This is a genomic window from Vibrio sp. E150_018, assembly GCF_053544035.1.
Genome location: NZ_JBHGNY010000006.1, coordinates 1 through 57671 on the forward strand (window position 1 = coordinate 1; position 57671 = coordinate 57671).

Below are 57671 nucleotides of genomic sequence, written 5' to 3' on the forward strand. Positions count from 1 at the left end.
ATTTGCTTGGCGACCATAGCGCTTTGGACCCACCTGATTCCATGCCGAACTCAGAAGTGAAACGAAGTAGCGCCGATGGTAGTGTGGGGTTTCCCCATGTGAGAGTAGGACATCGCCAGGCATGATTTTGAAAGAGCCCGTGTTAAACGGGCTTTTTTATGTTCGAAGCAAAATTATTGCTGAGAATATATGCTGATATAGCTCAGCCCGGTAGAGCGCACCCTTGGTAAGGGTGAGGTCCCCAGTTCGAGTCTGGGTATCAGCACCACTATTTAGCATTGCAACGGCCTTATCAAATTAGCCGTAACAGTTTTGCTTAGCGACAATAGCACTTTGGACCCACCTGATTCCATGCCGAACTCAGAAGTGAAACGAAGTAGCGCCGATGGTAGTGTGGGGTTTCCCCATGTGAGAGTAGGACATTGCTAGGCTTATATTTTAAGGCCTCCCTGAATTGGGAGGCCTTTTTCGTTTATGCCTTTATAAATTTATTTTGTGATACTTGCCATAATGCCTTTATCAGTGGGTTTTGTAGCTGAGATCGTTGACAACAAATTCCTAATTTAAAAGGTTTAATCGGTGCGACCTTTAAACGTTGAATTTTATCTTTCACTGGGCTGTTATTGATGACCACATCAGGAGCTATACCTACCCCTAAACCAAGTGCAACCATACTAACAACACCTTCATGACCGGATGTTTGAGCATAAATATTAGGCTTAAACTTCATATCTCTAAACCAAGTATTACTTCTATCTCGAGCAGTTCCGGCTTCTGGAATGATAAACGGAATTTGAGTCCAATCAGGTTGTTCTTTTTGTAGTTCAGCAGTGAAGCTGCTGTGAGCATTTGGAGCAATGACAGATAAGGGGATTTCACCGATTGTTTCAAACTCTAAACGTGCAGGTAGCTGTGTCGGCAAAGCGCTAATTACAATGTCGGCCTCATCGCGTAATAACTTATCAATCGCTTGTGCGGGATCTCCGGTTGAAAGTTTCAATTCGATTTTAGGGTAGGCCAGTCTGAAGTCGGTTAAAATCTCGGGTAAATGGCTAAAGCTTGCAGTTACTGAGCAAAATAATCGAATTTCTCCGGCTAACTGCTGTTCATTTCCTTGTTGGCTGCTGCAAAATTGGGTCCACTCTTGAGTGATATGAGTGGCCACTGGAAGGAGCTTTTTTCCTGCTTCCGTTAGCTCAACACTTCGGTTATCTCTAACCAGTAGCGATTGTCCTACTTCTTCTTCTAACTTTTGAATCTGTCTACTTAAAGCGGATGGACTTATATGCATCGCAGATGCCGTCTTACTGAAGTTTTGACTACTGCATAGATGGACAAATAAGTGAAGACTACGAATATTCATTGTGATCCTATTAACGTTATTGCACTTTTCGCAATGATTACTTGTGAATATATCACTTTGGGCAATTGAATTCGTGTTTTAATATCAATTCATCGAGTAAGGACATCTTTAGAGTAATACTTACTCAACGCTATTATGGATTAATTAAAGACAGGATTTTTAGATTATGGCTAACTATTTCAATACCTTGAATCTACGTGAACAATTAGACCAATTAGGTCGTTGTCGTTTTATGGATCGCGAAGAGTTTTCACAAGAAGCTGATTACCTAAAAGGTAAAAAAGTCGTAATCGTGGGTTGTGGTGCTCAAGGTCTTAACCAAGGCTTAAATATGCGTGATTCAGGCTTAAATGTTGCGTATGCACTTCGCCAAGCAGCAATCGATGAGCAACGTCAATCGTTTAAAAATGCTAAAGATAATGGTTTTGAAGTTGCAAGCTATGAAGAATTGATTCCTGAGGCAGATCTAGTAGTAAACCTGACCCCAGATAAGCAGCATACAAACGTGGTTGAAACAGTGATGCCATTAATGAAACAAGGTGCAGCGCTTGGTTACTCTCATGGTTTCAATATCGTTGAAGAAGGCATGCAGATTCGTAAAGATCTTACGGTAGTGATGGTTGCGCCTAAATGCCCTGGTACAGAAGTTCGTGAAGAATATAAACGTGGTTTTGGTGTTCCAACTCTGATTGCTGTGCATCCTGAAAATGACCCACAAGGTGAAGGTTTAGAAATTGCTAAAGCGTGGGCTGCGGCAACAGGTGGTCACCGTGCAGGTGTACTAGAATCTTCATTTGTAGCAGAAGTAAAATCTGATTTAATGGGTGAGCAAACTATTCTTTGTGGCATGCTTCAGGCTGGCTCAATTGTTTGTTATGAGAAGATGATTGCTGATGGTATTGATCCTGGCTATGCCGGTAAGTTATTGCAATTTGGATGGGAAACGATCACTGAAGCATTAAAATTTGGTGGCGTGACTCACATGATGGATCGTCTATCAAACCCTGCTAAAGTAAAAGCATTTGAGCTATCAGAAGAGCTTAAAGATCTTATGCGTCCACTGTATAACAAGCACATGGATGATATTATCTGCGGTGAATTCTCACGTACTATGATGGAAGACTGGGCGAACGATGACAAGAACCTACTAGGTTGGCGTGAAGAAACGGGTCAAACTGCGTTTGAGAATTACCCTGAATCAAATGTCGAAATCTCAGAGCAAGAATACTTTGATAATGGCATTCTAATGATTGCAATGGTTCGTGCAGGTGTTGAACTAGCATTTGAAGCGATGACAGCATCAGGTATCATTGATGAATCCGCTTACTACGAGTCATTACACGAATTGCCACTGATTGCTAATACGGTTGCCCGTAAGCGTCTATATGAAATGAATGTGGTTATCTCAGATACGGCTGAATACGGTAACTATTTATTCGCGAATGTTGCTACGCCACTATTGCGTGAAAAATTTATGCCGAAAGTAAGTACCGATGTAATCGGTAAAGGCTTAAAAGAAGAAAGCAATCAAGTTGATAACGGTCGGTTAATTGAGATTAACGATGCGCTACGTAACCATCCAGTTGAGTGGATTGGTCAAGAGTTACGTGGGTATATGAAGGATATGAAACGTATTGCCGTTGGAGGCTAAATTACTTGTTATATCTCAGCCTTTCGGTGTCGTTGGTGCTCATTGACTATCGTCAATTCCGCGCCAATTCCTAGAAAGTCAGAGATATTCCAGCGTAATTCTGTACTAGATAAAACAAAAAGGCTTGCCTATTAAATGGCAAGCCTTTTGTGTTGTGGGACGGTTAACTTATTCTTTTTCGCTTAACTTACTTTCTAAGTCAGCGAGTTTTGCTTCAATGTCATTCAGTTTTTGACGAGTACGCAGTAGAACTTGGGTTTGTACATCAAATTCTTCACGTGAAACCACATCTAACTTATTGAGTTGTCCTTGGATCACTTGGCGAACTTTTTGATCAACGTCGGAACCAAGGTCTTTTACTGGCTGAGGCATTGATTCGTGAATTTGTTTGGCAATTTGCTCAATTTTCTTAGCATCAAACATCTGGTTAGCTCCTAAATAGTATTGCGTTATTTTATGCAAATCTGTTCAAAATGTCTCGGCTTGTTATCGTGAAATAAAACAAAGGCTACCAATTTGGCTGGTAGCCTTTGTATTTAACTTATCCAATATGAAGAGTTAGTGTTTAGGCTCTTCGATGGCTGGAATACTTTCATCGAACTCTGGTAGTGGTTTATGTTCACTTGCTAAGTAGCTGTAAATGACTGGCAATACAAACAAGGTAAACAAAGTACCAATGGCAAGGCCCGCCACGATAACAATACCAATACTAAAGCGCTGAGCCGCACCTGCACCGCTGGCATAAAGTAGAGGTATTAGACCTGCAATCATCGCTGCTGTCGTCATTAAGATTGGACGTAGACGAATTTTTGCAGACTCCATTACCGCTTCTATTTTTGATTTACCGTGATGTAACTGTTCTTCTTTAGCTACCTCACAAATCAAAATACCGTGTTTGGTGATAAGGCCAACTAGTGTGATCAACCCTACCTGAGAGTAGATATTCATGGTTGCTGCACCCCAAGCAAGGGCAATCAATGCACCACAAATCGCTAGTGGTACCGATACCATGATGACTAATGGATCTCGGATAGACTCAAATTGAATTGCAAGTACTAAGAAGATAATCGCTAGCGCTAGACCAAATGTGGTATACAGTGCACTACCTTCGGTCACGTATTGCCTTGCTTCACCTAAATACTCATGGTTATAGCCTAGAGGTAGCTTAGTTTCAGCAATGTTTTCGAACCAATCAACCGCTTGACCCATAGAAGCCGTTGGTGATGGAACTGCACTTATATTAGCTGAGTTCAGCTGGTTTAAGTGAGGCAGAGACAGTGGTTGAGCGATAACATCAATATGAACTAAACCGCTAAGTGGTACAGAGTGTCCATTAGATGCGCGCACATAATAACCATTCATCGACTCAGGATTAAGGCGGAATTTGCGCTCTACTTGAGGAATAACCTCATAAGATCGGCCATTGAGATCGATACGGTTAACATAACCGTCAGACATCATAGTACCAATGGTCACTGCGATATCTTGCATAGTCACGCCGTAAGCACCGGCTTTATCCTTATCAATATTGATTTTCATGGTTGCTGAATCAAAATTGAGATCCAATGTTGAATAAACAAACAATGGGCTTTTCCCTACTTCGACCAAAATGTCACTGGCAATTTGGAATAAGCTTTCAAAGCTGTTCGGTGTAGTGATCACAAACTGCATTGGCAAGCCTGAACCTGCACCTGGTAACTCTGGCATCTGGAAAGCCGACACAGCCATGCCTGGGATATCTTTCATCAGCTTACCCACACGTTCAGTGACTTCCGATTGGCTGGCTTCACGCTGGCTCCACGGTTTCATCGACGCAATACCAAAAGCTTGATTAGATGCCGGAACACCAGTGAATGCTTGAGCATATTGAATTTCTGGTTGATCAACCAGTACATCGTTCACTTCATTCATGGTGTTTTGTAGGTAGTCTAAGTTAGCATTGGATGGACCTGTACCCATCAATACCACCACCCCTTTATCTTCCGATGGTGCTAATTCACTAGGAATAAACTTAAACAATAGTGGTAAGCTCGCCATAACAATGACCGCAAATGCGATCAGTACTGGACGATGTTGCATTACTGCACGCAACATACGTTCATAGCGATTAGTCATACGATCCAATACTCTGTGTACTAAGATTTCAAATCGATTAGGTTCTGAGTGGGCTTTCAACATCTTAGAACACATTACTGGTGAGAGTGTTAAGGCGATAATCCCCGACACAAATACCGCACCTGCAAGCGTTAAAGCAAATTCCTTAAATAATGAACCTGTAATACCACCCATTAAAGCAATCGGAGCATATACCGCACCTAGTGTTAATGTCATCGCGATAACCGGAACCGCTATCTCACGGGTACCAATAATCGCTGCCCTAAATGGAGGTTCACCGAGTTTTATATGCCGATCCACGTTTTCTAATACTACGATAGCATCATCAACAACCAGTCCTATCGCAAGTACCATTGCCAGCAGGGTCATCAAGTTCCATGAGAATCCCATCGTCTGCATAACGACTGCCACACCAACCAAAGATAATGGAATGGTGATGATTGGAATGATAACCGCGCGAAGTGAGCCTAAGAATAGAGTGATCACTACCAATACGATTAATGCGGCTTCCAATATAGTATGAATAACTTCATTGATTGATTCATTGATAGCAACCGTTGAATCATAAAGGATTCGCATTTCAATATTGCTAGGCAGGTTTTTTTCCAAGTCAGGCAATAGTTCTAAAACATCATGTGCGATATTGATTGGGTTGGCAGTTGGTGAAGCGTCAATCGCCGCCACTACTGCTTCATTACCATTTGAAGTCGCACGATAAGTATCATGGCTTTTGGCTAATGAAACCTTGGCAATATCACTTAGTCTAATTACTTCTCCTTTATCAGACTTAACCACTAAACGTTCAAGTTCAGCCGTATCTTTTACTTGAGTATTGGCACTACCATTATAAATAACAAATTCACCAGTAGATTGGCCCGTTGCTGATTGGTAGTTGTTAGCATTTAAAATGCTCATGACTTCAGTCGCGGTTAAATCAAACGCTGCCATTTTGGCTGGGTCTAACCAAATGCGTAGAGCATATTGTTGACCACCGTATAAGTTAACTTTAGATACACCATTAACGGTAAACAACTGTGGGTTAATTACCCGTTCTAGGTAATCAGTAATTTGGCTAGAGACCAACTCGTCAGAAGTAAAGCCAATATAAAGTACCGAGGTTGTTGAACCTGTCGACATAGTTACAGTTGGATCTTCCGCTTCTTTCGGTAGCTGTGAACGAACCGAGTTAGTTTGTGCCAAGATATCGGCTAATGCGCCATTAGGATCGGTATTAAGTTTCATCGTTACCGTAATGGTCGATAAACCTAACACTGAGCTGGAGGTCATGTAGTCGATATTATCGGCTTGAGCGATCGCTTGCTCCAAAGGCTGAGTAATAAAGCCTTGGATTAAGTTAGCATCTGCACCGTAGTAACTGGTTGTTACCGTTACAACGGTGTTGGTCATTTCGGGGTATTCGCGAACAGACATTTTGAAGATGGCTTGAAAACCAAGCAATGCAATCAAAAGACTGATCGATACCGCCAAAACTGGACGTTTTATAAAAACATCAGTAAAGCGCATAGTGCCTCCAGTTACAGCATTGGGGTTTGGGCTGGTGGAGTGGTTGCATCACTCTCCACAACTTTAACTTTTGAATTGTTACTCAAGCGAACTTGTCCCGAGGTGACAATAGTTTGACCAGGTTCTAGTCCATCTAAAATATGAGCAACACTGCCCGCACGTTCACCGACTTTTACTACTGTTTGGATAACACGTTGTACGCCGTCTTTTTCTTCAAGCACATAAATACTGTCACCATAAAGGGTATAGGTGATCGCCGTTTGAGGTGCGATAATTTGATCATGAATGGTTGGTAGTACAATGCTGGCTCTCGCAAACATACCACTGCGGAGCTTTCCATCACTGTTTGGTATTTGAGCCTGTACTTGAATCAAACCGCTTTGTGCATTTACTGCCGGGGCAATAGCACTAATTGAACCTTTAAAGATTTTATCAGCATAAGAATCAACATTAATATTCACTTGTTGGCCAACATAAATCTTACTAATGTCGGTTTGTGGCACAGTGAAACGCAGACGCATCACGCTCATATCTTCTAAACGCACAACTTCTGCACCAGTTTCTAAAAACTGGCCATTAAATACATTACGTAAGCCAACTGTGCCATCAAAAGGTGCGGTAACGGTACGACGGTCAATTGATGCTTTTAAGCTTTCTATATCGGCTGATAGCGATAAGTAATCTGCTTCAGCATTATCAAACGCTTCTTTAGATACTGAGCCTTTAGAATACAGATCTTTATAGCGTACGTATTTTGCTTGTGCAGCGGGTAGCTTTGATTGAGAGCTTTTTAGTTGTGCTTTTTCTACTTTTGAATCAACCTCAACTAATACATCATTCTTTTTAACATCAATACCAGAATCAAAATGAATCTTATCAATTTGACCGCTAGCTTGAGCGGTAAGGGTGACACCTTGATTTGGTTCGACAAAACCAATCGCATCTATGGTTGGGGTCCAATCTTCTGGGCTGACTTTGACTACTGTTACCGGGAATTCCGGCTCTGGCATGTTTGCCATGTATTCGGCAATTTTTTTCTGCTTAAACATATTAAAGCCAATCACACTACCGAACAGTAGTATTGCGATGATCAGCATAACGAAAGTCCACTTTTTCATTTCGTCAGAACTCCAAAATTAATGTTGAATAACCGCATCCCAACTCGCTTCAATAGCGGAATCAAGGGCGGTATCAGTGATAATATAACAACCAAGTACGTGTTTTCTGGCTATTGATAAACAAACATCTAAACTTAAACTAGCAAGTAAATGATTATCTAATGGTTTAAATACACCGAGAGCTTTCCCTTCATTAAACATAGTTTCAATTTTATAGAATAGCTTACGTTCTATTTCTGAACCACAACTTGGCCTCGTTGGCAAAGACTCATATTGGATTCGGTTGAGAATGATATCGACTTCATTTTGAGTCGTAGTAACATGAGCAACGTTTCTCCAGATTAACATGAATCTTTCTTTGAGAGGCATGTGTTCTTCAACACCTTGCTGTACCATATCAGCCACACGCTGAAGGACATGCATGCGTACCGCTTCAACCAAGTCATTTTTATCTTGGAAATAACGGTAGATGGTTCCAGCAGCAACACCGGCTTCTTGAGCCAGTTTGTTCATAGATAACCCTTGAAAGCCATTTTTAGCAATCATATGTTCAGCGCTATTCAATATGAGTTGTCGTTTATCTAACAGCGAATTGCCTTTAGAATTAACCATAGAAAAGACCAGATAATGAATGAACGTTCATTCATTATATTCAGGATTTATTGATTAGTCAGTAAAAATAAAATATTCGTATTAATTTGTTACACCTTAATTAGAGTAGCAGATGTAGAGAAAAATATTGAGCTCAGTATGAAGTTAAACCCCCGACAAGATGACGCTGTAAAATATGTGTCCGGCCCATGCTTGGTGCTCGCTGGTGCTGGATCGGGCAAAACTCGCGTGATCACTAATAAAATAGCCTACCTTGTACAGCAATGTGGCTATCAACCAAGGCATATTGCAGCGGTCACTTTTACTAATAAAGCCGCGCGAGAAATGAAAGAGCGAGTCGGCCAAACCTTAGGCAAGAAAGAAGCTAGAGGCTTGATGGTGTCAACCTTCCATACGCTCGGACTCAATATCATTCGTCGTGAATATAAATCATTAGGATTAAAAGCCGGCTTCTCATTATTTGATGATCAAGACCAGCTAGCCTTGTTGAAAGACTTAACCGAAGAGCAACTCGATGGCGATAAAGATTTATTGCGTCAGTTATTAAGCAGCATTTCCAATTGGAAGAATGACATGCTAACTGCCGCTCAGGTCAAAGCGCAAGCCGATTCAGAACAAGAGCAATTATTTGCCTTTTGTTTTGAAAAATACTTGAATCAAATGAAAGCTTATAATGCACTTGATTTTGATGACCTGATTGCCATGCCGGTATTGCTACTGAAAACTAATAGTGAGGTGCGTGAGCGCTGGCAATCTAAAATCCGCTACTTGCTGGTGGATGAGTATCAAGATACCAACACCAGTCAGTATGAATTAGTACGTTTAATTGTCGGTGAAAGAGCCCGCTTAACTGTGGTGGGGGATGATGATCAATCCATCTACTCTTGGCGTGGTGCTCGTCCACAAAATTTAGTGTTACTTAATAAAGATTTCCCGCAACTAAAAGTAATTAAGCTGGAGCAAAACTATCGTTCAACTAGTCGAATTTTACGTTGTGCCAATATTTTGATCGCTAATAATCCGCATGTATTTGAAAAAACGCTTTTCTCTGAAATTCCCGACGGTGAAAAACTAAAGTTGCTTACCGCCAAGAATGAAGAGCATGAAGCCGAACGAGTCACTGGTGAAATCATTGCTCATCGCTTCTTAAACCGCACTCAATATAAAGACTATGCGATTTTGTACCGTGGTAATCACCAATCTCGCTTGATTGAAAAATCGCTCATGCAAAACCGAGTACCATATAAAATATCCGGTGGTACTTCATTTTTTGCTCGCGCTGAAATTAAAGACATGATGGCTTACTTACGGGTTTTGGTTAATCCAGATGATGACAATGCCTTCTTAAGAATTGTGAATACACCTAAGCGTGAAATTGGCCCGGTGACACTCGAAAAACTGGGTAGCTATGCCAATATGCGTGGTAAAAGTTTATTTGAGGCCAGTTTTGAGTTGGGACTTGAGCAACATTTATCTGGCAGAGGCTTAGAATCATTGCGACGCTTTACCGCTTGGGTTGTTGAAATTGCGGATAATGCGGAGAGAGGCAATACAGTTGAGGCAGTACGTTCATTGGTGCGAGACATCAATTATGAAGATTGGTTATACGAGACTTCATCGAGCCCTAAAGCAGCAGAAATGCGAATGAAGAATGTCTCTGATCTTTATACGTGGATTACTGCAGATTTAGAGGGTGATAACTACGATCAAGAGGTAAAGACTCTAAAAGAAGTGGTTCAACGCCTAACTCTACGTGACATGATGGAACGTGGGGAAGGTGATGATGATGCCGACCAGGTCCAATTGATGACATTGCATGCCTCTAAAGGTTTAGAGTTCCCTTATGTCTATTTGATGGGAGCGGAAGAGGGCATCTTGCCTCATCAAACCAGCATTGATGAAGAAAATGTCGATGAAGAGCGTCGCTTAATGTATGTCGGTATTACTCGTGCGCAGAAAGAGCTGACCTTTACGATGTGTCGTGAGCGTCGCCAATACGGTGAGCTAATTAAACCAACGCAAAGTCGTTTCTTAGATGAATTACCTTTTGATGATGTTGAGTGGGAATTACAGAAAAAACCACAAAGTGCGGAAGAACGTATGGAGAAAGGCCAAGCCCATATTGCGAATTTGCGAGCTATGTTTAAAAAGTAGTAAGTAACTAAGATTTTTATAGATGAAATAAATAACAAAGCCTCATATTAGGGAGTATGAGGCTTTGTTTATGTGCCACAGTATTTATAAGCCAGCAATCATGTGTTCGATAGCAGCTTTGATTTCATCATCAGAACAATCCATACAAGTCCCTTTCGGTGGCATTGCATTAAAGCCTTCGGTGGCATGTTTAATCAGTGTTTCTTCACCTTGAGCAATACGCGCTCCCCAATCTCCTGCATCACCTTTTTTTGGTGCACCACTGACGCCAGTACCGTGGCAAGCAATACAGAAAGTACCGTACACTGTTGCGCCATCACGAGGGCCGGATGCTTCAGCGTCAACTGGTTCACTACCAGCAAGGTAGACATCCCCAACAGGTTTAATGCGATCAGCAATCGCAGCTCGTTCGCGGTCACTGATTCCAGAAGCAAAGGCGAAAGAAGAAAAGGTAAGTGTCGCGGTAAGTATCATTAAGGTTTGGCGAATCATATCCATAAACTCACTATATTCTTAGGCCGATAAAAAGGACCTAGATAAAAACAAAGCTTCATTGCTCTTCGAAGGAGCAGTATATCGTTATAAAATTGTAAATAAGTCGTGATTGTATCCTTTTAATAACGTGGTATAAACTATAAGATTGCAGTGACATGGTGTGTGTCACATCCTAAATAGGTTTATTTATTGCTTAATTGTTGAAAAACGCACCAAACAGTAAAAAAAGTTCAAAAAACACTAGACGACCTAGTGTGATATACGTATTATTCCACTCCGCCGATAGGGCATGCGCCCGTAGCTCAGCTGGATAGAGCGTTGCCCTCCGGAGGCAAAGGTCGAAGGTTCGAATCCTTTCGGGCGTGCCATTCGGAAAGCAGGAATATCGGTAAAAACATTGGTGGCTATAGCTCAGTTGGTAGAGTCCCGGATTGTGATTCCGGTTGTCGCGAGTTCAAGCCTCGTTAGCCACCCCATATTTTAGGTACGAGTTTATATCCCTAGTTACTAGGAAGATTAAAGCTGGCACCTCTAGGAACTAGAAAACTAGGGACTAGAAACTTATATCGGTGAATAGCGCAACTTAATAGCGCATCTCCGGCTTTTAGGAATAGCGGGATCAGAGGGTGACCCTCATACGTTGAACTAAAGGCAAATAAAAAATATCGGTGAATAGCGCAGCTTGGTAGCGCATCTGGTTTGGGACCAGAGGGTCGGGGGTTCGAATCCCTCTTCACCGACCATTTTAAATAAACTTTTGTGATAGGCAAAAGTTTCGGTGTAAGAAACCTGACAAATTGTGGGTTCGCCTGATGTTAGAATTTTGGCTCTTCACCGATCATATTTTAAAGCCTCACTCAGGTGAGGCTTTAACTTTGGTGGCTATAGCTCAGTTGGTAGAGTCCCGGATTGTGATTCCGGTTGTCGCGAGTTCAAGCCTCGTTAGCCACCCCATATTTTAGGTACGAGTTTATATCCCTAGTTACTAGGAAGATTAAAACTGGCACCTCTAGGAACTAGAAGACTAGGGATTAGGAACTTACATCGGTGAATAGCGCAGCTTGGTAGCGCATCTCCGGCTTTTAGGAATAGCGGGACCAGAGGGTGACCCTTGGTAGGTTGAACTAAAGGCAAATAAAAAATATCGGTGAATAGCGCAGCTTGGTAGCGCATCTGGTTTGGGACCAGAGGGTCGGGGGTTCGAATCCCTCTTCACCGACCACATTAAAAAACCGCATCAGAAATGATGCGGTTTTTTGTATCTAGGCCCGACGGGGCGGGGTTCGTCTGATATTAGAATCTGGCTCTTCACCGACCACATTAAAAAACTGAATCAGAAATGATGCGGTTTTTTTGTGTTTCAATCGTGCCAGATCGAAAGGTGGTTTTGATATTAGGCTCTTGGCTCTTCAGTGACTACTTTTAAGAAGTCATATCTAAAAAAGGGCTTCTGGGTATTAAAATATTGCAGCCTCTAAAGCTGACTGATTATTAGCTTTAACTTTATATTTATGTATTTCTTTTGTTTTAATTATAGCTTCTCTTAATATTATTTGCTTATTTATGCATTGGTTGCATGACAATCTGCTGTGATCTACTGCATGCTTTTTAAGCTAAATCTGTTGTATTGTTTATTTTGTCAGCAATATTATCTATCCTTTGTTGAAATTTTGTTAATAAATGTGCTTTGTACGGCTTTTTTTAGCGTTTAATATGCTGTTTTATTGCATTTTCATTAATTGTTTGCCAAATTGGAAAACACAATTTGTCTTCCCTCCTTTTGGGGATGAGGATTACAACGAATGGATTCGTTTTTTTACAGACAAGGCAGAAAGCTGTCAAAGCAGTAGAGGTCTGGTAATGCCACTTTTAGAAGTTAAAGATTTGCGGATCGAGTATCCGTCGCGTCACGGTGTTCACGCCGCAGTAAAATCCCTTTCTTTCAGCATTGAGCGCGGTGAGATCGTCGGTGTCGTTGGTGAGTCTGGTGCAGGCAAATCGACCGTTGGTAATGCGGTGATTGATCTGTTAAGCCCTCCTGGCCGTATCGCTGGTGGCGATGTTTTCTTGGATGGCGAGAAAATTTCAGGTTTAACGCCTGAACAAATGCGTTCAGTACGTGGCTCCAAAATTGGGTTTATTTTCCAAGATCCAATGACATCATTGAACCCATTATTTACGGTTGAACATCAACTTACTGAAACCATTCATGCCAATATGAAGGTATCGGAAAAAGAAGCTTACGAACGTGCATTAAACTTAATGAACCAAGTAGGCATTCCTCAACCTGAAAATCGTCTAAAACAATATCCTCACCAATTTTCTGGTGGCATGCGTCAACGTGTGGTGATTGCCATCGCATTAGCTGGTGAGCCTGAATTAATTATTGCTGATGAGCCAACCACCGCACTTGATGTATCGATTCAAGATCAAATTCTTAGCCTTATTCGTGATTTATGTATCAAGAATAATGTCGGTTGTATGTTGGTGACCCATGATATGGGTGTAGTTTCTAACGTTACCGATAAAGTCGCCGTAATGTATCGTGGTGACCTTGTTGAGTTTGGTCCGACTGCCAAGGTACTTGGCACTCCTGAGCACACCTACACTCGCAGCTTAATTTCAGCCGTTCCTCGTTCGGATAAAAAATTCGATCGTTTTCCATTAGTGAGCTATATCGAAGAGGCACATGAACTTGAACCACTCGATATTAAAAGTCACTGGTTAGGGCAAAGCCAAGATCAGCGTGATTACAGAGGGCCATTGCTGAGTGTTGAAAATGTTAGCTTACGTTTTACCACCAAAGACTCGTTGTTCGAATCACGTAGAGAATATGTGCAAGCCTCTAATAATGTCAGTTTTGATGTTCATGAAGGGGAAACCTTTGGTTTGGTTGGGGAGTCTGGTTCGGGTAAATCAACGATTGCTCGTGTCATTGCCGGGCTATACGCACCAAATGAAGGCAAAGTGACTTTTGAAGGGATTGATTTAACAGCCATTAAATCAGAGCGTGAACGTCGACCCTTCCGTCGTCAGATGCAGATGGTGTTCCAAAATCCTTATACATCAATGAACCCTCGTATGAAAATCTTCGACATCATTGCTGAGCCGATTCGTTTCCACAAATTAACCCGTGATGAAAACGAAACGCGCAAGATCGTGCATGATCTGTTAGATCACGTTGGCTTGGGGCGTATGGCGGGTGTGAAATACCCACATGAATTCTCTGGTGGTCAGCGTCAACGTATTTCGATTGCTCGTGCTTTAGCGACCCGTCCACGTTTATTGATTTGTGATGAACCAACCTCTGCACTAGATGTGTCAGTTCAGGCACAGATCTTGAATCTATTAAAAGACTTACAAGATGAGCTGAACTTAACCATGTTATTTATCAGTCATGATTTGCCAGTTATTCGTCAAATGTGCGATCGCATTGGTGTGATGAAAATGGGGCAATTATTGGAAGTGTCTCCAACAGAGCAACTGTTTACTGATCCGCAACACGAATACAGTAAACAATTGATTTCTTTAATGCCGGAATTTACTGGCCTTAGAGAAGATATGCAAATCGCTTAACGGCGTATCGTATGGGCCGCGAGAGGACCACAGATGTATAAACACAACACACTCTAAATAAAAACAAGGGATGTCCTCCCGCATGAAGGAGTTATGCAAATGAAAATGATGAAGAGCAAATTAGCCGTAGCATTAATGGCTGCGGGTTTGAGCTTTAATACAATGGCTGCTGATATTACCGTGGCTTATGATGCTGACCCAGTATCAATGGATCCGCATGAGCAATTATCAGGTGGTACTTTACAGCTGTCTCATATGGTGTTTGACCCGCTCGTTCGCTATAACCAAAAGTTTGAATTTGAAGCTCGTTTGGCTGAAAAGTGGGAGCGAATTGATGATAAAACCATGCGTTTTCATTTGCGTAAAGGTGTGAAATTCCATTCAGGCAATACAATGACGGCCGATGATGTAGTGTGGACTTTTAACCGTTTACAACACTCACAAGATTTTAAAGCTATTTTTGAACCGTTTGAAAAAGCAGTAAAAGTTGATGATTACACCGTCGATCTTGTGACTAAAGATGCTTTCCCTCTAGTGCTTCAATCTGCTACTTACATCTTCCCTATGGATAGCAAGTTTTATACTGGTAAAGATGAAAATGGCAACGATAAATCTGCAATTGTGAAGCATGGCAACTCTTATGCATCAACTCATATTTCTGGTACCGGTCCTTTCATTGTGACTGATCGTGAACAAGGCGTAAAAGTCGATTTTGAACGTTTTGCTGATTACTGGGATAAAGACTCAAAAGGTAATGTTGATCACCTGACACTTAAACCAATCAAAGAAAATGCAACACGTGTTGCCGCTTTGCTTTCTGGTGGTGTAGATATGATTGCTCCGGTTGCGCCAAATGATCATGACCGAGTGAAAGGTGCCGATGGTATTGATTTGGTGACGCTTCCTGGCACACGTATTATTTCTTTCCAAATGAACCAAGAAAGCAACCCAGCGTTAAAAGATAAGCGTGTCCGTCAGGCGATTGTTTATGCCATTAATAATGAAGGGATTGCTAAGCGAATCATGAAAGGTTTCGCAACGGCTGCTGGTCAGCAGAGTCCAGAAGGTTATGCTGGTTATGACGCGGACCTAAAGCCTCGTTATGATTTGAAAAAAGCGAAAGAGCTAATGAAAGAAGCGGGCTACGAAGATGGCTTTAGCTTAACCATGATTGCGCCAAATAACCGATATGTCAATGATGCAAAAATAGCTCAAGCAGCGGCAGCCATGTTGTCGAAAATTGGTATCAAGGTTGATTTGAAAACCATGCCTAAAGCGCAATACTGGCCTGAGTTTGATAAGTGTGCAGCGGATATGTTGATGATTGGTTGGCATGCGGATACAGAAGATTCTGCCAACCTAACCGAGTTCTTAACCATGACTCGTGATGAGAAAACAGGTAAAGGTCAATATAACTGTGGTCACTACTCAAACCCAGAAGTTGATAAGCTGATTAATGAAGCCAATACTGAAACTGACCCAGCGAAGCGTAGTGCTGAACTGCAAAAAGTTGAACGTATTCTTTATGATGACGCCGCTTTTGTACCACTACATTGGCAAAACCTAGCGTGGGGTGCGAAGTCTAATGTTCACATTACACCAATTGTGAATGCGATGAACTTCCCATACTTTGGTGATTTAGTCGTTGATGAAAAATAAGCTAATTTAACGAGATTAATTCGTTTTTATTAATGAACAATAGGCCGTATATTCTCGAATCGAGTTATACGGCCCTATAAAAATAAGCTGGTTACTTCTAAGAAATATGGAGCTAACCAGCGCTTAATGGATTATTTAAGGGGCAAGGAATGTTAACGTTTCTGGTCAAGCGCCTATTTCAGGCACTGATAGTGATGTTTGTGATCAGTCTAGTAGCGTTTTCCATACAGGATAACCTAGGCGACCCGTTACGTGAGTTAGTCGGGCAATCAGTTTCAGAAGCTGAGCGACAAGCATTGCGTGATGAATTGGGACTCAATGACCCATTCACAGTAAAGTATTCTCGTTTTGTGGTGGATGTACTGCATGGCGATTTAGGTACATCTTATTTTTTTAAAAAACCTGCGGCAGAAGTGATTTTGGATAAACTTCCTGCCACATTAGAACTGGTTTTTGGTGCGACATTAATCATTATCTTTTTATCGATTCCACTCGGCGTTTATTCAGCTATCAATCCCAAAAGTATTTTAACCAAAATCATTATGGGCTTTAGTAGTGTTGGTATTTCAATTCCGGTTTTCTTAACCGCGATTATGTTGATGTATGTGTTCTCGATAGAGCTAGGTTGGCTGCCATCTTATGGACGTGGAGATACCAGCGATATTCTAGGTTGGGATTCTGGTCTGTTTACACTTGATGGTTTAGCGCATTTAGTCTTGCCTTGTATTTCTTTAGCTTCAATCATGTTGCCGTTATTTATTCGCTTAGTCCGTTCTGAAATGTTGGAAGTGCTAGGCTCTGAATACATTAAATTTTGTCGAGCGAAAGGCTTGGCGATGAACAAAATTTATTACCAACATGCATTGAAAAATACCATGCTACCAGTATTAACGGTTGGTGGTGTGCAGATTGGTACAATGGTGGCATACACCATTTTGACTGAAACCGTATTCCAATGGCCGGGTACAGGCTTTCTTTTCCTTGAAGCGATTAACCGTGTCGATACACCGTTAATTACCGCTTACGTTATCTTCGTTGGTTTGATCTTTGTGGTTACCAATACCATCGTCGATTTACTTTATGGTTTGGTTAACCCAACCGTCAATATCACAGGAAAAGGAGCATAATTATGAATCAGCAAACTTCATCTGTTGTTCCTACTCGTTGGGAACGCTTCAAACAATCAGACATCTTGTATTACTTCCTGCGTGACAAAGTGGCGATGGTCAGCTTTGCGGTATTTATGGCATTTTTTGTGGCTGCTATTTTATCGCCATGGATCGCGCCAACCGACCCGTATGATTTAACCTCGATTGATATTATGAACTCAGAACTGCCGCCGTCTTGGATGGCAGAAGGGGATCCTGCATTTTGGTTGGGTACTGATGACCAAGGGCGTGATATTTTCTCAACCATTTTATATGGCTCGCGCTTGTCATTAATGATTGGCTTCTGCGCGGTAGCGGTGCAACTGTTTTTGGGCATCATTATTGGTTTATCTGCCGGTTACTTCGGTGGTCGAATGGATAGCTTCCTAATGCGTTTTGCTGATATCCAATTATCTTTCTCGACTATGATGGTCGCGATTATTGTTTCGGCGATTTTCAAAGCCAGCTTCGGTGGGGAATTTTATGGTCAGTATGCCGTGTTAATGCTGATCGTGATTATCGGTGTCGCGGAATGGCCACAATACGCGCGTACCGTTCGTGCATCCGTATTGGCTGAGAAGAAGAAAGAGTATGTGGAAGCGGCACGTGTAATGGGTTTCCGTTCACCTCGCATCATGTTCCGTCATATTTTACCGAACTGTTTATCACCAATTTTGGTTATCTCAACGGTGCAAATTGCCAATGCGATTATGTCAGAAGCAGCACTGTCTTTCCTTGGTTTAGGCTTGCCGGTTGACCAACCATCATTGGGCTCATTGATTAGTATTGGTTTTAATTACATTTTCTCAGGCTCTTGGTGGATCACGGCGTTCCCTGGAATTGTATTGGTAACCATAGTGCTAGTGATTAACTTGCTTGGTGACTGGTTGCGAGACGTGTTTAATCCAAAGTTATATAAAGGTTAAATATCCCTCGTACCTGACGTTGTCGCTTTGGGTATTGTGAAATTTAGTTACTCAGCGAGATAAATTTACGTATGATGAAAACCGTAGAGGAGTAACTTCTACGGTTTTTTGTTGATTGGGAGTAAAGGAACACTATGCTACGTCTAGCCATTATCGGGACAAACTGGATCACTGAACGCTTTGTGCAAGCCGCATTAGAAGTGAATGAATTTGAATTAACCGCCGTATATTCACGCAGCGAAGCGCGAGCGGCAGAGTTTGCTGCGCCGTTTAACGCTCAAGCACAGTGTTTTACCGATTTACAGACTATGGCGCAAAGTGATGCGTTTGATGCGGTCTACATTGCTAGCCCGAACTCTCTACACTATGAACAAAGCGTGTTGATGTTAGAAAATGGTAAACATGTGATTTGTGAAAAGCCTATTGCCTCGAATATCACTCAAGCTGAGCATATGTACCAAGTAGCTGAACAAAATGGTGTGGTGCTGTTTGAAGCATTTAAAACGGAGTACCTACCTAATTTCCAGCTCATTACCCAGAATCTTGAGAAGCTCGGTAAAGTGCATAAAGTGTTTATCAACTACTGCCAGTATTCATCTCGTTATCAGCGTTATTTAGATGGTGAAAACCCGAATACTTTCAATCCCGCCTTCTCAAACGGCTCAATTATGGATATCGGTTTCTACTGTGTCTCTAGTGCTGTAGCGCTATTTGGGGAACCTGAAACGATTAAAGCGAGTGCTCACTTACTTGATTCTGGCGTTGATGCTCACGGTACAGTGATTTTGAGTTACAAAGAACATGATGTGGTGATTTCCCACTCTAAAGTTTCAGATTCGAATATCCCAAGTGAGATCCAAGGCGAAGCTGGTTCAATGATTATTGAGCACATTTCTGAGTGCGACCATATTATCTTGAAGTTACGTGGTGAAGAGGCAAAAATTTTGAGTGTACCTCAAGTCGAAAATACCATGACTTATGAGGCTCAGTTTTTTGCCGAGCAAATTAAGCAAGGTAAGTTGTGTGATAATGCTAAGGCTAGGGCATTAGGGGTATCGAGGGTGACGACAGAAGTGAGAAAGCAAGTGGGTGTTAGCTTTCCGGCTGATAAATAACGCGACTATTGCTTTATAACTATTATCTAGAGACCTTAAAGTGGGCATGAAGTTCTTTTCTCTGAATTAATTCCAGAGAATTTGTGAAGCTCTGTTTCATCTGCATCAATCACTTCTTATAAAGTCTTTACCTCCCGCTCTGATTGAGCGTATGGGTGTGCCTTCGATAGTTGGATCCAGTTCAAAAATAGATCTCGATATTTATGTCGAAGTAACGCTTGATGAAATGGACAAGCTATCAAAGAATTACTTGAACTCGGGTTTATATAAAAATTAGGCACCTTACGAGCTTTAAAGCTATGCTTGTTAGAAGTGATAAATGATGGTGTAGCGGTGCAATTAATCGCGAAGGACTCTGAGTTAGAGTGCCTTCTACACACTAGTGATTCTCTCCCCCTCAATGACAATAAAGCTTTGGTCGAACACTACAACCAGTTGAAGAGTAGTTTGAGGGAAGGAACTCTACTGTTCACTCTACTTCTTGCAAACTTAACTGCAAAAGAATTAAAAATTAGACAAAAATAAAGATAACTATTTGAATTTAAGTTATTTACTCTCAGCGCGTTTATTTGACATTTTCTTTGTGCATTAATACAAGGTTCATATAGGTTAATGGAGTAACAACGATGAGAAAAAAACGACCTACTTTTAAGGGGCTGAATGTCAGGCTATTTATGGCCATTTTTATTTCTCTGATGGTAAGTGGTTGTCTTCACAACAACACCATCACGCTGGATATTGAAGATGGTTCTGTTGTGAAGGAGCGAATGTTCAACATTACAGGATCCGTCTCGATCGTAGAAGAAGGCACTTCAGTTCAATACAAGCAATTTCCTAGCATCACAGCCCCGGTTGCCACAGACGGCACCTTTACGTTAGCTGGGTTACTGTTACCACTCGGAGAAACAACCTTAACCGTGCAGTCACTTCTCAACGGAACTATTAATGGTGAAACCAGTTTTAACATCACTTATGAGCCTGATTCAGGAGTCTCAGCTATCTACTCCGCAGACAATAGCACGCCAGTCAACCTTTCTGTCGATGACCCACAAGACCCAGCATATGGAGCAAACCTCCTGATTGAAGCAGGCAGTGTGCAGATTCCTGACGATGTTAAGCTAGAGGTTGGTATCATCTCAGATAAAGAGCATATGCCTATTCTTCCACAAGGCTATCAAGCCGTAGGCGCACCGATCACCTTGCAGCCAATAGGGCAATCTTTTTCACCTGCAGCTCTCGTGGCAATACCTTACAACAGCGAAGAGGTAACCGATCTGGGTGTAGAACCTCTGGTACTTGCGCTCGGGGATAACGGTTGGGAAGTTTACCCTCACACTTCGCTAACAGGCAGTCAGCTTAAAATTTCTATCAGCCAACTGTTTTATGGTGGGTTCATTGCGGCGGTAAAAAAGCCGCAAGATGATCACACTCTAGTGTTGAATACGACACCTTCAGGAGCATCGGTTTATCTAAATGGGGCGCTACAATCTCAACTCTCACCGTTTGTGATTCAAAATATCCCTAACGGTCAAAACGAGGTAAAACTCTATATTCCGGGCTACAATGAAAAATTCGTCAGTTTTGATATGGCGACAGCCAGCGTAGAACTTTCAGAGCAACTCGTGAGGGGTGACTCATCGGTTTCACCTTTGATTGAGTTGGTACCTGAGATCACCGATGGACTTGTCGTCTCCGATAATGTGTTTAAGCTCGTCGGCACAGTAGCCGATACCAATGGGACATTTGAAAATGGTCGGTTAGTGCTCAACTTGAATGGTCTTGATTCTTTTATCTCCGTAACGGCAAATGGTGAGTTCGATCACACTATCTCATTGTTGCCTGGATCAAACAGTATTGAGCTGAGAGCGACCGATGCACTCGGCAATACTGGCACAATACCCACACTTGAGATCATCAATCGTGAAGGGCAGCAAGTCCAATTGTTCTCTATCGACTCCACTGCGCGCGCGGCCGCACAAAGTACAACGCAGAATCGCTCAATCACCATCATATTAACATGGTCATCGAACGATACTGATGTGGATATGCACATTACCGATCCCAATGGCAATAAAGCGTGGTACGGCAATTTAAGCGGTATCCCAGGCGCAAGGCTAGATATCGATGATACCGATGGCTATGGGCCTGAGACATTTACATTTCTTGACCCAATTTTCGGTACTTACAAAGCGGATGTTCACTACTACTCCGATCATGGTAACGGCTCCACGACTGCGAACCTATCTATCCAAGTCGGTTCTCGTCTGATTTTTAATGGTAGCCGTACGCTATCAAATCAAGGATGGTGGAATGCGCATACGTTCGATATTGACGATTTTTCTATTATTGAAGTATTGCCAAATGATGGTGTCTTCACTACTCAGAGTGGTGAGAATCAGCTTATCGTTACCCTAAATGTGCCAGAACATATTGATCCCAGCTTCGCATAAGCTGAAATACCAAATCAAAGCGCTATCAGGTGGTGAAGAGACAGATTCTGTCGAAATAGAACAAGAAGTGAAATCTCAAATTCGGCAAGAGTACGTAGATAAACTCGATTTTCGTCCAGACTTTGCACGTAATACCCCCACTCGTGACAGCATTATTACAGCGGCGAATTTCCCAGCAGGCATTACAAACTTCACATTTGATGAGTTTTCTACCTATTCTGATTACGGCCCCACTTATGCTGTGATCGGTGAGTCTGTACACATCGCTCAAACAATTCGCCAAGCTTGGGGTTATCCACTGCGTGTCACGTCAGGTTGGCGTAATCCAAGAAGGAATGATTCATTAGGTCCATCAAGTATTAATAGTTTCCACCAAACCGGGGACGCGGTGGATCTCAATCCATCTTGGAACTCCGCCCACTGGCCGCAAGATGCTTTCACCTATCAACAAGCTCAGCAGGCACTAACTAACTTGGCGAGAAACACCATGGATGCCAACTACGACATTTTGTTTCATGCTAATCATTTGCATGTCGAGCTCGATCCTTAAGATCATAAGTTAGCGGCGATATAGCTAAACGTGAAAAGGTGAATCTAATGGTTCACCTTTTGATTATCACCGCTGAAGCATAAACCACTGACCATACACCATAGTCAGTAGTTGATTATTTTCCAGAATTATTTACGCGTGTAAGATGCTTTTTCTACACTAACCCCTCATGGTAACGAATTCTTCACTACCCGTTGGGTGAATGGCGACAACAGCATCAAAGTCTGCTTTGGTAGCACCCATCTTCATGGCAACCGCAAAGCCTTGGATCATTTCGTCAACGGTAAAACCAATACCGTGCAGACCAACCACTTTTTCATCATCACCAGCACACACCAGCTTCATTTTACATGGTTGACGGTGTGAAGTGACGGCGGTGTACATAGCGGTAAAGCCTGAGGTATAGACTTTGACATTGTCTTCACCGTATTGCGCTTTAGCGTCTTGCTCAGTTAAACCAATAGTACCAATTGGCGGGTGGCTAAATACCACGGTTGGCACTAGGTTGTAATCCATCTTAGCGTCGGTTTTACCGTTAAATAAACGCTCTGATAATTGACGACCGGCTTTAACGGCTACAGGCGTCAGTTCAATACCACCTTCCATGATATCACCCACACAGTAGATACCTTTGACGTTGGTTTCTTGGTATTCATCCACTTTGATGTAACCGCGATCGTTGGTTGCTACGCCAGTCACATCTAAGTTAATGGCATCGGTTGCTGGATGACGACCAATTGCCCAAATTAGAGTATCAACATTTTGGCTTTCACCGTTTTCTAGGTGAAGAGTAATGCTACCGTCAGCTTCTTTTACTACCTCTTTTGGTACAGAGTTAGTGTGTAGCGTTGGGCCTTCGGTGTTCATTACTTCAACTAAAGTCTCGACAATCATAGGATCGAAGCTACGTAGCGGTGATTCTTTACGAACAAATAAATGAGTTTCAGTGCCAAGAGCGCTCAGTACGCCAGCAATCTCTACCGCGATGTAACCTGCACCAACCACAGCAACGCGTTTGGGCTGTTCGTTTAGCTCGAAAAAGCCATTTGAATCAATACCGTACTCAGCACCAGGAATGTTTGGAATGGTTGGACGACCACCGACAGCGATCAGGATATGATCCGCCGTGTATTGCTCGCCGTTAACTTCAACGGTTTTCTCATCCACAAACTTAGCAAAGCCTCGGATAACATTGATTTTGTTATTACCTAATACGCGGTCGTAAGATTGGTGAATACGGCCAATATAGGCTTGACGGTTTTCTACCATTTTGGCCCAGTTAAAGCTTTTTAGCTCAACATCAAAGCCGTAATCTTTTGAATACAGGTTAATCGCTTCCGCTACTTGCGCGCCGTGCCACATTACTTTTTTAGGTACACAGCCTACGTTGACACAAGTGCCACCCAGATCTTGTGCTTCAATCAGTGCCACTTTTGCGCCGTACATGGCTGCACGGTTAGCTGATGCAATACCGCCACTACCGCCACCAATACAAATGTAATCAAAATGCGTTGTCATTCTGTTCTCCGTAACCTGTTATGTCTGTCTTTATGTAATGAGGGTAGCAGATGAATTATGCAACCCTAGTTCAATTTATTGCTGATTATTCTGGAACAATCCACTCAACTTTATGATGGCCTGTGCTTGGCGCGATTGCTTGTTGTAGCATAGGCAAAATTTCGGTCATTTGGCTTTCTAATTTCCACGGTGGATTAATCACTATCATGCCCGATGCCGTCATACCGCGCTCAAGACTATCGGCAGAGACGCCTAATTCAATTTGCAAAATGTTACGAATATCGAGTTTTTTAAGATTGGCAATCATGTCATCAATTGTATGACGATAAACCACAGGATACCAAATGGCATAAATACCGGTCGCCCAGCGCTTATGGCTTTGTGCAATGGCTCTCACCACATCTTGGTATTCGTGAGCCAATTCATAAGGCGGATCGATGAGCACTAAACCACGACGCTCTTTCGGTGGCAAGCTGGCTTTTAAATGTTCGAAACCGTCTTTTTGATGGATTTTAACCTGGCGATCACGATGAAATTCTTGCTCTAAAAGCGGATGATCACTGGGGTGAAGTTCTGTTAACACCATGCGGTCTTGATTGCGTAAGTGAGCACGTGCTACGCGTGGAGAGCCCGGATAGTAACGCAGTTCGTCACTATCATTGAGTACTTTGATTGACTCTAAGTAGCTCGTCACTTCTTCAGGAAGGTTTTGTCCCCAAATGCGTGCGATGCCTTGTTTGTATTCACCGGTTTTTTCTGACCATTCGTGAGTTAAGTCGTAGCGGCCTACACCAGCATGCGTATCATGGTAAACGAACGGCTTATCTTTTTGCTTTAAGGCATTCAAAATTAAGCTTTGTACTATGTGTTTTACCACATCGGCATGGTTGCCAGCGTGAAAACTATGGCGATAACTCAGCATGGTTTATCTCTTGAAATTGGGTCAATATTACCGTCTATGATACCGAATATTATTGAGCCTTGCCTGATAAAAGAAAGTCCAAAGTAGTTTTTACTTTCAGCGCCATTGAAATCTAGTGAGTTAGCCTACATTTATACCTAAAGAAAAGTTTCTAAATATAGAAGAATCACTATCCCCAAAGTAATTGGAGTTGCAGTGAGGCGACAAGAGAATGAGGCCCCATAAGCATAGCTTGTCTATGACTTTCTTTAATAAAGAGATAGGGGGGCGAATGAACGCCGTCAACAAAGCTGCAGCTTCAAGTACAAAGGGGATACACGAATTAAGGAAAGCATTCATGTCTAATCCGTTACTCTCGTTCGTTGAATCTAAAGATGGTTTACCACCGTTTTCTCAAATTAAACCAGAGCATGTCCAGCCTGCTGTAGAACAAGCGATTGCCGATTGCCGTGCCCAAGTTGAAAAGGTGCTTGCTGGTGGTGAAAAGCCAACGTGGGATAACCTTTGTGAACCACTAACGGAAACGGATGATCGTTTAAGTCGTCTTTGGTCACCGGTCAGTCACTTAAACTCAGTTCAAAATAGCGAAGAGTTACGTGAAGCTTATGAAGCCTGTTTGCCACTATTGTCTGAGTACGGTACTTGGGTTGGTCAACATAAAGGGCTTTATGAAGCGTATAAAGCGCTTAAAGCCAGCGATGAATTTACTAGTCTCACTATCGCTCAGCAAAAATCGATCACCGATGCATTAAAAGATTTTGAACTATCGGGGATTGGTCTACCTGCCGATCAACAAAAGCGTTATGGTGAAATCAGCAAACGTTTATCTGAGCTTGGTTCTAAGTTCTCAAATAATGTGCTTGATGCCACTATGGGGTGGACTAAACATATTACCGATGAAGCAGAATTAGCCGGTATGCCAGAATCTGCCATGGCGGCAGCAAAAGCGAATGCAGAAGCGAAAGAGTTGGATGGTTGGTTATTAACGTTAGAAATGCCATCTTACATTCCAGTGATGACGTATTGTGATAACCAAGTATTGCGCCAAGAAATGTACGAAGCCTTTGTGACTCGCGCTTCTGACCGTGGTCCAAATGCGGGTAAGTGGGACAACACCGAAGTGATGGCGGAAGAATTAAAACTTCGTCATGAAATCGCACGCTTGCTTGGTTTTAGCTCTTATGCTGAAAAATCGCTCGCCACCAAAATGGCAGAAACGCCAGCGCAAGTCTTAGAGTTTCTTAATAACTTGGCGACTAAAGCCAAACCACAAGGTGAACGTGAAGTTGAAGCACTACGCCAATTTGCTGAGCAAGAATGTGGTGTGACCGAATTAAACCTGTGGGACATTGCATACTACAGCGAAAAGCAAAAACAAAAATTGTTTCAAATTTCCGATGAAGAGTTACGCCCATACTTCCCAGAATCAAAAGTAGTATCTGGTTTATTTGAAGTATTAAATCGAGTCTTTGGCATGACAGTGACTGAAAAAACTGGCGTTGATGTGTGGCATGAGTCAGTACGTTTCTTTGAAATCACCGATAGCCAAGGTCAATTGCGCGGTAGCTTCTACTTAGATTTATACGCTCGCGAGCACAAACGTGGTGGCGCTTGGATGGATGAGTGTCGGGTACGTCGCACGCTGGCTGATGGCTCAACTCAATCACCAGTGGCCTATTTAACCTGTAACTTCAACAAGCCAGTGGGGGATAAACCTGCCTTGTTTACGCATGATGAAGTCGTAACCTTGTTCCATGAATTTGGTCACGGTATTCACCACATGCTGACTCAAGTTGAAGTGGCAGCGGTATCGGGCATTAACGGTGTACCTTGGGATGCGGTTGAGCTACCAAGTCAGTTCCTAGAAAACTGGTGTTGGGAAGAAGAGGCACTATCGTTTATTTCTGGTCACTACCAAACCGGTGAAGCGTTACCAAAAGAAATGCTGGATAAAATGCTCGCGGCGAAGAACTTCCAATCGGCAATGTTTATTTTACGCCAGTTAGAGTTTGGTCTATTCGACTTCACGCTCCATTCACAATACGACCCAGAAATTGGCGCGAAAGTGCTGGAAACGCTGGCGGATGTGAAATCCAAAGTGGCGGTATTACCAAGTCTAGAATGGAACCGTTTCTCACATGCCTTCAGCCATATTTTTGCTGGTGGTTATAGTGCAGGTTACTACAGCTACTTATGGGCCGAACTGCTTTCAAGTGACGCTTATTCACGTTTTGAAGAAGAAGGTATCTTTAACAAAGACACCGGACAAAGCTTCTTGAATAACATCCTAGAAATGGGTGGCAGTGAAGAGCCGATGGAGCTATTCAAACGCTTCCGTGGTCGTGAGCCGAAAATTGATGCGTTATTGCGTCATGCGGGGATTGAAGGCTAACTTCGGTTCTCGAATATCGAGCGCTTCGCTGCTCGTGACTTGAAAAAGATAGAAGCGATTTCATTAAATGGAGTCGCTTCTATTGTTTTATTCTAGTGTGAAACTGACATGCTTATTCGAGACACGAGACACGAGACACGAGACACGAGACACGAGACACGAGACACGAGACACGAGACACGAGACACCTACCTAATCATCTCCTTGGTTTTTTCTCCCACCAATACATCTGACAACTTATTCAATACTGACCCTGTTTGATGCCAATAATGCCAATATAGAGGGACTTCAATCCCTTCACGATCGGGGAATATATCAACCAATTGTTCAGCAAAAGGTTGGGCTTGAATCACGGGTAACAAACCATAACCTTGACCATGTAAGAGCATGTCGGCTAGACCTTCGCTTGATGGGCAAATATGGTAGGGGAATTGGGTAGGTAAGTTCCATTTTTGAAATTGCTGTTTTTGCAGCTTATCGTCTGCGCCGAAAATTACCGCGGGAGCCACCTGTAATATGTCCGCAAGATCTTGTTCCGATTGCGAAGTCTGGAAGTATCTTTTATTAAAATCTGGAGAACAATAGAAACGATATTCCATCGTGCCTAAGTACTCACAACGGATGCCAGATAAGGTTTTATTCGAACTGCATAAACAGCCCATCGCTAACCCTTCTTCGAGGTGCTTTAATCCTTCGCTTTGATCTTCAATTAAGAGTTCAAACATTACATTATGTTGTTGATGGAAATTTTGGGTCGCTTTGAACCACCAAGTGGCAAGGCTATCGGCATTGATGACAATTTTGAGTGGGTGAGATACGCCGTCTTCACCGAGTAGGTGGTGTAATTCGAATTCGAGTTGTTTAACCTTCATGGCGTGATTAACCAAATTTTGCCCAGTAGGTGTGAGGGTTAAGTTCTTACCTCGTTGCACTAAAATGGCACCGACCCGTTGCTCTAGGTTAGTAATTCGTTGTGAAATAGCCGATTGACTAATATTGAGTTCTTGTGCCGCAGCTTCAAAACTTTTCAACGCTGCAATTCTTTCCAGTGATTCTAATAATTTGTAGTCAAACATGCCCACACCTTTCTTAAGTAATTCTTATGAAGCTTTAATTATTTTAATTTTAACTTATGTGTTTGGTCGTGCAATATTAGCCTCTATCAAGTGTGAGTAAGCAAGAATAATCAAGGATAAAAAGCATGTTGAGTGTGGCATTAAAGGGCGCGTTTGTATCAGGTAGTCTTATTGTGGCGATTGGTAGTCAGAATGCCTTTTTGCTTAAATCCGGTTTGAAAAATAACTATGTAATGCTGGTGGCGACCTTATGTTTCTTAGGGGATGTATTGTTGATCAGTACTGGCGTCCTTGGGGTTGGCGCATTATTACATCAAGCCCCTGTGATGACAGAAATCTTAACCTTATGTGGTGTCGCCTTTTTATGTTGGTATGGATTTTTATCGGCAAAATCAGCGTGGCGTGGTCAAAGTCATTTAGATATTGATAACTCGGAAGTCAGTCGTAATTGGATCAAGGTGGCGTTAATGACCTTGGCAATGACGTTTTTGAATCCTCATGTTTATATCGACACAATTTTGGTGTTAGGTGGCATTACTTCATCATTAAACTTTGAAGAAAAACGTTGGTTCTTGGTTGGTGCGTTAACTGCTTCTGCGATTTGGTTTTATGGCGTAGCCTATATTGCCAAAAAGCTGATCCCATTTTTTGCTAACCCGAAAACCTGGCAGATTTTAGATACAGTGATAGCGGTGATTATGTTTTCGATTGCGGTGGGGTTGGTGAAGAGTTTAGTTTCTAGTTTCTAGGTGCGTGACTCGGTGCTCGGGCACTGCGTTGATCGTAGCTCGAACGGCGGTGGAAGATAATAATAAAAATTGTCATCCCTGAAACGACGAAGGAGTTATCAGGGATCTATATTCAGCGCGTTGTGATTAGATTCCTGTTCTCGCTATGGCTCGGCGGGAATGATGAGAAAATGAAGCAACTCAGGTTGCTTTGGATTTTAGCTTTTCGAACCAAGAGCAATAATGCGGCCGAGATTCCGAACTTCGAATAACGATAAAAAAAGGCTTCTATACTCTCATCAATTGAGAAGTAGGAAGCCTTTTGGTTAAGGGAACGAGTTAAATCTTTTTCAAGTTACGAGCAGCGAAGCACTCGAGACTCGAGAGACGTTACGAGAACTGATTCATCGTATTATTCTCGCCCGATGCTTTCAGTGCTTGGTCACCCGAGAAGTACTCTTTGTGATCATCGCCGATGTTCGAACCTGACATATCTTGGTGTTTCACCGAGGCTAAACCTTGACGCAGTTCTTTACGCTGAACGCCGGCTACGTATGCCAACATGCCTTGCTCACCGAAGTAGTCTTTCGCCAAGTTATCCGTTGAAAGTGCGGCGGTGTGGTAAGTCGGTAGCGTAATCAAGTGGTGGAAAATACCCGCTTGTGCCGCCGCATCACGTTGGAAGCTTTGGATTTTCGCATCCGCTTCTAGTGCTAGTTCTGAACCGTCATACACTTGACTCATTAACTGGTCACGGTCGTAAGCGGATACATCTTGACCTGCTTCTGCCCACATATCGAATACTTGCTGACGGAAGTTGAGCGTCCAGTTGAACGATGGGCTGTTGTTGTACACCAATTTCGCATTTGGAATCACTTCACGGATACGATTTACCATTCCGGCGATTTGACCAATATGTGGTTTTTCGGTCTCAATCCATAGTAAATCGGCGCCGTTTTGTAGCGAAGTAATGCAATCTAGTACTACGCGATCTTCACCTGTATTTGGTTTAAAGCGAACCAAGCCATTTGGTAGTCGAGTTGGCTTAATTACCGCATCACCTTGTTTTATTACCATATCACCAGAGTTCAACTCTGTTAGAGATTGAATCTCAACCCCATCAATGTAGGCATTGTATTGGTCGGCTAAATCACCTTCGCTTTGTGATACTGGGATTTTTTGGGTAAGCCCCGCACCCAGTGAATCTGTACGCGCGACAATTACGCCATCTTCCACACCAAGCTCTAAGAATGCGTAGCGAACTGCGTTAATTTTCGCTAAAAAATCCTCATGTGGCACAGTGACTTTACCGTCTTGGTGACCACATTGTTTGGCATCTGACACCTGGTTTTCGATTTGAATACAGCATGCACCGGCTTCAATCATCTTCTTCGCCAGTAGGTAGGTCGCTTCTTCATTACCAAAACCTGCATCGATATCGGCAATGATAGGTACTACATGAGTTTCAAAATTATCGATCTGCTTTTGTACCGCTTGTACTTTAATTTGATCGCCTGACGCTTGCGCCGCATCAAGATCTTTAAATAGATGATTGAGTTCACGCGCATCGGCTTGTTTCAAGAAAGTGTACAACTCTTCAATCAGCATTGGCACTGAGGTTTTCTCGTGCATGGATTGGTCAGGCAATGGGCCAAATTCAGAACGCATTGCCGCGACCATCCAACCAGAAAGGTACAAGTAACGACCACGGGTCGTTTCAAAATGCTTCTTAATTGAAATCATTTTTTGTTGGCCGATAAATCCATGCCAGCAACCTAGAGATTGTGTGTAGTTTGCAGCGTTTTGATCGTAAGCCTCCATATCTTCACGCATGATTTTTGCTGTAAAGCGTGCAATATCAAGCCCAGTGCGGAAGCGATTTTGTAAGCGCATACGAGCGACATACTCCGGCGTGATAGCATTCCAAGTACTTTGGCTTTCAATGGTTTTTTGCGCTTCAGTAAGTTGATGCTTGTAGCTATGTTGGGTTGTTGTATTTGGCATAATGATTCCCTTCTATATTTTCGTTGCTAGAGCGCTTCGCTTCTCGTGTTTCGTCGCTCGGACGCTCTGCGTTTTTCGTTATTGGATTTGGTATGTTTTTATCGTTTTCTAATGCACTGTGCTGTTCTTCGAGAAACGAGCAGCGTAGTGCCCTAGATTCGAGATTCGTTTTAACCTTTTGCCCAAGCTCGGTACTGATGCAGTAACGGTTCCGTATACCCACTCGGTTGATTACGGCCTTGGAAAATCAACTCTCTTGCGGCTTGAAATGCCAGGCTTTGCTCAACATTTGGCAGCATAGGTTGATAACCTTCTGAGCCTTCGTTTTGTGCATCAACTACCTGTGCCATTTTGTTCATGCTGTCCATCACTTGCTCTGGGCGGCAAACTTTGTGCAACAACCAGTTGGCAATGTGTTGGCTGGAGATACGCAAGGTGGCGCGGTCTTCCATTAGTTCGATGTTATTAATATCAGGCACTTTGGAGCAGCCAATTCCCATTTCAACCCAGCGCACTACGTAACCTAAGATGCCTTGAATGTTGTTATCGAGTTCCGCTTCAATTTGTTGTTGAGAAAGCGTTTCTTCTAGTAATTCAAGGGTTAATAAATCCGCTTGATTAGTCGGTGTGCGCTCAGCGATCATTTGTTGCTCGGCAAATACGTCTACTTGGTGATAATGCAAAGCGTGTAATGTGGCCGCGGTCGGCGAGGGCACCCAAGCGGTATTAGCGCCCGATTTTGGATGAGTGACTTTAGCCGCCATCATGGCTTTCATTTCCTCTGGCATTGCCCACATGCCTTTGCCAATCTGCGCTTTACCAGTAAAACCACATGCTAGACCCACTTCGACATTGTTGTTTTCATAAGCTTCAATCCAGGTTTGCTGCTTAATATCCGCTTTCGGTTTAAAAGCACCGGCTTGCATGCTGGTGTGAATTTCATCGCCAGTGCGGTCTAAAAATCCGGTGTTGATGAATACCACGCGTGATTGTGCGGCGCGGATACATTCTTTTAAATTAACGGTTGTGCGACGTTCTTCATCCATAATCCCCATTTTGATGGTATTCGGCTCAAGATCGAGCATGTTCTCTACACGTTCGAATAGTTCATTGCTGAATGCCACTTCTTGTGGGCCATGCATTTTCGGTTTAACGATATAAATACTGCCAGTACGGCTATTGGTCACGCGACATGCTTGTGGATTCTTAATTTCAATCGCGGCAATAAGTGCTGTGATCACAGCATCAATTAAGCCTTCTGGCATATTTTTACCTTGTGCGGTTTGTACTAAATCACTTGTCATCAAGTGACCAACGTTACGAACCAGTAGCAATGAACGGCCATGTAAGTTGTAGTCATCACCATTTTTATGGGTGTAGTTACGGTCGCAGTTCAGGCGGCGAATTTGAGTTTGATTGCCTTTGCTGATCGTGGCTGTTAGGTTGCCAGTGATTAGGCCAAACCAATTTTGATAGGCCTCAAGTTTGTCTTGGCTATCAACGGCCGCAACGGAGTCTTCAAAATCCATAATGGTCGAAAGTGCCGATTCAACTTGAATATCATCCAAACCTGCAATGTCATGTTTACCAATTGCACCTTTACGGTTAATGATTAACTCAATGTGCAAACCGTGGTTTTTCAACACGATAGAAGTTGGTTCTACATCTGGGTTACTAGAAGCAACAAACTGACAAGGTTGCGCTAAACCTGATTGACTACCATCAGGGAACGTCGCCAATAAGTGATGGAAATACACTGAATAGCTTTGAACATCGTGATGTGAGCCTTGTTTTAGTGGGAAGTTGTCATCTAAAAAGGTTTTAGCGAAATCAATCACATGTTTGCCACGAGCTGGGTTGTATTTCTTACCCGCTTTTAAGCCTTCCGATTGAGTAATGATGTCGCTGCCGTACGCTGCATCGTAAAGACTACCCCAGCGAGCATTGGCAGCATTTAGTGCAAAGCGAGCATTTTTAATCGGTACGACAAGTTGTGGCCCCGCTAGTGTGGCAATTTCTTGATCAACATTTTGAGTGCTGATTTGGAAGTCGTCGCCTTGTTCAACTAGGTAGCCAATTTGTTGTAAAAATGCCTGATATTCGCCTTGATTAAATTGAGGGTGGCTTTTGTGCCAGTCATCAATTTGAGTTTGTAGACGAGTACGAGTTTCTAGCAATTCTTGATTCTTCGGCGCAAGATCATTCAACAGTTGGCTGAAATTAGCCCAAAATTGCTGCTGATCGAGACCCGTTAATGGCAACACTTGTTGATTGACGAATTGAACTAGCTCGGCATTGAATTGGTGTTGAGTGGCTAATGTTGTTTGTGTACTGGTCATTGGACCATCGATAGTATGTGCTAAGTTCATATTCATTCCCTCATGTTGCGACTCATTTTTTAGCAGTGGCGATGATTTGATATTGGCTTTTTGACTATTTTTTTTTGAATCACTGATCTCTCAATTAGTGACCGCTGTCTTAAAGTTGAACATCAAATGCTGCTTTTTCATCCTGTGACTAAAAGAATAGCGATAAACTGAATAAAATTTCACAAAGAAAATTACACAATGTAAATTTTACAAATAAGAGGTCAAGGATGAAGGCATCAAGTTCGTTAAATAGACAGTCACACTTTCTCGGCACAAAAGTTCGTAACCTACGGAAACGTAATGGTTTAACTTTGGAAGACTTGTCATCGCGTTGCATTAAAATTGACCCTGAAGATGCGCCTTCGGTGTCGTACCTTTCGATGATTGAACGAGGTAAGCGAGTACCAAGCGAAGCCATGTTAGATGTGATCGCGCAGGTATTTCAAAAGCCACTGCACTGGTTTTTAGATGATGCCAGTGAAGAACAAGAAATCACCCCAGAAAAGGGTAGTCGTGGTGGAATTAATGGCATGGTGCTCGAACCAAGCTTTTTGTTTTCCAATGATATTTTACAAATTGCCATCCCCGAAGTGTTGTCGCAAACCGGTACGACTGGGCATCAATTTGCACACCTTTTAATTCGTGCTCACCAAGAACATCATCAAAATCACTTTCCTGATCTCGAAAAGGCAGCGGAAAAAGTCGGTCAAAAGCGCATGCCGCTGTCGGTCGAGGATTTATTGGAGATTTGCCAAGAGGTCGGGGTGAAAATTAAATGGTTTGATGAGCCATCACAAGATGTGGAGGATGTTCATGGGGTAAAATCCAAACATATTGTGCGTTCTTATGCTGAAGTGCCGGGCGTGATCCGAGTCAACCGTGCATTAAAAGCTACACCAGAAAAACTTAAATACGATTTAGCAGTACACATTGGCCATAAAGTGTTGCACAACAGTGATGGTGAAAAGCATGTGATTGCTTCGGATAATCGTAATTTATCCACTTTAATGCCGGATCAAACACGGGATGTGAATAGTTTAGATTCCAAACATATTCTGCAAGCGTGGCGCGATTTTGAATGTTCATTTTTTGCCGGTGCGTTGCTGTGTCCGAAAGTACCATTTCGTCAGTTGCTCGATCGTCATGGTTATGAGATTAGTGTAAGTAAATTAATCGGTGTGTCAGAGTCGGTGGTGATGCGTCGTATGACCGCGGTTTCACCGTACCCTCATTGGCATTATTTTGATGCTTATAATCCGGGTAAATTGAAAGCGGTCTATCGTGGTAATGGCATTCCTCTACCTTGGGGCAATATGCGAATGGTAGAAGATCCGTGCCAACATTGGTCGGTTTTCCGCATGATAGGTATTCCTGGTAACACACCAGTCGCGCAAATATCCGTTCTGAATCAAGATGGTATACCACATATTTATTGTTGTGAGTCGGTTAAAGTCAAAGACATGGCAGGTAATTATCATGTGTTGTGTTCGGGGGTTGATTTAAATCCAGCTTTAGAAGCACAAGGGGAAGATGCGATCACCATTGCCACTGCTTTGCAAAAAGAATGTGTGCGTAAAGGTGGTCAATGTGAAATCCCTTATCAAATTAAACAACAACTATGTACCGTAGCGCGGATCTTAAATATAAATTGGATCGAACGTGGGATCGAAAATCAAGCGAGGGTGATTTGTTCACGAGGCGGAATGTGCCCAAGGCAGCCGAGATGTTATAAGGATAAAGTCGAAACTCGTAGCTCGAATGCTAGAGTCTCGACTTTGTAATGATAGCTGAATCGACCTTCTCGAGTTACGAGCATTCGAGAGACGAGAAACGTTTATGTCCCTAATTCCGAGTTCCTAGTTTCTAGGTGGTGGATTAAGGTTGACTAGGTGGTATAAAAAACCAGAAGCGCACGTGGCGTTTCTGGTTTTTGTGTTTTTATCGGGCAGCTTTGTCGTTTATGGATTAACGTTACGATTAATCGGGTTTTGTAATGAAATCAAGGTTTCGGTGGACTGTACTTCATCAATCGCTTGTAGCTTATCAATCAATACATATTGCAGCTCTTCGATATTTTTACACATCAATTTAACGAAAATATTGTAGGCACCGGTGGTGTAGTAGGCTTCGACCACTTCATCTAACGCATTGAGCTTTTCAATGGCAGAGTGGTAATCTCGCGCCGCATTTAAATTAATACCAATAAAACAACATACGTCATAACCTAGTTTTTTAGCATTAACGACCACTTCAGTGCCTTCAATCACTTTAGCGGATCGCATCTTTTCCACTCGAACATGGACTGTCGCCGGACTCACATCAAAGCGTTTTGCCATCTCGGCATAAGGTGTTCGTGCATCGGCCATTAAAATCTTCAGAATCGCTTTATCAAGTTCATCTAATCGGACATTCGGATCGGGCATGTGGATTCCTTAACTCACAGTATTAATTTAATTTTTTTCTTTGTTTTACGAATATAACAAACAAAACAATAAAATAGTTGGTAAGGTTAATAACATAAATCTTTATTGCTAAAGTGAGTGATTGCTCATTTTTATTTGGGTACAGAATGAATGTAAATCTTCGGTATGTTATTACTTTCGCTCTTTCCTTTGCGAGTAGTCTTGTTTGGGCAACTGGCAACGAAACCACATCAAGAATAGAGTCTACAATGTCAGAAACAAACTCAGCGATGATCCGCCAAGCTCAGTCTAGTTCTTCAGCTATTCCTCACTCTAATGATATGTTGCATTTTCTCGCCTATTTGATTGTATTAACCGTCGTTTTATTTTTAATTATTCGTCATTTTAAGCGTGTTCGTATTACTGAAAATCAATCACAGAAAAGTCAGTATTTATTAGAAACGGTTTATGATTTAAGCCGACAAGCCATTGGTATTGTTGATAAAAAAGGGCTATTGATCTCTAGTAATCAAACTTTGAAAGAATGGGTGTATGACCCGAACTTTGATTATGGTTACCCAGTTTGGACCTATGGAGGCTGGAAGGCATCGAGTGGTGAAAACGTTCAGCAGGCGTTTCTCAAAGCACAGCAAGAAGGTGTCGTTCGTCTTGAAGTTGAATTAATGAGAACCAATATTGGACCGATTACTTTAGATTTAAGCATTAAAAAGTTGCCAATAACGGATGGGCATGATGAACAATATTTATTTGAAGGCAAGGATATTACCGACCGCAAATTGGCAGAAAAACGCTTAATTGAAAGTGAGGCTAAGTTTAGAAATTATTATCAATTACAGCCAGTGATGATGCTGACTATTGATGAACAGGATTGTATTCAAGCTGCTAACAAGTTTACCTCGGAAATATTAGGTTACGATAACCTGCCAATTTTAGGTCGAAAACTACAAAGTTTTTATGCCAAAACCACTGACATCAATGTGCTAGAAAAGCTACGTCAACCACAAAAAAAACATGCTTTAGTCGCGCGTCGTGAAATCCAATATATTGATAATACGGGTCAGTTAGTCTGGATAAGAGAAAATATTCGGCAAATCCCAGAAACTCGTCAACTACTCATTGTCGGTGAAGATATTACCGAAACCTACCTGTTAGCTGAGCAATTAAAATACCAAGTTCATCACGATGGTTTAACCGGCTTGTATAACCGATATCATTTTGAGCAACAATTAGTCATGGCTTTAAAGGAAGTGAAAGACAATGCACGTGAACATGCTTTATTTTTTCTCGATCTTGACCAGTTTAAATTAATTAATGATACCGTCGGCCATGAAGCTGGCGATGCGGCGATTGTCTATAGTGCAGAGCTGTTAGAGCAGTTAATTCCAGAAAAAGCGACACTGGCAAGAACCGATGGTGATGAGTTTGCTATTTTATTGTGTGATTGTGATGAGGACGAAGTGAATCAATTTGCTCAGTCGATTCTCAATGGTTTTAATCAAAGTCAGTTTATGTGGCGAGGTATTCACTTTAACTTAAATTGCTCGATCGGGATCCGTAAAATTGATAGCACTGCAGAATCGGTGCAAAAAATTAATGCCCAGGCGGATACCGCTTGTCATTTAGCCAAAGAAGAAGGGCGTAATCGAGCGCATTTTTATAATTGTGATGATGAATACTTCCGTCATCGTGAGTTGGAAATGGCCTGTGTTTGCCAGGTATATGACGCATTAGCCAATGATCGATTAGAACTGTATGCTCAACCGATTTTAGATATTGCGCCAGCACCGAGTGACAAATTGCACTTTGAAATATTGGTGCGCTTGCGTGATGATAAGAATGAGCTGATGTCACCGGGGATCTTTATTCCAGCGATTGAGCGCTATAACTTGGCTCATTTGGTTGACCGGGAAGTATTTAAGCAAACTTTAGCCTGGTTTGAAGCGCGACTGGATGTGATTGATAAGCTAGGGCGTTGCTCAATAAATCTTTCAGGTCAGTCTATGGGCGATAAAGACTTTATTGATTTTCTGATTGATCTGTTGCAAAACACCAGTGTACCAACAGAAAAAATCTGTATTGAAATCACTGAAACGGCTGCGGTAGGGAATATGCAACAAGCCTCCCAGTTGTTTACTCGCTTAAAGCGGTTAGGTTGTAAGATTGCGTTAGATGATTTCGGTTCCGGCTTGTCTTCTTTTGCTTATTTAAAAACCTTACCGTTAGATATCGTGAAAATTGATGGTTGCTTTGTGCGAGATATGCATCAAAATGAAGTTGACTATATTTTAGTGCAATCAATTCATAATCTTGTTAAGCAGCTTGGTAAGCAAACTGTGGCTGAGTTTGTGGAAAATGAAGAAATATTATCGTGCCTAGTTGGCCTAGGCGTCGACTATGCTCAAGGCTACTTAATTAGTCCTCCTCAACCACTAGAGTATCTAGTCGAAAGTTTTATTTCTCAACCTGCTTCATCTTATGTTCCGGATAACGGATAATGCCGCGTCATTATTTGAATCTGTATTATTTTTGGAGTTTGTGTGCAATTGAACCTATGTTGTGATAATCCTTCTCAGCAAGCTCAATTAGATGAGATTGCTGCGCGTTGGCAACTTACCCATCAGCCCGATAGCGTGTTTGCTTTGGTACTGACCGAGCAACGTTTGGAGTTACGTAAATTAGATGAACCTAAGCTAGGCGCTATTTATGTTGATTTAGCCGGAGGCGCAGTCGCTCACCGTCGTAAATTTGGTGGGGGTAAAGGCCAAGCGATCGCTAAAGCAGCAGGTTTAAACAAAGGTGTCACACCGAGTGTACTGGATGCCACTGCCGGATTAGGGCGCGATGCATTTGTATTAGCATCGTTAGGGTGCAAGGTTCAAATGGTAGAGCGTAACCCTGTGGTTGCGGCTTTATTGGATGATGGTTTAACCCGCGCCAAGCAAGATGTTGAAATTGGCGAGTGGGTCAGTGAACGCATGAGCCTATTGCATGCTTCGAGTCACGATGCCCTACAGAAATTAATGGCGCAAAGTGATTTCGTTCAGCCGGATGTCGTCTATCTCGATCCTATGTACCCTCATCCTGAAAACAAAAAGAAAAGCGCATTAGTTAAAAAAGAAATGCGAGTATTTCAATCGCTAGTAGGGGCCGATAATGATGCCGATGGCTTATTAGAACCTGCACTGCAACTTGCCACCAAGCGAGTGGTAGTCAAGCGCCCAGACTACGCGCCGTGGCTCGATCAACACAAACCTAGTATGGCGATTGAAACCAAGAAAAATCGCTTTGATGTATATGTTCTCAACAGTATGGTGACACAAAATTAACACGCCCTAATGAATTAATGTGCGAGCATAGAGTCGGAATAAGAGTTGTTCCCCAATTATTGGGTATTTATATTCAGAGATAAAAAGGTGATTATGAAATTCTCTCAAGTTTTATTGACCGCTTCGTTATTCACTCCTTTAGCTTCGTTTGTGGTAGTTGCCGAACCACAACAAGAGGTCGCACAATTACTACAAGATAAAATCGTGGTCGGCGAAAAAGAGTGGATCACGGTTTTAGATACCGATCAGCGTACTATCGCCAAAATAGATACCGGCGCGACCACATCTTCGATCAACGCCATCGATATTCATGATTTTGAAAAAGACGGCAAAGATATGGTGTCATTTAAAATTAAAGCCAAAGATGATGTGAGCAAAGAAATTACCTTGCCAGTTAAGCGCTGGGTGCATATTAAACAATCTTCAAGTCCAGAAACCTCACGTCGTCCAATTGTTGAATTAACTATTAAGCTGGGCGATAAGACCTACACTACGCCATTTAACTTGGTGGATCGTGACCACATGATCAATGCGATTTTGATTGGTCGCTCTTTCCTCAACCCCGTTGCATTAGTGGATGTTGAACAAAAATATATCCATAAGAATTAATCTTAAAATCAAACCTTTGTCATAACTGCTTTCAAATGCGAGTAATTTTCACTTGTATTGAATGATATTTAACTCTATAAAGAAATGAGAATCGTTGTTATTTGTCTTATCGTAATTTCGATTGGTCATTTCATTAGGGTGTGTAGTTATGGCAAAGTCTTTATGTAAATTTTCTCGCCGCGATATTAAAGCCGGAAAAATCGACAAGTTAGTGTTGGACTCGCAATTTTATTGTGGCTCTTGTGCACGCACGTCGAATCAAAAAGGTGCGCTATGCAAACCTGTCTCTCTGGCCAAACTTTCTCAATCTAATCAACTCGATAAAAATGTGACTCAAGCATTATTGCCCATTCAGGCGAGCAATGTGCCTGAGGTGATCGCCAAAGCCAAATCGATGAAAGCACAACGCGAATATAACCAGCAAGCGACCATCCAGCCGCTGAATAATGGCGTCAACTTGGTGGTGCCATCAAAAGTAATTGCTAAACCGAGCATTGAGCCAACCATGCCTGAACTTGAGGCTCAACCTTTGCTTGCCCCAAATGAAATCAAGCAACAGTTACAAACCTTGAAGAAAGGCTTAAAAGCACAGAAGAAACAACAAAAACAAATGAAAAAACTGCTGAAAAAGCAGCGTAAGTTAGCGAAGAAGCATAAGAAAGTTTTAAAACAAGAGCTTAAATTGAATAAGCAAGAAGCCAAGATTGCCAAACAAGAAGCGCGTATCGAAAAGCGTTTATCTAGCTTTAACACAGTCGAGCCAATCCCGTTTCCAAAAAATATCACCGGCAAAGTGGTCGGCCTGAAATCATTGCATTAAGAAAAGCTTTGGTTTGTATGTGTAAATTCAAGGCTAGGTACATCTTCAAATTTATGCATTGAAACAACAAGCGATCCCAAATAACTCCCTCCCTTACCAACGAAAAATACTTGGCATCAAGCTTTACAGCCAAGGGAGGGCGGGGGAAGGTTGATGTGAGAAATTTATTTGTATCCCAAAGTAGTTTTGTATAACCAACCCCATCCCCGCTTCCCCTTATATTAACTCCTGCTGACAAGTGGCTTCACCTATCAAGGGGAAGAGCTGATCTTTGCCGCAGCTACTTTCATTTTTATCTAAATAAATTAGTCCGCGGTGAGTGTTTTTTGAAATCGTCATTCCAGCCGAGCCTAAGCGAGAGCAGGAATCTACTTACCTCGCGCTGAATATTTAAAGTGTTTTTTATGCTGAATAAATATGAGGTGAATTCATACTTTATGAATAAATTTAATTATTTAGCTTGTTGTTCAAAAAAGTGACTGAGAAGATAGACGGAAAGACTATACGGATTTTTCCGCCTATTAAATTGTTAGCTTTCACAGGAGACAACGTGCCAGTAGTTGGAAAATGTAAACTTTGTAACCAGCAAAAAGACTTACAAATGTCTCACGCTGTTGGTGATTCAATTTTTAAGAAAATATCTAGAACCAATTCAGGAAAAGGTATATCTCTTACCTCCGGTGATGAAGCTATTGGCTACAGCTGTGATAGCTGGGCCGGGTATCAATTATGCTTAGATTGTGAAAGGTTATTAAATATAGAGTATGAACAATATTCTCTTGGTGTACTCAGAGGTAAAAACTGCCAATTATCTAAAACGGATTTAGGACTGACATTTAAAGAGTTAGATCAGCAAAAGCTGATAATGTACTTTTTATCGATTTACTGGAGAGCTGCCAATTCAGGCCATTCGGCATATAAAAATGTAGTAATCATTGATGACGACAATGAATACTTAAGAAATTCGATTTTAAACAACACTAAAATACCTGATGGTAAATTTTCAATTAAGATAAGTCGCGTTGTAGATTTGAGTGACAGTAAAAGGTTCTCTCCAGATAGTATAAAGCAAATTGTTGTGTCGCCTTTTTGCCGAGTTTATGAAAATAGAAAGCTTGAAAATGCCTCTATATGCTTCATGTTTGAAGGTTTTTTTATTGAGATTTATGTCAAGGGCTTGAAGCTAAAGGATAGGTCTAAATATGGGGTGCTTGCTAAATCTAAAAGACTACTGGTTGTTCCATACCTAAACCTTTTTAAAATAGACGAAGTTATTGATTTAATGGTAAAAAATTACGGTGAGTACGTTGAAGGTAACAGTAAAGTAAAAGCTAACAAACCAAAGCCGTCGGACGTAAACTAGTTGGCTGCGTTTGCTTCGCTCACAATTTTAGCCAACTAATTTACGCCGCTGTTTGGGGCGTTGTTATGTTGCCTCGATAAATTTGGAAATCTAGAGTTCGGAAATGATAAGAAAGTACAATTCACATGACTTAGATTCGGTTCTTGAAATCTGGCTTGAAGCCTCTGTCAAAGCGCATGATTTCGTCCCAGCGAACTTCTGGAGATCTCAAGTAGAGAGCATGCGTAATATTTATATTCCAGTTTCAGAAGTTTTCGTTTATGAAATCGAGTCGAAAACAGTTGGTTTCTATGCCCTGTATGAAAATACTTTGGCAGCTATATTCGTATTTCCTGAATTTCAGGGTAAAGGCATCGGTAAGCAATTATTAAGTCATGCCAAAGCTCAAAGGGCGATCTTGAGCCTTTCCGTATACAAAGAAAACCAGGCTAGTTATCAGTTCTATTTGTCTCAAGGTTTTATAGTCGTCAGTGAGCAACTGGACGAGCATACGGGACACCTAGAGTACACAATGAATTCGGGCACATAACAATACAAACATTTAAGTTTTCAAGACATTTTTTATTACAGCGGTTTATATCAGCAATTTGAAAATATTTCTGTCAAACCCACTGCATATCGAACATCAATACCCAATTAACCCACTCAATATAATCAAAACTATCCAATATTGTATAAGTGGGTTCATTTCAGTTGAGCATACTGCATCACCAACTCAGCAATGCTTTTGGCGGAAAACTTCTTCATTAAATTCGAGCGGTGGACTTCGACCGTTCGTACTGCGATACATAACTTATCGGCGATTTGTTGATTCTTCATTCCTTGCACCACCAATCCTAAAATCGCCTGCTCTCGCTCAGTTAACGATTCAAAAGCCTTTTGTATCGTCATTGCTTGAGTGGCTTGCTCTGAATAATCACACGCCTTATTGATTGCCTCTACTAGTACTTTGCCATCTATTGGCTTTTGTAGAAAATCCACCGCGCCTTGCTTTAATGCTTCGACCGCCATGGGCACATCGCCGTGGCCGGTTAAATAAATCACGCCTAATGGACTATGTTGTTGTTGCAACAGTTGGTGGACTTGCTGGCCTCGCATATTTGGCATGCGACTATCGAGTACCACACAACCTGCTTGATCGAGTTTCGCTTGCTGGAGAAAGCTTTCACCATTGGAAAAACATTGCACTTGGTAGTCAAACTCTTGCAGTAAGAAGGCAAGAGAATCGAGCACGGATTCATCGTCATCAACGAGGTAAATCGGTAATTGAGTCATAGTGATCCTTTAACTGTTTGGTTGATGGTTAGTAGGTTGCCAGAACATTAACGATAGGGGAGTTGAATATGCGCTTCACACCCGTGTGGCTCAAGAGGAGACAAAGAAAAATGGCCATGATGATGTTCAATAATATCGTGGCAAATTGATAGCCCCAAGCCTAGTCCTTTTTCTTTTGTGCTGACAAAGGCGCTTTGTAATTCGCGAATAGGCAGAGTTAAGCCTGCGCCGTTATCACGTAGATAAATATCCAGTTGTTGTTCGGCATAATTAATGACCACTTCAATGCGATTAATCGCCTCTTGAGGGTAGCTGAGGCAAGAATCGGCAGCGTTATTGATGATATTGACTAACACTTGTTGCAAACCTACTGCATCAGCATAAATCTCTCGCGGGGTGCCATTGGAGATGACTTTGATTTGTATTTTTTTATCCGTTAAGTCGTGGCTGAGTAGGGCTAACGTATCATCGATTAATGCGTCGATGTTTAGGTTTTTCTTAGCCACTGTACGCTTGGTGATTAGCGTTCGTAAGCGCTGCACAATCGCATCGACGCGTACTACTTGTTGCTCAATTTTATCCATAATGGGCGTTAGGCTGGTGGCATCCGCGCCTTTTTCAATCCGCAGTTTTGCCCCTTGACTGTAATTGCGAATCGCTGAAAGGGGCTGATTGATTTCATGGGCCAGATTAGTACCAAGCCCGCCGACAATCGCTACTCGCTGTGCATGTTCTAGCATTTGGCTTTTTTGTTTTAATTCGAATTGTGCTTGATTGAGGAGTTTTTGGTTGCGGTTAAAACGAAATTCCAACCAAAAGTGATAAATGTTCAGTGCGATAAATAATACCGCCGCCCCCCACGCCCATTGTTGATGCTGTTTAAGCCACATTAATGCCTGTTGCCACCAAGGGGTTTGTTGAGGGTGAATGTTCAAATCACGATACATTTTCACTACGCTTAATGAACTGATTGGTGATGACCAACCTTGTGATTTAGCGGCAATCGCAGCAGGGCTATCTTTGGGTAGATTTAATAACGCTTGAGTAACGGCAGTGGCGACGATTTCATTGGCTTTGCTGGTTTTGGCAAATGACCAGTTGGGATACAGCGGGGTAGAGACTGCGCAAGGAAAGTTTTGCGGGGCGCTATTGTTGATTACTCGAAATTGCGATTTATCGATCAGGCCTTCTTGGTCCATATTCTCTAGTAAACAGACGGGAGTAATTGCCACATCGAACTGATGATCGCGTAGGTGGTACAGCATGGCATCAATAGGAAAACCGAGATAATCGATTTTTTTGAAAAATAAACTCGGGTCTTTTTGTTTGGATTTTAAATACTGACTTAAAGTTAGAAACCCACCAAATGCATCCGGTGACACGGCAACTACGTGACTATTTTGCAAATCTTCTAGGTCGATAAACGAGCTGTCATTTCTGACAACTAAGGTGCTGCCGAGCGCTTGATTGGTGCCATTGGGCCACGGGCTTTTTAACGTCGCGATCCAAGATAACGGATACTGCCACCCCAATTTTACTGACTGGCCAGGATTGGTGATCACAAATTCTGCGCTGTTGGTTTTAATTACGTCTTCCATTTGCTCCAGATTTCTTGATCTTAGAGAAAATTGGTATTGAGGTAATTGCTGGTTGAGCCAATCAATAGTCGGTTGCCAACGTTGTATTGCTTGAGGATTACCGCGAGTCGCCAGTACGGCAACTTGAATCGGAAGTGGTTGAACTTTAGGTTGAGATTGAGTCTGTAAATTTTCTGCATGAGCTAAAGAAAAGTCGCTTACTCCGAAAATAATAAATAACAGGTGAAGTGACCATATAGCTTGAGTGAGTGGTTTGATAAAGCGGTTCACATGCTTTCCTTATTCGAAATAGTTCACGCAAAACTTGTTTTAGATCAAGTCAGATTGGGTTATGTGGAAAACCACAATAGAGCAAAAAGTATCCCTTGGTGAGAATACCCCTTAAGAGTTATCACCAGCAAGGTCAATCTCATGGATCAAACAAAACGACGCTTTCTCCGTGGTCTCGGCGCAGTTTCTGCCGGGGCTGCCATTATTCCGGTGGCGACCGCCGCCCCTATTATTCGTAATAACCAAGAGCCGGGCCGTCAAGGCATGAAGGGCAAACGTTATGCAATGATCGTCGACCTACGTAAATGTGTTGGTTGCCAAGCCTGTACTGTGGGTTGCAGCATTGAAAATCAAGCACCGATTGGTCAGTTCCGCACTACTGTTAAACAGTATGAAGTCACTTTAGATGACGGTTCAACAGCCAAAAAAGAAAGCAAGGTATTCACTTTACCACGCCTTTGTAACCATTGTGAAAACCCGCCTTGTGTGGCGGTTTGCCCTGTACAAGCGACCTTCCAGCGTGAAGATGGCATTGTGATGGTCGATAACAAACGCTGCGTGGCTTGTGCTTATTGCGTGCAAGCTTGTCCTTACGATGCACGCTTTATCAATGAAGAAACGCTCACTGCTGATAAATGCACTTTCTGTGCTCATCGCCTAGAAGACGGTTTGCTTCCAGCTTGCGTAGAAACCTGCGTCGGCGGCGCGCGTGTGATTGGTGATTTAAATGATGCCAATAGCCAAATTAGTCAACTGATGCGTGAATTTAAAAATGAAATCAAAGTGCTAAAACCGGAAGCTGGTACGCAACCGCATGTTTTCTATATCGGCTTGCAAGATGAGTTTACCTCACATATTGAAGGTAAAGCGGCAATTTACGATCCTCAAGGAGAGCACTAATGAATATTACTGAAGTTTTAATTCCGTCTCAGACGGTGGCTTGGCTTCCGTGGGCAGTGCAATACTTTTTTTATATTGGCTCGGCTTATGCGGCGGCGATTTTGTTTTTTGCTAGCCTATTCCTACGAGATAAGACGAGTCATACATTACGTGCAGCATTGGCGTTATGTTTAGGTATTTGCGCGATTGTTGGTCCGTTAGCCTTAACCGCTGACTTACACCAACCGGGTCGTGCTTGGCATTTTTTCCCTCATTTAACTTCTTGGTCTTGGATGTCGCGTGGCGCAATTTTATTGCCAATATTTTCAATGTTAGCGGTATTAGCGGCGTGGTTATATTTACGCCCTGAGATTAGCAAGCTAGCCAATAGCGATAATAAATACCTTCGTCTTGTTGGCTTACTCACCCTCGGTCAGTGGCAAGCGTCCGCTAAATTAATTACTGCGGTTGCTGGGGTAACCGTTTTCTCTGGCTTGTCGATTGCTCTGTACACCGGAATGGAAATCTACGTGGTTGCCGCTCGTCCAATGTGGCATCAACCTGCATCGCCTATCTTATGGTTTGTGACGGCTTTCTTTGGTGCGATTGGTTTTACGTTGTTTATTTTGAACTTAATACCGAGCCAAGATAAGGCCATTCAACTAACTTCAACGGATATGAGTCTGCTGAAACGTTGCGTGGAGATTTGCTCAGTGTTGTCGTTAATTCTATTACCTATCTGGGTATCGAATGGTGCCTATATGAATCTACTGCAATACGGCAGTTGGTTTAGCAACCTAGTGTTAATGATGGCCGCGTTTGTCGCTTGCTTAATGATGGCAATGGTTGTAATGCGTGGTCAGCAATTTAAGCGACTTTCATTACTGGCTTGTAGCGCGCTTACTATTGCCACGTGTTGGGCGATTCGCTGGATGACTATGATTGAAGTGCAAACGCTGCCGAAATACGACCAAGGCCCATACCCTTATGATTTGCCATTAGGCGCACCAGGTATGCTGGGGGTAGTTGGTATGGCAGGTTTATGGCTATTGCTGGCGGTGATATTAACCGAAGTAGTGCAATCTAAATCTGAAAAATCAGTTTCATCAAACACTCCTTTATCAACTCAAGAGTAAGAGGTCATCATGGATAACAAACGTCGTAAGTTTATAAAATCTGGTCTTGCTGTTGGAGGTGGTGCTGCATTTGCTGCGGGGTATGCTTCCACTGCAATGCATGCTTCTAAAGGAATGATAGAAGGAACTGCTGGAGAGAAAACCAAACATATTCATTTTGGTAACTCACTTGACCCTGAATATCAGGTGAAGAACGGTAATTTAATTGCTAACTCCAAACAACGTGTTGCGCCATCTATGTGTTTTGGCTGTTGGACGTTGTGTGGCGTTCGTGTACGTGTGGATAATGAAACCGATGAGATTCTGCGCATCTCAGGTAACCCTTATCACCCACTTTCCAGTGAGCAAAAAATCTCATTTGAAACCCCGGTTAAAGACGCTTATTTATCATTAACTGGTGAAGCGGGCATTGAAGGTCGTTCGACTGCTTGTGCACGTGGCAATGCTATGATGGATATTCGCACCAGTCCATATCGTATTACTCAACCATTAAAGCGTGTCGGTAAACGTGGTGAAGGTAAGTGGGAGCCGATCAGCTATGAGCAATTATTAAAAGAAGTGGTTGAAGGTGGTGATTTGTTTGGTGAAGGGCATGTTGATGGCTTAAAAGCGATTCGTGATATTAAAACGCCAGTTGATCCGAATAACCCTGAATACGGCCCGCTAGCCAATCAACTATTAATGACCAATGCGAGTAATGAAGGTCGTGATGACATCATTAAGCGTTTTGCTTTTAATAGTTTTGGTACTCGTAACTTTGGTCATCACGGTTCGTATTGTGGTTACGCGTTCCGTGCTGGATCTGGCGCATTTATGAATGATCTGGATGGTTTCTCTCATATGAAGCCAGATTTTGAACATGCAGAATTTGCATTATTTATTGGTACTGCGCCAGCGCAAGCCGGTAATCCATTTAAGCGTCAAGCACGTCAATTAGCCAATGCGCGTACTCGCGGTAATTTTGAATACACGGTGGTTACGCCAACGTTGCAAATGTCGACTAGCCTTGCCACGGGGAATAATAACCATTGGTTGGCCATTAAATCGGGTACGGATTCAGCCTTAGTATTAGCCATCATTCAATGGATGATCAGCAACGACAAATACGATAAAAACTTCCTTGTCCAGCCTGGTGCTTCTGCAATGAAAAAAGCTGGTAATGCCCATTGGTGTAATGCAACGCATTTAGTGATTGTTGAGCAAGGCCATGAGCGAGAAGGGGGGTTCTTACGTGCCTCTGATCTTGGTCTTGCTTACAGTGGTGACAAATTGTCAGATGGCGATGCGTATGTGATTGTTGATCAGGCCTCTGGTAAGTTAGCTCTGCATACTCAAGACAAACCTGCACAGTTGTATGTCGATCAAAAGATAAGCACGCCAAATGGTGAGATTGCAGTTCGTTCATCGATGCAACAACTCAAGCAAGCGGCATTTGAATACTCTATTGATGAATTTGCTGATCTTTGTGGTATTCCTGCTAATGAAATTACGCAGTTAGCAGCTAAATTACATCAACATGGCAGTAAATCTGTGGTTGATACTCATGGTGGTAACATGCACAGCAATGGTTTCTACAATGCTTTTAGTATTGTGATGCTTAACGCTATGTTAGGGAACATCAACAAAAAAGGTGGCATGATGGCTAAAGCGGGGGGTTACCCTACTTCGTCTGCTGGTCCACGTTACGATTTCACTCAATTTGATGGCATGGTTGCGCCGAAGGGAGTATTTCTTTCTCGTTCTAAATTCCCATATCAAAAAACCACGGAATATAAACGTCGTATTGAAGCCGGTGAATCGCCGTATCCAACCCGTGCACCTTGGTATCCAATTTCTGCGCCATTACTAACTGAGCATTTATCGGCGGCAATTGATGGTTATCCTTATCGCTTAAAAGCTTGGATCAACCACATGGCGAATCCTTTATATGGTGTACCGGGGTTAACCACGTTGTTACGTGACAAATTGTGCGATCCGAAAGAGTTGCCTTTGATTGTTTCGGTGGATGCATTTATCAATGAAACCACGGCAATTTCTGACTATATTGTGCCAGATACCGTGACGTATGAAAGTTGGGGTATGGCTGGTCCTTGGCATGATGTTCCAACCAAAGCAGTAACGGCTCGTTGGCCGATTGTCGAATCTCGTACAGAAAAGACGGCCGATGGTCGCGAAATTTGTTTAGAAACCTTCTTAATTGATATGGCGAAAAGCATGAAGCTAGGTGGCTTTGGTGATAACGCGATTAAAGATGCGCAAGGTAATTGGCACGGCATTCATAATGCGGCTGATTTCTACCTACGTTCAGCGGCTAACCTTGCTTATGTTGCCGGTGGAACACCGAATGCCAGCAGTGAAGATATTTACTTCTCAGGACTAGAGCGTTTGCTGCCCGATATGCAACGCGTGTTAAGCAAAGATGAATTTGCCAAAGTGGCCTTTATTTATGCTCGCGGTGGACGTTTTGAAAATGCCACTGAAGCCTACAAAGGTGATGTCATGAAATATCAATGGCAAAAACCGGTGGCGATTTGGAATGAAAAACTCGGTACTTCGCGTAATACCATGACAGGTGAGTTGTATTCTGGTTGCCCAACTTGGTATCCACAAAAGCTGGCAGATGGTACGCCAATGGATGAGGTGTATGCTAAATCAGAGTGGCCCTTTACCTTAACCAATTTTAAGTCGAATATTCATAGTGCAGTATCTAACCTTTCACCACGTTTGAATTCGATTAAAGGCAATAATCCAGTTTATATTCACCCAGAAGATGCCAAGCAATACGGCGTGCAAACGGGCGATCAGTTTACGGTTGAAACCCCAACTCACTCAATCAAAGCAACGGCAATGCTGGTGGATGGTATTCATCGTGGCGTACTCGGCTTTGAACATGGCTTTGGTCATACCGAGCTTGGTGAACGAGCTCACTGGATTGGTGATAAGCAACAACCGGTGAAAATGAAATCGAGCGATGGGGTGAATATCAACGATATCGGCTTGATTGATCCAACTCGTGAAGGGAAAGGTGTGTTACTGGATTGGGTAGTGGGTTCCGCTGCTCGTCAGGCGCTACCGGGTAAGATTAAACTGCCTTAATTGGGTATAGATTAATAATCTAGAACGAAAAACGGGCGCTCATTAATTTGAACGTCCGTTTTTTATTGGGAGAATATTCTCGTTTCTCGTTTCTCGTTTCTCGTTTCTCGTTTACGCGTTACACACTAATGCTTTGCGTTTTACCCAGATTTCATTAACCCATAGCGACAACATAATGACTGAACCGCCTAGTAATAAACGGGTTAAATCCACATCGCGATTCCAAATCACAATATTGACGATTAATCCTGCCGGCACCAGTGCATTATTCATTACCGCCAATGCGCCAGCGTTCACTAGACAAGCGCCTTTATTCCATAAGAAATAGCCTAGTCCAGATGCAATCAAACCTAGGTAGGTTAAAATTCCCCATTGCAGATTGGTCGTCGGAAGCTTTTCTGGATTGCCCATCAAAGCAAAAGCGATAGAAGCGATGACAAACGCACCAATATAGAAGTACCCAAACACTGTACGTTGTGAGATCTCGACGTTGTTTTGCTCCATCACATGCTTATAGCCGACTTGACCAAGGGCAAAGCAAAGGTTGGCACCTTGTACCACTAAGAAACCAGTGAGAAAGTTTTCATTGATGCCGGCAAATTTAATGATGGCGGCACCGGCAACGGCAATCACCGCAGTTAACAAATACCAAGGTGAGAAACGACCTTTCAATAGATCATAAATCAGCGTCACATAGATAGGCGTGAAGACGGTGAATAACAATACTTCAGGCACGGAAAGCAACAGAAACGATTGATAATAAAAGCAGTACATTAAGCCTAGTTGAATGCCGCCAATTGCCATTAATTTACCGATTAAGTTAGCCGGAATGTTTTTAAATTTAAGGAAAGGAAGAAAGACGAGGCCAGCTAGGGCAATACGCATCCAAACAGAAAACCAAGCATCAACTTGACCAGCAAGATAGACACCGATCAAGCTAAATGAAAACGCCCACAAAAGAGTGACCGCAGAAAGGTAAAACATAACTCACCAATTTAAATTAAATGTAAACTAAAAAGTAATTTTGTAGTTTACATTAATTTAAATTGAAAACATATTAGTCTTCTAAAGGTACGATTAGCATATCGACAGAAGTATCGTTAATCAGTTGGCGAGAAGTTGAAAGTAGCTTGCTCCAAAAATCTTTATGGTGACCACACAACACTAAATCGACATGTTGTTGCTCAATCGCATGGGAAATTTCATTACATAAATCACCGCTAGAGACAATGGTTTCAGTAATGGGGAAATCAATGCTCTCCACTAAGGTTTTAATTTTTTTCTGTGCAGCCTCAAGCATGGCATTTTGCGTTTCAGCAAAGTTGATTTCCATGAAGCCGGTATATATGTCAGTGAAATTGACATCAATATGAATCAGCGACAATTTAGCATCACAGACTTTGGCTAAGGCAGCGGCTTTATTGACGAGAATAACGCTGTCATCAGATAGGTCTACCGCTACAAGGATATGTTTGTACGTCATAATGTACTCTCCAATTATCATAATTTCAGTGCTTAGTTACTTGGGTATAGATTAAGATTTTAAGCACTGGGTCTATATTGAGACTATCATTAACATAGCGTAAAAAGTGTTGGTGATCTCTCACTATTTTTTACTATTTTAAGGTGGCAAATGATTTTCCATTAATGCAATAAGCAATGAGTTTAGATATAAAATTGATGTGGTCGAGCCTTTTGTTTAGGTGGCGTGTTATAATTTTCAGAGGTGCGTATCAAAATATTGAAGGAGTCACAAATGCTGTCTAAAGCAATGGTTGAACAGTTGAATGAGCAAATTAACCTAGAATTTTTCTCATCTAATCTATACTTACAGATGAGTGCTTGGTGTGAAGATAAAGGCTTCGAAGGTGCAGCAGAGTTTCTACGTACTCATGCAACTGAAGAGATGGAACACATGCAGCGTTTATTTACTTACGTGAGTGAAACCGGTGGCTTACCAATTCTAGGTGCGATTGATGCGCCAAAGCATAATTTTGATAGCCTAGGTGATGTGTTCCGTGAAACTTATGAACATGAGCAAATGATCACTCAATGCATCAATAAATTGGCTCACTTAGCTTTTACCAGTCAAGACTACTCAACCTTTAACTTTTTGCAGTGGTACGTGGCAGAGCAACACGAAGAAGAGAAATTGTTTAAAGGGATTTTAGATAAGTTAGAGTTAGTTGGTGAAGATGGCAAGGCCTTGTTCTTCATTGATAAAGACCTAGCTGAGTTAGCAAAACAAGGTTCATCATCTGTGATGGCAGGTTCTACGACCGTTTAATCGATCGAGAAAAGCAAAGGCAATATAACGGTTGTTGAGATTGTCTTTTCCTCCTGTCATTTATGATGTTTGGAGGGAAAGATGATCAGTGCAGATATACTATTAACCTCGTTATCCATTGTTACCCTTATTAATTTAGTGCGTTATATCACCGCACTCCGCTCACTTATTTTTATTATGAGAGAAGCGCATCCCCTTCTTTACCAGCAAGTCGATGGTCGAGGCTTTTTTAGCACTCATGGCAATATGACTAAACAAGTTCGTCTCTATCACTATCTGAAAGGTAAAGAGTATCTTCATCATCACGAAGAAGTCTTTATTAATAAATGCAGTAAAGTTCGTGAACTGTTCGTATTAACTTCCGGATTAGCTGGATTTACTTTGTTGATGGCATTTGTAGTTTAGCTTCACAGTATTGGTTGATATTTCTGCTGAACAAATGATGTGACATTGAAAGGATGTGCGTTAAAATCGCGCGTCCTTTTATTTTGCCTATATACCCAAGTCATTTGGATATATAGGCAAGCAGAGCAAGAGAAGTAGTTATGAGTACTCATTATGATGTGGTGATTATCGGTGCTGGTGCCGCGGGCTTAATGTGCGCAGCGGAGGCCGGAAAACGAGGTCGCACAACTTTAGTGATCGATCATGCGAAAAAGCCAGGGCGTAAAATCCTGATCTCTGGCGGCGGTCGTTGTAACTTCACTAATTACGATGTCAGTGCCAATAACTATCTCTGCCAAAATCCGCACTTTGTGAAATCTGCACTATCGCAATACACCAATTGGGATTTTATCAGCTTAGTGTCGAAATACGGTATTGAGTTTGAAGAGCGCGAACACGGTCAATTATTCTGTGTTGATTCTGCTAAGCAAATCGTTGATATGCTCCTCAAGGAGTGTGACTATCCAAATGTTTCGCAGCGCTATCGTTGTGATATTCACGATATTGAAAAAACCGATAGCGGCTTTCGTTTTAAAGCCAACAACGATGAAATCACTTGTGAATCTTTAGTGGTGGCAACCGGTGGGCTTTCTATGCCAAAACTCGGCGCAACGCCATTTGGCTATAAAGTCGCAGAGCAATTCGGTTTGTCTGTAATCAACACCACTGCCGGTCTAGTGCCATTTACGCTACACAAAGAAGACAAAGAAGATTTTGCCGAGCTTTCCGGTATCGCGATTCCGGCAGAAATTATCGCGCAAGACGGCACTGTTTTTAAAGAAGCGTTGCTGTTTACTCACCGTGGTCTATCTGGCCCATCGGTATTGCAAATTTCATCTTATTGGCAGCCGGGCCAAACTGTCACCATCAACCTAATCCCAGAAGTGGATGCTTTAGAATTATTAACCCAATCGAGAGAAAAACATCCCAATCAAAGCTTGAAAAATACCTTAGCCAAAGTACTGCCGAAGCGTCTCGTTGAAGTGTTAATTGAGCGTAAAATGCTACAAGACAAGCCTCTTAAGCAATTTAACCCAAATCAACTGCAAGCTATCGATCAGCAACTACAAAACTGGTACGTTATCCCTAACGGCACTGAAGGTTATCGTACCGCAGAAGTGACACTAGGCGGTGTGGACACTAAACACTTGTCATCAAAAACCATGCAATGTAATAGCGTACAAGGTTTGTACTTTATCGGTGAAGTAATGGACGTAAGTGGTTGGTTAGGTGGCTATAATTTCCAATGGGCATGGGCCTCTGGTTTTGTTGCTGGGCAGTGGGTGTAAACTATACTTTTTAAATACCACAATGCATATTAAACAACATAAGAAACCTTAAATCGGCCACTTATGTTGTTTCAGTATAGTCAAAAAATACTTACTTGTTTGTTATCTGATAATACTCACAAGCAAGCTCATGGTGGAGTGGGGAGGATTCGAGTTCGCACTCTCTTGGCTTATGCCGTGTTCGGCGGCTCACCATGTTTACTGACCATTTAGCCCATGATGTTTGCAGTTCATTGATATAATGATTTAGCACTTTCATATCTCCTCCCTCGCTCTATCTACACTAATGCTGGTAATGTTTTGAGCATTTTCAAAGCATTACTCATGTGGTTTTGTGTGGTGACAAAGCCCACGAGTTCATCATTGTCATCAAATGCACGGGCGGTGATGCCTTGCTGATCTAATTCAATTGACCACTTTGGTACGGATTGACCAGTTTGCCCGGCTAATTGAATGGGCAAATTAGGCGTTTTTACTTTTACCAACATGGCCGGCAATTTTAACGTTGCTGCTGGGCCTGCTGTTTTTGATAAGACTTTAGCTAATACGTTGGCGCTTAATAAGGTTGGCTGTAGGTAGGAGCGAACTTTGTTCTCAATTTGAGCACAATCACCAAGTGCGTAGATATTAGAATCGGATGTTTGTAATTGACGATTGACTACGATGCCTTTATCTACCGTTAAACCAGTCTGTTGTGCTAGTTGGATATTGGGTTTGAGTCCTGAAGCTGAAATAACGCTATCGACAAGAAATTGTTCACCAGAATTGAGAATCACCTCTACGCCAAAGTCCGTTTGTTCGAGCGCTTGCACGGTATTATTTAAATGTAACTTCACGCCACCTGCGGTTAACTTTTTCTGTAAAGGCGCAGAAATAGCATCTGGTAACATGGTTTGCATGACGCTGTCGCAAGGATCAACAACCGACACGGTTTTACCTGATGTTGAAAGATCCATTGCCAGTTCAGTGCCAATTAAGCCCGCGCCAATAATGAGTACATGTTCTGCTTGGTAAAGTTTATGCTGTGCGGCTTGATACTCGATACGGCTATTGAGTGTTATCACCTCTTTAACCGCTGAGCCATTCATCGCTGGAATAAAGGTTGAAGCGCCGGTCGCCAAGACTAGTTTGGAATAGCTAAGCACATCCCCTTTGGTTGTTGTCACGTTTTGTGCATGGCGATCAATCGTTTCCACTTTGGTTTGGGTGTAGATAGTAATCTCATTATCTTGAGCGAAGCTATTTGCAGCTTGGCGGATAAGCGCATCGGCATTGTGTTTGTTGGTAAACACATGGCTAAGATCGGGCTTATTATAGTCATGGCCATCATCAGCGGTAATCACTGTGATTGGGGTTTGTTTATCTGAACGGCGTAATGCCTTCACTAATTGATAGGCAGCGAAACCACTGCCTATGATCATAATTGGATTACTCATTACGCCACCTGAGATTGGTTATCTTTGTCGATATTGTTGCTTAATGTGCTTGTGCAAGGTTCAAACACTTCTTTACCAATACCACATTCAGGACATAAGAAATCTTCAGGTACTTGCCCCCAAGCGGTTCCAGGTTCAACACCTTGGTTGGGTTCACCAAGTTCAGGCTCATAGACCCATTGGCAAACGGTACATAACATGGCTTGCTGCTCATCGGCTGACGAATTGGCAGCATTTTCTGGCTCTGCCATTACTGACTCAGGAGTGGATTCCGCTGCTGACTCTGTTGCATTTGCTGATGGTGCAACGGCTTGATTTGTCATGATGTTAGTGACGTTTTTAGGTGCAGAATAAGCCACATTAGAAAGGTCATGCAGTGCCCACTCTTTTGCGATTTGACGGCCATAGTCGCGGCACTCTTGCATCGCTTTACCATCTGGACGCCATTTGGTTTTCTTGCTAATTGCTGTTTCAAAGCCGCAATCCATTAAGCGTGTGTGAATACGGTCAACCGCACCACCGTTCCAACCATAACTACCAAAGGCTGCCGCTTTTTTATTTTTGAAGCGTAAACCGGTGATTTCTTCTAGCATGCCAGCCACTTTAGGCATCATGACATTGTTCATGGTTGATGAGCCCGCCAAGATGCCTTTTGAACGGAATACATTAGAGAGAATTTCATTTTTATCGTGCAAAGAGACGTTAAACACTTTTACTGCCACATTGGGATCAACATCATTAATACCTTGAGCAATAGCATCTGCCATCATTCGTGTGTTGTTCGACATTGAGTCATAAAATAAAGTGATACGATCTTCCTGGTAATTATCCGCCCATTCTAGGTATTGGTGAATAATTTGAGTTGGGTTGTCGCGCCATACAATACCGTGAGCGGTTGCGATCATATCAACAGGTAGCTCTAGACTAAGCACCTCTTGGATTTTAGAGGTCACTAATGGGCTAAATGGTGTCAGAATGTTGGCGTAATAACGTAAGCATTGCTCATAAAGCTCAACCTGATCGACTTCATCATTAAATAGGTGTTCATCACAGTAGTGCTGACCAAATGCATCGTTACTAAATAGCACGGCATCTCCAGTTATATAAGTCATCATGCTATCTGGCCAATGCAGCATTGGGGACTCGACAAATACAAGTGCTTTGCCATTACCTAAGTCAATGCTGTCGCCGGTTTTCACCACATTAAAGTTCCAATCAGGCTGGTGGTGGTGACCGGTGATCGAATCAACGGCATTCTCAGTACAATAAATTGGCGTGTTAGGGATTTTGGCTAATAGCGCGCCTAAAGCCCCAGCGTGATCTTCTTCAGCATGGTTGATAACGATGTAGTCAATCTGGTTAAGATCAATTTCCATTTCTAAGTTTTGGACAAACTGCTGGCTAAAACGATGATCGACGGTATCGATTAAAACGGTTTTTTCTTCTTTAATTAGGTAGCTGTTATAGCTGGTGCCACGTGTGATTTTATATTCTGTACCATGGAAATTTTGCACTTCCCAATCACGTTGGCCAACCCAGTGGATATTATTTTTAACATGAATAGACATAAAACGACTCCTAAGTATGAATTCTAAATTTGGATAAAAAGTAAATGAATAAATTTCTTATCCATACTATTGCAGCATGCGTGCCAACTTTTAAATTCATTGTTTTTCAGTATCTTATGCTTTTAGTGTTGTTTTTGTTGTCATAATGACAGTGTTTGTTTGGTGTCAAAAAGACATTTGATGTGTCATATTGACATGGCACTTAAAGCAAGTAAGAAAATTAAAGAGAGTAGGGAAATGCAGAAGTTTCATTCACAAATAACGCAACTCGCGCTTGATTTGACGTTAGGAATATCCAATCAAGACCGTTTTGAGCGTCTTCTCGAAGTATTAAGGAATACTTTAAATTGTGATGCAGCGGCATTGCTTGCTTATCGAAACCAACAG

At 42.3% G+C, this 57671-nt stretch carries 42 protein-coding genes, 6 tRNA genes, 2 rRNA genes and 1 pseudogene (1 of these 51 running past the window's edge); 33 read left to right on the top strand and 18 right to left on the bottom strand.

Annotated elements, in window-relative coordinates; translation table 11 throughout:
* Positions 1-5 precede the first annotated feature (5 nt).
* The 3 genes from rrf (ACE3G9_RS07915) (at position 6) to rrf (ACE3G9_RS07925) (ending at position 431) form a co-directional block, all read left to right on the top strand.
* Positions 6-121 (top strand): 5S ribosomal RNA (gene rrf / locus ACE3G9_RS07915).
* A 70-nt stretch (positions 122-191) separates the two neighbouring features.
* Positions 192-268: transfer RNA gene (locus ACE3G9_RS07920), tRNA-Thr, on the top strand.
* 47 nt (positions 269-315) lie between these two features.
* Positions 316-431, top strand: a 5S ribosomal RNA gene (rrf, locus tag ACE3G9_RS07925).
* 41 nt (positions 432-472) lie between these two features.
* On the opposite strand, the gene ilvY is transcribed toward rrf (ACE3G9_RS07925), so the two are convergent.
* Positions 473-1363 carry an HTH-type transcriptional activator IlvY gene (ilvY, locus tag ACE3G9_RS07930; protein WP_417881479.1) on the bottom strand — a complete coding sequence of 297 codons (891 nt, stop codon included), beginning with the start codon at positions 1361-1363 and terminating at the stop codon, positions 473-475.
* A gap of 166 nt (positions 1364-1529) precedes the next feature.
* Here ilvY and ilvC point away from each other — a divergent pair, with 166 nt between their 5' ends.
* On the top strand, positions 1530-3014 hold the full coding sequence (ilvC, locus tag ACE3G9_RS07935) for a ketol-acid reductoisomerase (protein WP_417881478.1): 1485 nt from the start codon (positions 1530-1532) through the stop codon (positions 3012-3014).
* Between the two features lie 168 nt (positions 3015-3182).
* Here ilvC and ubiK read toward each other — a convergent pair whose 3' ends face one another.
* The 4 genes and pseudogenes from ubiK to ACE3G9_RS07955 all read right to left on the bottom strand — a co-directional run bounded on the left by ubiK (position 3183) and on the right by ACE3G9_RS07955 (position 8284).
* Complete coding sequence (gene ubiK, locus ACE3G9_RS07940) at positions 3183-3437, bottom strand: ubiquinone biosynthesis accessory factor UbiK (protein ID WP_417881477.1); 255 nt, start codon at positions 3435-3437, stop codon at positions 3183-3185.
* A gap of 168 nt (positions 3438-3605) precedes the next feature.
* Positions 3606-6653 (bottom strand): annotated as a pseudogene (locus tag ACE3G9_RS07945) (multidrug efflux RND transporter permease subunit); the annotation flags it as partial.
* Positions 6654-6664: 11 nt separating this feature from the next.
* A complete protein-coding gene (locus ACE3G9_RS07950) occupies positions 6665-7771 on the bottom strand; it encodes an efflux RND transporter periplasmic adaptor subunit (protein ID WP_449218866.1) in 1107 nt (368 codons plus the stop codon).
* An 18-nt stretch (positions 7772-7789) separates the two neighbouring features.
* Positions 7790-8284, bottom strand: coding sequence for a TetR/AcrR family transcriptional regulator (locus ACE3G9_RS07955; protein WP_417881475.1), 495 nt, complete (start codon positions 8282-8284; stop codon positions 7790-7792).
* Between the two features lie 237 nt (positions 8285-8521).
* On the opposite strand from ACE3G9_RS07955, the gene rep reads away from it, so the two are divergent.
* Positions 8522-10537 (top strand): DNA helicase Rep, encoded by a 2016-nt coding sequence (gene rep, locus ACE3G9_RS07960; RefSeq protein WP_449218867.1) that lies wholly within the window; start codon positions 8522-8524, stop codon positions 10535-10537.
* 84 nt (positions 10538-10621) lie between these two features.
* Here the strand turns inward: rep and ACE3G9_RS07965 are convergent, their stop codons facing one another.
* The gene (locus tag ACE3G9_RS07965; protein ID WP_449218868.1) at positions 10622-11035 is read right to left on the bottom strand and encodes a c-type cytochrome; all 414 of its coding nucleotides are present in this window, start codon (positions 11033-11035) and stop codon (positions 10622-10624) included.
* A 288-nt stretch (positions 11036-11323) separates the two neighbouring features.
* On the opposite strand from ACE3G9_RS07965, the gene ACE3G9_RS07970 reads away from it, so the two are divergent.
* The 12 genes from ACE3G9_RS07970 to ACE3G9_RS08025 all read left to right on the top strand — a co-directional run bounded on the left by ACE3G9_RS07970 (position 11324) and on the right by ACE3G9_RS08025 (position 22456).
* Positions 11324-11400: transfer RNA gene (locus tag ACE3G9_RS07970), tRNA-Arg, on the top strand.
* 32 nt (positions 11401-11432) lie between these two features.
* Positions 11433-11508: transfer RNA gene (locus ACE3G9_RS07975), tRNA-His, on the top strand.
* A 190-nt stretch (positions 11509-11698) separates the two neighbouring features.
* A tRNA-Pro gene (locus ACE3G9_RS07980) sits at positions 11699-11775 on the top strand.
* A 135-nt stretch (positions 11776-11910) separates the two neighbouring features.
* Positions 11911-11986 (top strand) — tRNA-His (locus ACE3G9_RS07985).
* 191 nt (positions 11987-12177) lie between these two features.
* Positions 12178-12254, top strand: a tRNA-Pro gene (locus ACE3G9_RS07990).
* A gap of 638 nt (positions 12255-12892) precedes the next feature.
* Positions 12893-14608, top strand: a complete 1716-nt coding sequence (locus tag ACE3G9_RS07995; RefSeq protein WP_417880438.1) for a dipeptide ABC transporter ATP-binding protein — start codon at positions 12893-12895, stop codon at positions 14606-14608.
* 99 nt (positions 14609-14707) lie between these two features.
* The gene (locus ACE3G9_RS08000; protein ID WP_417880437.1) at positions 14708-16267 is read left to right on the top strand and encodes an ABC transporter substrate-binding protein; all 1560 of its coding nucleotides are present in this window, start codon (positions 14708-14710) and stop codon (positions 16265-16267) included.
* A gap of 149 nt (positions 16268-16416) precedes the next feature.
* Positions 16417-17394 (top strand): ABC transporter permease, encoded by a 978-nt coding sequence (locus tag ACE3G9_RS08005; RefSeq protein ID WP_417880436.1) that lies wholly within the window; start codon positions 16417-16419, stop codon positions 17392-17394.
* A gap of 2 nt (positions 17395-17396) precedes the next feature.
* Positions 17397-18341 carry an ABC transporter permease gene (locus ACE3G9_RS08010; protein ID WP_417880435.1) on the top strand — a complete coding sequence of 315 codons (945 nt, stop codon included), beginning with the start codon at positions 17397-17399 and terminating at the stop codon, positions 18339-18341.
* A 134-nt stretch (positions 18342-18475) separates the two neighbouring features.
* A complete protein-coding gene (locus ACE3G9_RS08015; RefSeq protein ID WP_449218869.1) occupies positions 18476-19456 on the top strand; it encodes a Gfo/Idh/MocA family protein in 981 nt (326 codons plus the stop codon).
* 674 nt (positions 19457-20130) lie between these two features.
* Positions 20131-21906, top strand: coding sequence for a PEGA domain-containing protein (locus tag ACE3G9_RS08020; RefSeq protein WP_449218870.1), 1776 nt, complete (start codon positions 20131-20133; stop codon positions 21904-21906).
* Complete coding sequence (locus ACE3G9_RS08025; protein WP_417880431.1) at positions 21872-22456, top strand: D-Ala-D-Ala carboxypeptidase family metallohydrolase; 585 nt, start codon at positions 21872-21874, stop codon at positions 22454-22456. Before ACE3G9_RS08020 ends, ACE3G9_RS08025 begins: the two co-directional genes overlap by 35 nt.
* A gap of 159 nt (positions 22457-22615) precedes the next feature.
* On the opposite strand, the gene gorA is transcribed toward ACE3G9_RS08025, so the two are convergent.
* Both gorA and ACE3G9_RS08035 read right to left on the bottom strand, forming a co-directional pair.
* Entirely contained in the window at positions 22616-23974 is a 1359-nt protein-coding gene (gene gorA / locus ACE3G9_RS08030; RefSeq protein ID WP_417880430.1) for a glutathione-disulfide reductase, read from the bottom strand.
* A gap of 85 nt (positions 23975-24059) precedes the next feature.
* Positions 24060-24896 (bottom strand): 23S rRNA (adenine(2030)-N(6))-methyltransferase RlmJ, encoded by an 837-nt coding sequence (locus tag ACE3G9_RS08035; protein ID WP_417880429.1) that lies wholly within the window; start codon positions 24894-24896, stop codon positions 24060-24062.
* A 337-nt stretch (positions 24897-25233) separates the two neighbouring features.
* Here ACE3G9_RS08035 and prlC point away from each other — a divergent pair, with 337 nt between their 5' ends.
* On the top strand, positions 25234-27288 hold the full coding sequence (gene prlC, locus ACE3G9_RS08040) for an oligopeptidase A (RefSeq protein ID WP_449218871.1): 2055 nt from the start codon (positions 25234-25236) through the stop codon (positions 27286-27288).
* Positions 27289-27476: 188 nt separating this feature from the next.
* Here the strand turns inward: prlC and ACE3G9_RS08045 are convergent, their stop codons facing one another.
* Positions 27477-28364, bottom strand: a complete 888-nt coding sequence (locus tag ACE3G9_RS08045; RefSeq protein WP_449218872.1) for an ArgP/LysG family DNA-binding transcriptional regulator — start codon at positions 28362-28364, stop codon at positions 27477-27479.
* A gap of 125 nt (positions 28365-28489) precedes the next feature.
* Between ACE3G9_RS08045 and ACE3G9_RS08050 the strand changes: the two genes are divergently transcribed.
* Positions 28490-29113 carry a LysE/ArgO family amino acid transporter gene (locus tag ACE3G9_RS08050; RefSeq protein WP_449218873.1) on the top strand — a complete coding sequence of 208 codons (624 nt, stop codon included), beginning with the start codon at positions 28490-28492 and terminating at the stop codon, positions 29111-29113.
* A gap of 369 nt (positions 29114-29482) precedes the next feature.
* Here the strand turns inward: ACE3G9_RS08050 and ACE3G9_RS08055 are convergent, their stop codons facing one another.
* Together ACE3G9_RS08055 and ACE3G9_RS08060 are read right to left on the bottom strand one after the other, a co-directional pair.
* Complete coding sequence (locus tag ACE3G9_RS08055) at positions 29483-31096, bottom strand: isocitrate lyase (RefSeq protein ID WP_449218874.1); 1614 nt, start codon at positions 31094-31096, stop codon at positions 29483-29485.
* Between the two features lie 170 nt (positions 31097-31266).
* Positions 31267-33435, bottom strand: coding sequence for a malate synthase G (locus tag ACE3G9_RS08060; protein ID WP_449218919.1), 2169 nt, complete (start codon positions 33433-33435; stop codon positions 31267-31269).
* 257 nt (positions 33436-33692) lie between these two features.
* On the opposite strand from ACE3G9_RS08060, the gene ACE3G9_RS08065 reads away from it, so the two are divergent.
* The gene (locus ACE3G9_RS08065; RefSeq protein ID WP_449218875.1) at positions 33693-35246 is read left to right on the top strand and encodes a DUF3612 domain-containing protein; all 1554 of its coding nucleotides are present in this window, start codon (positions 33693-33695) and stop codon (positions 35244-35246) included.
* A 177-nt stretch (positions 35247-35423) separates the two neighbouring features.
* Here ACE3G9_RS08065 and asnC read toward each other — a convergent pair whose 3' ends face one another.
* Positions 35424-35888: a transcriptional regulator AsnC gene (gene asnC, locus ACE3G9_RS08070; RefSeq protein ID WP_449218876.1), complete on the bottom strand. Its 465-nt coding sequence runs from the start codon at positions 35886-35888 to the stop codon at positions 35424-35426.
* Between the two features lie 662 nt (positions 35889-36550).
* Here asnC and ACE3G9_RS08075 point away from each other — a divergent pair.
* The 6 genes from ACE3G9_RS08075 to ACE3G9_RS08100 all read left to right on the top strand — a co-directional run bounded on the left by ACE3G9_RS08075 (position 36551) and on the right by ACE3G9_RS08100 (position 42535).
* On the top strand, positions 36551-38383 hold the full coding sequence (locus ACE3G9_RS08075) for a sensor domain-containing protein (RefSeq protein WP_449218920.1): 1833 nt from the start codon (positions 36551-36553) through the stop codon (positions 38381-38383).
* 42 nt (positions 38384-38425) lie between these two features.
* A complete protein-coding gene (locus tag ACE3G9_RS08080) occupies positions 38426-39214 on the top strand; it encodes a class I SAM-dependent methyltransferase (RefSeq protein ID WP_449218877.1) in 789 nt (262 codons plus the stop codon).
* A 93-nt stretch (positions 39215-39307) separates the two neighbouring features.
* Entirely contained in the window at positions 39308-39823 is a 516-nt protein-coding gene (locus ACE3G9_RS08085) for an ATP-dependent zinc protease family protein (RefSeq protein WP_417880420.1), read from the top strand.
* A gap of 148 nt (positions 39824-39971) precedes the next feature.
* Positions 39972-40643 carry a hypothetical protein gene (locus ACE3G9_RS08090; RefSeq protein WP_449218878.1) on the top strand — a complete coding sequence of 224 codons (672 nt, stop codon included), beginning with the start codon at positions 39972-39974 and terminating at the stop codon, positions 40641-40643.
* A 550-nt stretch (positions 40644-41193) separates the two neighbouring features.
* Complete coding sequence (locus tag ACE3G9_RS08095; protein WP_449218879.1) at positions 41194-42006, top strand: hypothetical protein; 813 nt, start codon at positions 41194-41196, stop codon at positions 42004-42006.
* Positions 42007-42109: 103 nt separating this feature from the next.
* Positions 42110-42535 (top strand): N-acetyltransferase, encoded by a 426-nt coding sequence (locus ACE3G9_RS08100; protein WP_449218880.1) that lies wholly within the window; start codon positions 42110-42112, stop codon positions 42533-42535.
* Between the two features lie 155 nt (positions 42536-42690).
* Here ACE3G9_RS08100 and ACE3G9_RS08105 read toward each other — a convergent pair whose 3' ends face one another.
* Positions 42691-43281 carry a response regulator transcription factor gene (locus tag ACE3G9_RS08105; RefSeq protein WP_449218881.1) on the bottom strand — a complete coding sequence of 197 codons (591 nt, stop codon included), beginning with the start codon at positions 43279-43281 and terminating at the stop codon, positions 42691-42693.
* A gap of 47 nt (positions 43282-43328) precedes the next feature.
* Complete coding sequence (locus ACE3G9_RS08110; RefSeq protein WP_449218882.1) at positions 43329-45149, bottom strand: sensor histidine kinase; 1821 nt, start codon at positions 45147-45149, stop codon at positions 43329-43331.
* Between the two features lie 141 nt (positions 45150-45290).
* Here ACE3G9_RS08110 and dsrO point away from each other — a divergent pair, with 141 nt between their 5' ends.
* Genes dsrO through ACE3G9_RS08125 form a run of 3 tightly spaced genes read left to right on the top strand, consistent with a single transcriptional unit; the run spans position 45291 to position 50260 of the window.
* Complete coding sequence (gene dsrO, locus ACE3G9_RS08115) at positions 45291-46049, top strand: sulfate reduction electron transfer complex DsrMKJOP subunit DsrO (RefSeq protein ID WP_449218883.1); 759 nt, start codon at positions 45291-45293, stop codon at positions 46047-46049.
* Positions 46049-47164 (top strand): NrfD/PsrC family molybdoenzyme membrane anchor subunit, encoded by a 1116-nt coding sequence (gene nrfD / locus ACE3G9_RS08120; RefSeq protein WP_449218884.1) that lies wholly within the window; start codon positions 46049-46051, stop codon positions 47162-47164. Before dsrO ends, nrfD begins: the two co-directional genes overlap by 1 nt.
* A gap of 9 nt (positions 47165-47173) precedes the next feature.
* Positions 47174-50260, top strand: a complete 3087-nt coding sequence (locus ACE3G9_RS08125; protein ID WP_449218885.1) for a molybdopterin-dependent oxidoreductase — start codon at positions 47174-47176, stop codon at positions 50258-50260.
* A 111-nt stretch (positions 50261-50371) separates the two neighbouring features.
* On the opposite strand, the gene ACE3G9_RS08130 is transcribed toward ACE3G9_RS08125, so the two are convergent.
* Positions 50372-51244, bottom strand: coding sequence for a carboxylate/amino acid/amine transporter (locus tag ACE3G9_RS08130; protein WP_449218886.1), 873 nt, complete (start codon positions 51242-51244; stop codon positions 50372-50374).
* Between the two features lie 73 nt (positions 51245-51317).
* A complete protein-coding gene (locus ACE3G9_RS08135; protein ID WP_417880410.1) occupies positions 51318-51743 on the bottom strand; it encodes a universal stress protein in 426 nt (141 codons plus the stop codon).
* A gap of 273 nt (positions 51744-52016) precedes the next feature.
* On the opposite strand from ACE3G9_RS08135, the gene ftnA reads away from it, so the two are divergent.
* The 3 genes from ftnA to ACE3G9_RS08150 all read left to right on the top strand — a co-directional run bounded on the left by ftnA (position 52017) and on the right by ACE3G9_RS08150 (position 54280).
* A complete protein-coding gene (ftnA, locus tag ACE3G9_RS08140; RefSeq protein WP_237294408.1) occupies positions 52017-52547 on the top strand; it encodes a non-heme ferritin in 531 nt (176 codons plus the stop codon).
* Positions 52548-52628: 81 nt separating this feature from the next.
* Positions 52629-52952, top strand: coding sequence for a universal stress protein UspB (uspB, locus tag ACE3G9_RS08145; RefSeq protein ID WP_449218887.1), 324 nt, complete (start codon positions 52629-52631; stop codon positions 52950-52952).
* Between the two features lie 140 nt (positions 52953-53092).
* A complete protein-coding gene (locus ACE3G9_RS08150; protein ID WP_449218888.1) occupies positions 53093-54280 on the top strand; it encodes an NAD(P)/FAD-dependent oxidoreductase in 1188 nt (395 codons plus the stop codon).
* Between the two features lie 278 nt (positions 54281-54558).
* On the opposite strand, the gene norW is transcribed toward ACE3G9_RS08150, so the two are convergent.
* Positions 54559-55716 carry an NADH:flavorubredoxin reductase NorW gene (norW, locus tag ACE3G9_RS08155; protein WP_449218889.1) on the bottom strand — a complete coding sequence of 386 codons (1158 nt, stop codon included), beginning with the start codon at positions 55714-55716 and terminating at the stop codon, positions 54559-54561.
* Positions 55716-57284, bottom strand: a complete 1569-nt coding sequence (gene norV, locus ACE3G9_RS08160; protein ID WP_449218890.1) for an anaerobic nitric oxide reductase flavorubredoxin — start codon at positions 57282-57284, stop codon at positions 55716-55718. Before norV ends, norW begins: the two co-directional genes overlap by 1 nt.
* Positions 57285-57521: 237 nt before the next feature.
* Here norV and norR point away from each other — a divergent pair, with 237 nt between their 5' ends.
* Positions 57522-57671, top strand: the beginning of a protein-coding gene (norR, locus tag ACE3G9_RS08165) for a nitric oxide reductase transcriptional regulator NorR (protein WP_449218891.1). The gene runs 1452 nt beyond the window's last position; the window shows 150 of its 1602 coding nt (coding positions 1-150); it begins with the start codon at positions 57522-57524; its stop codon lies off the right edge, out of view.

Excerpts from the sequence above, each read along its gene's own strand:
- prlC (WP_449218871.1), top strand. The coding sequence starts at position 25,234 with ATGTCTAATCCGTTACTCTCGTTCGTTGAATCTAAAGATGGTTTACCA.
- ACE3G9_RS08125 (WP_449218885.1), top strand. The coding sequence starts at position 47,174 with ATGGATAACAAACGTCGTAAGTTTATAAAATCTGGTCTTGCTGTTGGA.
- ubiK (WP_417881477.1), bottom strand. The coding sequence starts at position 3,437 with ATGTTTGATGCTAAGAAAATTGAGCAAATTGCCAAACAAATTCACGAA.
- ACE3G9_RS08035 (WP_417880429.1), bottom strand. The coding sequence starts at position 24,896 with ATGCTGAGTTATCGCCATAGTTTTCACGCTGGCAACCATGCCGATGTG.
- ilvC (WP_417881478.1), top strand. The coding sequence starts at position 1,530 with ATGGCTAACTATTTCAATACCTTGAATCTACGTGAACAATTAGACCAA.
- ACE3G9_RS08020 (WP_449218870.1), top strand. The coding sequence starts at position 20,131 with ATGGCCATTTTTATTTCTCTGATGGTAAGTGGTTGTCTTCACAACAAC.
- ACE3G9_RS08065 (WP_449218875.1), top strand. The coding sequence starts at position 33,693 with ATGAAGGCATCAAGTTCGTTAAATAGACAGTCACACTTTCTCGGCACA.
- ACE3G9_RS07950 (WP_449218866.1), bottom strand. The coding sequence starts at position 7,771 with ATGAAAAAGTGGACTTTCGTTATGCTGATCATCGCAATACTACTGTTC.
- ACE3G9_RS08025 (WP_417880431.1), top strand. The coding sequence starts at position 21,872 with ATGTGCCAGAACATATTGATCCCAGCTTCGCATAAGCTGAAATACCAA.
- ACE3G9_RS08060 (WP_449218919.1), bottom strand. The coding sequence starts at position 33,435 with ATGACCAGTACACAAACAACATTAGCCACTCAACACCAATTCAATGCC.
- ACE3G9_RS08100 (WP_449218880.1), top strand. The coding sequence starts at position 42,110 with ATGATAAGAAAGTACAATTCACATGACTTAGATTCGGTTCTTGAAATC.
- uspB (WP_449218887.1), top strand. The coding sequence starts at position 52,629 with ATGATCAGTGCAGATATACTATTAACCTCGTTATCCATTGTTACCCTT.
- ACE3G9_RS07995 (WP_417880438.1), top strand. The coding sequence starts at position 12,893 with ATGCCACTTTTAGAAGTTAAAGATTTGCGGATCGAGTATCCGTCGCGT.
- ACE3G9_RS08045 (WP_449218872.1), bottom strand. The coding sequence starts at position 28,364 with ATGTTTGACTACAAATTATTAGAATCACTGGAAAGAATTGCAGCGTTG.
- ACE3G9_RS08135 (WP_417880410.1), bottom strand. The coding sequence starts at position 51,743 with ATGACGTACAAACATATCCTTGTAGCGGTAGACCTATCTGATGACAGC.
- ilvY (WP_417881479.1), bottom strand. The coding sequence starts at position 1,363 with ATGAATATTCGTAGTCTTCACTTATTTGTCCATCTATGCAGTAGTCAA.
- norW (WP_449218889.1), bottom strand. The coding sequence starts at position 55,716 with ATGAGTAATCCAATTATGATCATAGGCAGTGGTTTCGCTGCCTATCAA.
- ftnA (WP_237294408.1), top strand. The coding sequence starts at position 52,017 with ATGCTGTCTAAAGCAATGGTTGAACAGTTGAATGAGCAAATTAACCTA.
- asnC (WP_449218876.1), bottom strand. The coding sequence starts at position 35,888 with ATGCCCGATCCGAATGTCCGATTAGATGAACTTGATAAAGCGATTCTG.
- ACE3G9_RS07965 (WP_449218868.1), bottom strand. The coding sequence starts at position 11,035 with ATGGATATGATTCGCCAAACCTTAATGATACTTACCGCGACACTTACC.
- ACE3G9_RS08105 (WP_449218881.1), bottom strand. The coding sequence starts at position 43,281 with ATGACTCAATTACCGATTTACCTCGTTGATGACGATGAATCCGTGCTC.
- ACE3G9_RS08050 (WP_449218873.1), top strand. The coding sequence starts at position 28,490 with ATGTTGAGTGTGGCATTAAAGGGCGCGTTTGTATCAGGTAGTCTTATT.
- norV (WP_449218890.1), bottom strand. The coding sequence starts at position 57,284 with ATGTCTATTCATGTTAAAAATAATATCCACTGGGTTGGCCAACGTGAT.
- ACE3G9_RS08150 (WP_449218888.1), top strand. The coding sequence starts at position 53,093 with ATGAGTACTCATTATGATGTGGTGATTATCGGTGCTGGTGCCGCGGGC.
- ACE3G9_RS08055 (WP_449218874.1), bottom strand. The coding sequence starts at position 31,096 with ATGCCAAATACAACAACCCAACATAGCTACAAGCATCAACTTACTGAA.
- dsrO (WP_449218883.1), top strand. The coding sequence starts at position 45,291 with ATGGATCAAACAAAACGACGCTTTCTCCGTGGTCTCGGCGCAGTTTCT.
- ACE3G9_RS08000 (WP_417880437.1), top strand. The coding sequence starts at position 14,708 with ATGAAAATGATGAAGAGCAAATTAGCCGTAGCATTAATGGCTGCGGGT.
- ACE3G9_RS08010 (WP_417880435.1), top strand. The coding sequence starts at position 17,397 with ATGAATCAGCAAACTTCATCTGTTGTTCCTACTCGTTGGGAACGCTTC.
- gorA (WP_417880430.1), bottom strand. The coding sequence starts at position 23,974 with ATGACAACGCATTTTGATTACATTTGTATTGGTGGCGGTAGTGGCGGT.
- ACE3G9_RS08015 (WP_449218869.1), top strand. The coding sequence starts at position 18,476 with ATGCTACGTCTAGCCATTATCGGGACAAACTGGATCACTGAACGCTTT.
- rep (WP_449218867.1), top strand. The coding sequence starts at position 8,522 with ATGAAGTTAAACCCCCGACAAGATGACGCTGTAAAATATGTGTCCGGC.
- ACE3G9_RS08085 (WP_417880420.1), top strand. The coding sequence starts at position 39,308 with ATGAAATTCTCTCAAGTTTTATTGACCGCTTCGTTATTCACTCCTTTA.
- ACE3G9_RS07955 (WP_417881475.1), bottom strand. The coding sequence starts at position 8,284 with ATGAACAAACTGGCTCAAGAAGCCGGTGTTGCTGCTGGAACCATCTAC.
- nrfD (WP_449218884.1), top strand. The coding sequence starts at position 46,049 with ATGAATATTACTGAAGTTTTAATTCCGTCTCAGACGGTGGCTTGGCTT.
- ACE3G9_RS08005 (WP_417880436.1), top strand. The coding sequence starts at position 16,417 with ATGTTAACGTTTCTGGTCAAGCGCCTATTTCAGGCACTGATAGTGATG.
- ACE3G9_RS08130 (WP_449218886.1), bottom strand. The coding sequence starts at position 51,244 with ATGTTTTACCTTTCTGCGGTCACTCTTTTGTGGGCGTTTTCATTTAGC.
- ACE3G9_RS08090 (WP_449218878.1), top strand. The coding sequence starts at position 39,972 with ATGGCAAAGTCTTTATGTAAATTTTCTCGCCGCGATATTAAAGCCGGA.
- ACE3G9_RS08075 (WP_449218920.1), top strand. The coding sequence starts at position 36,551 with ATGAGAACCAATATTGGACCGATTACTTTAGATTTAAGCATTAAAAAG.